The sequence below is a fragment of the Corynebacterium aurimucosum ATCC 700975 genome (genome assembly GCF_000022905.1).
Classification (GTDB): Bacteria; Actinomycetota; Actinomycetes; order Mycobacteriales; family Mycobacteriaceae; genus Corynebacterium; species Corynebacterium aurimucosum_F.
The window spans coordinates 2,066,638-2,124,157 of record NC_012590.1 but is presented as its reverse complement, the minus strand read 5'-3'; the positions used below and the strand labels follow the sequence as shown (position 1 = coordinate 2,124,157).

At 58.9% G+C, this 57,520-nt stretch carries 54 protein-coding genes and 2 tRNA genes (2 of these 56 running past the window's edge); 40 read left to right on the top strand and 16 right to left on the bottom strand.

Annotation, left to right across the window (positions count from 1 at the left end):
- The 18 genes from CAURI_RS10000 to CAURI_RS09910 all read left to right on the top strand — a co-directional run.
- A protein-coding gene (locus tag CAURI_RS10000; RefSeq protein ID WP_010191063.1) for an HK97 gp10 family phage protein crosses the window boundary here: on the top strand, positions 1-101 show its 3' portion. Its footprint begins 232 nt before the window's first position; the window shows 101 of its 333 coding nt (coding positions 233-333); the start codon falls outside the window, past its left edge; the stop codon is at positions 99-101.
- Positions 98-532 carry a minor capsid protein gene (locus CAURI_RS09995; protein ID WP_010191061.1) on the top strand — a complete coding sequence of 145 codons (435 nt, stop codon included), beginning with the start codon at positions 98-100 and terminating at the stop codon, positions 530-532. Before CAURI_RS10000 ends, CAURI_RS09995 begins: the two co-directional genes overlap by 4 nt.
- 9 nt (positions 533-541) lie before the next feature.
- On the top strand, positions 542-1,126 hold the full coding sequence (locus CAURI_RS09990) for a phage tail tube protein (protein ID WP_010191060.1): 585 nt from the start codon (positions 542-544) through the stop codon (positions 1,124-1,126).
- Between the two features lie 72 nt (positions 1,127-1,198).
- Positions 1,199-1,672 carry a DUF7426 family protein gene (locus CAURI_RS09985; RefSeq protein ID WP_010191058.1) on the top strand — a complete coding sequence of 158 codons (474 nt, stop codon included), beginning with the start codon at positions 1,199-1,201 and terminating at the stop codon, positions 1,670-1,672.
- 353 nt (positions 1,673-2,025) lie between these two features.
- A complete protein-coding gene (locus tag CAURI_RS09980; protein WP_010191056.1) occupies positions 2,026-7,131 on the top strand; it encodes a tape measure protein in 5,106 nt (1,701 codons plus the stop codon).
- Between the two features lie 167 nt (positions 7,132-7,298).
- A complete protein-coding gene (locus tag CAURI_RS09975; RefSeq protein ID WP_236660808.1) occupies positions 7,299-8,057 on the top strand; it encodes a hypothetical protein in 759 nt (252 codons plus the stop codon).
- Positions 8,051-9,538 carry a siphovirus ReqiPepy6 Gp37-like family protein gene (locus tag CAURI_RS09970; RefSeq protein ID WP_010191052.1) on the top strand — a complete coding sequence of 496 codons (1,488 nt, stop codon included), beginning with the start codon at positions 8,051-8,053 and terminating at the stop codon, positions 9,536-9,538. The genes CAURI_RS09975 and CAURI_RS09970 overlap by 7 nt, the downstream gene beginning before the upstream one ends.
- 49 nt (positions 9,539-9,587) lie before the next feature.
- A complete protein-coding gene (locus CAURI_RS09965; protein ID WP_010191051.1) occupies positions 9,588-11,048 on the top strand; it encodes a peptidoglycan DD-metalloendopeptidase family protein in 1,461 nt (486 codons plus the stop codon).
- On the top strand, positions 11,049-11,450 hold the full coding sequence (locus tag CAURI_RS09960) for a hypothetical protein (RefSeq protein WP_010191049.1): 402 nt from the start codon (positions 11,049-11,051) through the stop codon (positions 11,448-11,450). It begins immediately after the preceding gene.
- 1 nt (position 11,451) lies between these two features.
- Positions 11,452-12,147, top strand: coding sequence for a hypothetical protein (locus CAURI_RS09955; RefSeq protein WP_012715221.1), 696 nt, complete (start codon positions 11,452-11,454; stop codon positions 12,145-12,147).
- 29 nt (positions 12,148-12,176) lie between these two features.
- Positions 12,177-12,680: a hypothetical protein gene (locus tag CAURI_RS09950; RefSeq protein WP_206740548.1), complete on the top strand. Its 504-nt coding sequence runs from the start codon at positions 12,177-12,179 to the stop codon at positions 12,678-12,680.
- A 66-nt stretch (positions 12,681-12,746) separates the two neighbouring features.
- Positions 12,747-13,823, top strand: a complete 1,077-nt coding sequence (locus tag CAURI_RS09945) for a hypothetical protein (protein WP_010191043.1) — start codon at positions 12,747-12,749, stop codon at positions 13,821-13,823.
- A gap of 12 nt (positions 13,824-13,835) precedes the next feature.
- Positions 13,836-15,416, top strand: coding sequence for a hypothetical protein (locus CAURI_RS09940; protein ID WP_010191042.1), 1,581 nt, complete (start codon positions 13,836-13,838; stop codon positions 15,414-15,416).
- Positions 15,417-15,472: 56 nt separating this feature from the next.
- Positions 15,473-16,699 (top strand): collagen-like triple helix repeat-containing protein, encoded by a 1,227-nt coding sequence (locus tag CAURI_RS09935; protein WP_010191041.1) that lies wholly within the window; start codon positions 15,473-15,475, stop codon positions 16,697-16,699.
- Between the two features lie 733 nt (positions 16,700-17,432).
- The gene (locus CAURI_RS09925; protein ID WP_010191038.1) at positions 17,433-17,789 is read left to right on the top strand and encodes a hypothetical protein; all 357 of its coding nucleotides are present in this window, start codon (positions 17,433-17,435) and stop codon (positions 17,787-17,789) included.
- Between the two features lie 35 nt (positions 17,790-17,824).
- On the top strand, positions 17,825-18,118 hold the full coding sequence (locus CAURI_RS09920; RefSeq protein WP_010191037.1) for a hypothetical protein: 294 nt from the start codon (positions 17,825-17,827) through the stop codon (positions 18,116-18,118).
- Between the two features lie 21 nt (positions 18,119-18,139).
- Entirely contained in the window at positions 18,140-18,418 is a 279-nt protein-coding gene (locus CAURI_RS09915; RefSeq protein WP_012715218.1) for a pyocin knob domain-containing protein, read from the top strand.
- Between the two features lie 73 nt (positions 18,419-18,491).
- Complete coding sequence (locus tag CAURI_RS09910; protein ID WP_010191035.1) at positions 18,492-19,073, top strand: hypothetical protein; 582 nt, start codon at positions 18,492-18,494, stop codon at positions 19,071-19,073.
- 84 nt (positions 19,074-19,157) lie between these two features.
- Here CAURI_RS09910 and CAURI_RS09905 read toward each other — a convergent pair.
- Positions 19,158-19,232 (bottom strand) — tRNA-Gly (locus CAURI_RS09905).
- Between the two features lie 187 nt (positions 19,233-19,419).
- Between CAURI_RS09905 and CAURI_RS09900 the strand changes: the two genes are divergently transcribed.
- The 3 genes from CAURI_RS09900 (at position 19,420) to tig (ending at position 21,878) form a co-directional block, all read left to right on the top strand.
- Positions 19,420-20,238 carry a hypothetical protein gene (locus CAURI_RS09900; protein WP_010190928.1) on the top strand — a complete coding sequence of 273 codons (819 nt, stop codon included), beginning with the start codon at positions 19,420-19,422 and terminating at the stop codon, positions 20,236-20,238.
- Between the two features lie 137 nt (positions 20,239-20,375).
- A tRNA-Pro gene (locus CAURI_RS09895) sits at positions 20,376-20,449 on the top strand.
- A gap of 73 nt (positions 20,450-20,522) precedes the next feature.
- On the top strand, positions 20,523-21,878 hold the full coding sequence (gene tig / locus CAURI_RS09890; RefSeq protein WP_010190926.1) for a trigger factor: 1,356 nt from the start codon (positions 20,523-20,525) through the stop codon (positions 21,876-21,878).
- A gap of 173 nt (positions 21,879-22,051) precedes the next feature.
- Here the strand turns inward: tig and CAURI_RS09885 are convergent, their stop codons facing one another.
- From CAURI_RS09885 to CAURI_RS09865, 6 genes are all read right to left on the bottom strand, one after another.
- The gene (locus CAURI_RS09885; RefSeq protein ID WP_010190925.1) at positions 22,052-22,633 is read right to left on the bottom strand and encodes an NADPH-dependent FMN reductase; all 582 of its coding nucleotides are present in this window, start codon (positions 22,631-22,633) and stop codon (positions 22,052-22,054) included.
- 39 nt (positions 22,634-22,672) lie between these two features.
- Complete coding sequence (locus CAURI_RS13810; RefSeq protein ID WP_070564615.1) at positions 22,673-22,948, bottom strand: hypothetical protein; 276 nt, start codon at positions 22,946-22,948, stop codon at positions 22,673-22,675.
- Positions 22,929-23,954, bottom strand: a complete 1,026-nt coding sequence (gene nrdF, locus CAURI_RS09880) for a class 1b ribonucleoside-diphosphate reductase subunit beta (protein WP_012715216.1) — start codon at positions 23,952-23,954, stop codon at positions 22,929-22,931. Before nrdF ends, CAURI_RS13810 begins: the two co-directional genes overlap by 20 nt.
- Positions 23,955-24,005: 51 nt before the next feature.
- Entirely contained in the window at positions 24,006-26,201 is a 2,196-nt protein-coding gene (gene nrdE / locus CAURI_RS09875; protein ID WP_010190920.1) for a class 1b ribonucleoside-diphosphate reductase subunit alpha, read from the bottom strand.
- Between the two features lie 50 nt (positions 26,202-26,251).
- Entirely contained in the window at positions 26,252-26,719 is a 468-nt protein-coding gene (gene nrdI, locus CAURI_RS09870; protein WP_005324049.1) for a class Ib ribonucleoside-diphosphate reductase assembly flavoprotein NrdI, read from the bottom strand.
- Positions 26,720-26,834: 115 nt separating this feature from the next.
- Positions 26,835-27,515 (bottom strand): metal-dependent transcriptional regulator, encoded by a 681-nt coding sequence (locus CAURI_RS09865; protein WP_010190918.1) that lies wholly within the window; start codon positions 27,513-27,515, stop codon positions 26,835-26,837.
- Positions 27,516-27,653: 138 nt separating this feature from the next.
- Between CAURI_RS09865 and CAURI_RS09860 the strand changes: the two genes are divergently transcribed.
- The gene (locus CAURI_RS09860) at positions 27,654-28,253 is read left to right on the top strand and encodes an ATP-dependent Clp protease proteolytic subunit (protein WP_010190917.1); all 600 of its coding nucleotides are present in this window, start codon (positions 27,654-27,656) and stop codon (positions 28,251-28,253) included.
- A 21-nt stretch (positions 28,254-28,274) separates the two neighbouring features.
- On the top strand, positions 28,275-28,898 hold the full coding sequence (locus CAURI_RS09855; RefSeq protein ID WP_010190916.1) for an ATP-dependent Clp protease proteolytic subunit: 624 nt from the start codon (positions 28,275-28,277) through the stop codon (positions 28,896-28,898).
- Positions 28,899-28,951: 53 nt separating this feature from the next.
- On the opposite strand, the gene fabG is transcribed toward CAURI_RS09855, so the two are convergent.
- Both fabG and CAURI_RS09845 read right to left on the bottom strand, forming a co-directional pair.
- Positions 28,952-29,722: a 3-oxoacyl-ACP reductase FabG gene (gene fabG / locus CAURI_RS09850; protein ID WP_010190915.1), complete on the bottom strand. Its 771-nt coding sequence runs from the start codon at positions 29,720-29,722 to the stop codon at positions 28,952-28,954.
- A gap of 41 nt (positions 29,723-29,763) precedes the next feature.
- Positions 29,764-31,068: an MFS transporter gene (locus CAURI_RS09845; RefSeq protein ID WP_010190913.1), complete on the bottom strand. Its 1,305-nt coding sequence runs from the start codon at positions 31,066-31,068 to the stop codon at positions 29,764-29,766.
- A gap of 199 nt (positions 31,069-31,267) precedes the next feature.
- On the opposite strand from CAURI_RS09845, the gene clpX reads away from it, so the two are divergent.
- Positions 31,268-32,563, top strand: a complete 1,296-nt coding sequence (gene clpX / locus CAURI_RS09840) for an ATP-dependent Clp protease ATP-binding subunit ClpX (RefSeq protein ID WP_010190911.1) — start codon at positions 31,268-31,270, stop codon at positions 32,561-32,563.
- A gap of 90 nt (positions 32,564-32,653) precedes the next feature.
- Positions 32,654-33,589, top strand: coding sequence for a sugar-binding transcriptional regulator (locus CAURI_RS09835; RefSeq protein ID WP_010190910.1), 936 nt, complete (start codon positions 32,654-32,656; stop codon positions 33,587-33,589).
- 51 nt (positions 33,590-33,640) lie between these two features.
- Here the strand turns inward: CAURI_RS09835 and CAURI_RS09830 are convergent, their stop codons facing one another.
- Together CAURI_RS09830 and CAURI_RS09825 are read right to left on the bottom strand one after the other, a co-directional pair.
- On the bottom strand, positions 33,641-34,861 hold the full coding sequence (locus CAURI_RS09830; protein ID WP_010190909.1) for a NupC/NupG family nucleoside CNT transporter: 1,221 nt from the start codon (positions 34,859-34,861) through the stop codon (positions 33,641-33,643).
- Positions 34,862-34,879: 18 nt separating this feature from the next.
- Entirely contained in the window at positions 34,880-35,314 is a 435-nt protein-coding gene (locus CAURI_RS09825; RefSeq protein WP_010190908.1) for a cytidine deaminase, read from the bottom strand.
- Positions 35,315-35,519: 205 nt separating this feature from the next.
- On the opposite strand from CAURI_RS09825, the gene CAURI_RS09820 reads away from it, so the two are divergent.
- Genes CAURI_RS09820 through CAURI_RS09810 form a run of 3 tightly spaced genes read left to right on the top strand, consistent with a single transcriptional unit; the run spans position 35,520 to position 39,123 of the window.
- Entirely contained in the window at positions 35,520-36,806 is a 1,287-nt protein-coding gene (locus tag CAURI_RS09820; RefSeq protein ID WP_010190907.1) for a thymidine phosphorylase, read from the top strand.
- Positions 36,807-36,833: 27 nt separating this feature from the next.
- Positions 36,834-37,490 carry a deoxyribose-phosphate aldolase gene (gene deoC, locus CAURI_RS09815; RefSeq protein ID WP_010190906.1) on the top strand — a complete coding sequence of 219 codons (657 nt, stop codon included), beginning with the start codon at positions 36,834-36,836 and terminating at the stop codon, positions 37,488-37,490.
- A gap of 1 nt (position 37,491) precedes the next feature.
- Positions 37,492-39,123, top strand: coding sequence for a phospho-sugar mutase (locus tag CAURI_RS09810; RefSeq protein ID WP_010190904.1), 1,632 nt, complete (start codon positions 37,492-37,494; stop codon positions 39,121-39,123).
- Positions 39,124-39,458: 335 nt separating this feature from the next.
- Here the strand turns inward: CAURI_RS09810 and CAURI_RS09805 are convergent, their stop codons facing one another.
- Positions 39,459-40,202 (bottom strand): TetR/AcrR family transcriptional regulator, encoded by a 744-nt coding sequence (locus CAURI_RS09805; RefSeq protein ID WP_010190903.1) that lies wholly within the window; start codon positions 40,200-40,202, stop codon positions 39,459-39,461.
- Positions 40,203-40,377: 175 nt separating this feature from the next.
- On the opposite strand from CAURI_RS09805, the gene CAURI_RS09800 reads away from it, so the two are divergent.
- Positions 40,378-41,340, top strand: a complete 963-nt coding sequence (locus tag CAURI_RS09800) for a malate dehydrogenase (RefSeq protein ID WP_010190902.1) — start codon at positions 40,378-40,380, stop codon at positions 41,338-41,340.
- On the opposite strand, the gene panC is transcribed toward CAURI_RS09800, so the two are convergent.
- The gene (gene panC, locus CAURI_RS09795; protein ID WP_010190901.1) at positions 41,337-42,158 is read right to left on the bottom strand and encodes a pantoate--beta-alanine ligase; all 822 of its coding nucleotides are present in this window, start codon (positions 42,156-42,158) and stop codon (positions 41,337-41,339) included. The two genes, CAURI_RS09800 and panC, sit on opposite strands and share 4 nt — an antisense overlap.
- 10 nt (positions 42,159-42,168) lie before the next feature.
- The gene (panB, locus tag CAURI_RS09790) at positions 42,169-42,990 is read right to left on the bottom strand and encodes a 3-methyl-2-oxobutanoate hydroxymethyltransferase (protein ID WP_010190900.1); all 822 of its coding nucleotides are present in this window, start codon (positions 42,988-42,990) and stop codon (positions 42,169-42,171) included.
- Between the two features lie 57 nt (positions 42,991-43,047).
- On the opposite strand from panB, the gene CAURI_RS09785 reads away from it, so the two are divergent.
- The 6 genes from CAURI_RS09785 to ndk are packed head-to-tail and all read left to right on the top strand — an operon-like array spanning position 43,048 to position 49,439.
- Positions 43,048-45,786: a valine--tRNA ligase gene (locus CAURI_RS09785; RefSeq protein ID WP_010190898.1), complete on the top strand. Its 2,739-nt coding sequence runs from the start codon at positions 43,048-43,050 to the stop codon at positions 45,784-45,786.
- Positions 45,786-47,315, top strand: a complete 1,530-nt coding sequence (gene folC, locus CAURI_RS09780; RefSeq protein ID WP_010190896.1) for a bifunctional tetrahydrofolate synthase/dihydrofolate synthase — start codon at positions 45,786-45,788, stop codon at positions 47,313-47,315. Before CAURI_RS09785 ends, folC begins: the two co-directional genes overlap by 1 nt.
- The gene (locus tag CAURI_RS09775; protein ID WP_010190895.1) at positions 47,312-47,758 is read left to right on the top strand and encodes a DUF4233 domain-containing protein; all 447 of its coding nucleotides are present in this window, start codon (positions 47,312-47,314) and stop codon (positions 47,756-47,758) included. The genes folC and CAURI_RS09775 overlap by 4 nt, the downstream gene beginning before the upstream one ends.
- Before the next feature lie 48 nt (positions 47,759-47,806).
- Positions 47,807-48,652, top strand: a complete 846-nt coding sequence (locus tag CAURI_RS09770) for an alpha/beta hydrolase (protein ID WP_012715211.1) — start codon at positions 47,807-47,809, stop codon at positions 48,650-48,652.
- 5 nt (positions 48,653-48,657) lie between these two features.
- Positions 48,658-48,969 (top strand): hypothetical protein, encoded by a 312-nt coding sequence (locus CAURI_RS09765; RefSeq protein ID WP_010190893.1) that lies wholly within the window; start codon positions 48,658-48,660, stop codon positions 48,967-48,969.
- 59 nt (positions 48,970-49,028) lie between these two features.
- Positions 49,029-49,439 (top strand): nucleoside-diphosphate kinase, encoded by a 411-nt coding sequence (ndk, locus tag CAURI_RS09760; protein ID WP_010190892.1) that lies wholly within the window; start codon positions 49,029-49,031, stop codon positions 49,437-49,439.
- A 119-nt stretch (positions 49,440-49,558) separates the two neighbouring features.
- Here the strand turns inward: ndk and CAURI_RS09755 are convergent, their stop codons facing one another.
- Positions 49,559-49,909: an ArsR/SmtB family transcription factor gene (locus CAURI_RS09755; RefSeq protein WP_010190891.1), complete on the bottom strand. Its 351-nt coding sequence runs from the start codon at positions 49,907-49,909 to the stop codon at positions 49,559-49,561.
- A gap of 113 nt (positions 49,910-50,022) precedes the next feature.
- Here CAURI_RS09755 and arsB point away from each other — a divergent pair, with 113 nt between their 5' ends.
- Complete coding sequence (arsB, locus tag CAURI_RS09750) at positions 50,023-51,087, top strand: ACR3 family arsenite efflux transporter (protein ID WP_010190890.1); 1,065 nt, start codon at positions 50,023-50,025, stop codon at positions 51,085-51,087.
- Here arsB and CAURI_RS09745 read toward each other — a convergent pair.
- Positions 51,084-51,887 carry a hypothetical protein gene (locus tag CAURI_RS09745; RefSeq protein ID WP_012715209.1) on the bottom strand — a complete coding sequence of 268 codons (804 nt, stop codon included), beginning with the start codon at positions 51,885-51,887 and terminating at the stop codon, positions 51,084-51,086. The two genes, arsB and CAURI_RS09745, sit on opposite strands and share 4 nt — an antisense overlap.
- A 156-nt stretch (positions 51,888-52,043) precedes the next feature.
- Here CAURI_RS09745 and CAURI_RS09740 point away from each other — a divergent pair, with 156 nt between their 5' ends.
- From CAURI_RS09740 to obgE, 4 genes are all read left to right on the top strand, one after another.
- Complete coding sequence (locus CAURI_RS09740; protein ID WP_010190887.1) at positions 52,044-55,232, top strand: translation initiation factor IF-2 N-terminal domain-containing protein; 3,189 nt, start codon at positions 52,044-52,046, stop codon at positions 55,230-55,232.
- A gap of 200 nt (positions 55,233-55,432) precedes the next feature.
- Complete coding sequence (rplU, locus tag CAURI_RS09735; RefSeq protein WP_010190885.1) at positions 55,433-55,738, top strand: 50S ribosomal protein L21; 306 nt, start codon at positions 55,433-55,435, stop codon at positions 55,736-55,738.
- A 43-nt stretch (positions 55,739-55,781) separates the two neighbouring features.
- A complete protein-coding gene (gene rpmA / locus CAURI_RS09730) occupies positions 55,782-56,060 on the top strand; it encodes a 50S ribosomal protein L27 (protein WP_010190882.1) in 279 nt (92 codons plus the stop codon).
- Positions 56,061-56,220: 160 nt separating this feature from the next.
- On the top strand, positions 56,221-57,520 hold the 5' portion of the coding sequence (obgE, locus tag CAURI_RS09725) for a GTPase ObgE (protein WP_010190880.1). It continues 227 nt past the right edge of the window; only the first 1,300 of its 1,527 coding nucleotides appear in the window; the start codon lies at positions 56,221-56,223; its stop codon lies beyond the right edge, outside the window.

Genomic DNA, 57,520 nt, shown 5'->3' with positions numbered 1-57,520 from the left:
ACAAGGAAGGCCAAGCCAAATACCTAGAGTCCGCGCTTTTGGATAATCAGACACGAATCTCTGAGCTGATAGCCAAAGAGATTGGGAAGGCGATGCGATGACCCCAACCTATGGAACACTGCGTGAGGATTTAGCCCGCCATCTTGCTAGCAATGGGCTAGCCCAGTGGGCACCAACCGGAATCTATAAAAAATTCACCCCACCCGCCGTGTATCTAGGTGTGCTACCGGATGAAGCAGGCCCAAGCATTGGGCTAGCCGTATACCACTTCGGAACAGAAGACACCGTACAGCAGGACACCGGCACACCCCGCATCCGTGTGCAACTCCGAATCAAGGGCACCCGTGACCCGCGCTATGCATCCCGCATTGCGGACGATGTGTACCAGCTACTGCATGAACGGACGAACTACCAGCTGGACAACGGGGTTTCAGTCTTACGCTCTGCGCGAGTCCTCACATACGAGGAACGGGACGAAGCCAGTGTTTACCACCGTGTGGAGTCCTACGAATTCGTAGTCAACCCCAACTAGGAGAGCATAATGGCTGTTGCAAAGGCACCATCTTCCTACGACCTTAATTCCACTCTCGCCCGCGACTGGGCACTACAGGTAAACGTAGGCACCCAAGAGGAACCGAACTGGATTTATGTTCGTGGCCTGTCCCAGTTCGCCCCCCAGTCTTCCCCGACGATGCAGGACGATTCCGATATTGACTCTGAGGGCTACAAGTCCCAGATTGCTACCGCCCTCGAAATGACCTTTAAGGGCGAGGGCAAGCGCAAGGGCAAGAAGACTGAGGGCAAGTTCAAGCAAGACCCGGGCCAGGCCGCTCTGCGCGAGAAGGGCCGCAAGATGGGCCTTGACAACGTGATTCAGGCTCGCTGCTGGCGCACCGACGGTGTGGAAGAGGGATATGATTCCTACTTCTCTGTGAAGTGGGAAGACCAGGCTGGCGGTAACGAAGACCTGGATTCTTTCAACTTTGAGCTGATGTCCCGTGGTAAGCCGGTTGCGATTAAGCCGGTCACCGACGATAAGGGTAAGTCCGTCCCAGTTGAGGGCGAGGGTGACGGCCCGATTATGTCTGGTGGCACCGCCAACGAATCCGGCGCTACCGAGCAGTAGTTGGACAACTAGAGGCCAGGGGCACCCTATGGGTGTTCCTGGTCTTTTGTCTATCTATAGGAGATACCCGCCGTGCGCGACCTGCGTGAATTCCACGACCCGAACCTGTACTTGCCGATTGACGGCACTGTGTACACCGTGAAGTCCCCGAACGCTGAATTGGGGTTGGAGATTCGGCGTTTTACTGCTGACCCTGAATCTGACCCGGCTGAGGAAATCTACTTTGTCGCCAAGCTGCTAGGCGCGGAGTACGACAAGGACACCGACAGTATGAGCGGTGGCCTGTGGGATGAAATGGTAGCCAACGGCGTGCCCTATGAGGAATGCATGCACGTCGGCAACACCGCCATGGCGCACTATGGTGTTTCTCCCGAGTTTGGCGAGATGTGGTGGGAGACCCGCCTGGGAAAAGAGCGACCGATCCAGCCGGAGGACATCGTGGCGTGGGCCAGAAGGGCGTGGGAGAAACCAGTGGAGAAGGAGCCAGTGGAGAAGAAACCGGCAGCGAAGAAGACCACCCGCAGCCGCAAGAAGACTACCTCCTAGACGGCCCCTACGGCCCCTATGACCCTAGGCCTGGAGCCTATGGGGATGATGACCCCGGTGGTGGGCCGTATGACCCGGAAACCGGTTTGCGTGACTGGTACGCCCCAGAGCCGCATGAAGCGCAGAAACCGGTAGGGCAGCAAAAACTCCAGTGGGTAGACGTACTCAACCAGTGGGCGGCGATTGAGTGCGACCTTCACGAAAAATACGCGGTCGATGTGGAATCCGGCGTACTCACGCAGCGCACGTGGCGGTGGCTGGAAACCAGAATCCTTGACCTGATTAACCAGCCTAGCCGTCTAAGGACAGCCCTCAACCTCACATCTGAACAAACCTCACACTAGGAGAACGCTATGGCGCTCGAAGTCGGTACCCTTAACGCCCGAATCCAGATTGATGCCGATGGGGTATCCTCTGCCCTCAGTAACGTCAAGCGTGACCTAGCAGATGTGAAAAAGTCCGCTGACAAGGTTGAAAACCTTGACATCAAGACCAAGGCGGACACCTCAGGTGCAACCAAGGCGAAGCGCGCCACAGACAATCTAGCAAGCTCTGCGGATAAGGCCGCGTCCGCCAGCTCTAAGATTAAGTTCCCTAAGGACTTCACCCCGGATGCGGAGCGGGCTAAAAAGTCGGTTGACCGTGTAGGTGATGGTCTTGCGGGTGCCGCCGCAAAAATCACGAAGTTTACCGCCGCGACCGCTGGCACCGCCGTGGTGGGTGGTGTTGCCGCCAGCCTACATAAGGGCTTCCAGCGCCTGGACTCCATCGACCAGGCCACCGCCAAGCTCGAAGCCCTGGGCAATAGTGGAAATGATGTGCAAAACATCATGGATAACGCGCTGGCCAGTGTGAAGGGAACCAGTTTTGGCTTGGGTGAAGCCGCCACCGTATCCGCCAACATGGTTGCTTCCGGTATCGCGCCGGGCAAGGAACTAGAAACTGTCCTTGGCACAGTGGCTGATACTGCCGCTATTGCTGGCACCTCTATGGAGGATATGGGCCTAATCTTTGGCTCCGTTGCGGCACGTGGCAAGTTGCAGGGCGATGACATGATGCAGATGCTGGGGCGTGGTATCCCAGTGCTGCAAATCGTGGGTGAGCATCTTGGCAAGACTTCTGCTGAGGTGTCTGCCATGGCATCCGATGGTGAGATTGATTTCCAAACCTTTGCGGATGCGATGGAGTCCTATGTGGGCGGCGGCGCGAAACGTATGGGCGATACTGTTTCGGGTGCGTTGAAGAATCTGGGGGCTGCGTTTGGTCGTGTGGGTGCTGAGGCCGCTAAGGGTGCTTTTTCTGAGGCACCGGCGGTTATTAGTGAGCTTACTGAGCAGGTTGATGGGTTGGGTGCTGTGGTTGGCCCTATGGCTGCTGAGTGGTCTGCGCGGTTGACCCCGGCGATTGCGGATGCGGCGACGGCTATCATTCCTCAGGCGACGGCAGCTTTGGGCGTGCTGTCCGACGGTGTTGAGGTGTCTTTGCCGCTTTTGCAGGGGTTGGCTTCTGCTATTACGTCTATCCCTACCCCTGTGCTGGCTGCTGGTCTGCTGACACTGACGGCGCGTAATAAGGGGTGGACTTCTGCGCTGGAAACGTCCACGGGTGCACTGAAAAACTGGGTGGGGTACGCCAAGAGCGCGGACGGCTTCGGCGGGAAGATGGCATCTGCTTTCCGTAACGCTTCCGGCCCAATGATGGTACTGGGCCGTGAGACTCGCATGTCTGCCCGTGAGCTGTCTGGAATGTCTCGTGTGGCTGGTACCGCGATGGGTGGCATGCAGTCTTTCGGCGGAGCGGTTAAGGGTGTGGCTAGTGGTGCCATGTCGGGCTTCAAGTCCGGCGTGAGTGGCATTATCAACATGCTTGGCGGGCCATGGGGTCTAGCCATCATGGGTGCCACCACCGTGCTGGGCATCCTCATTGATAAACACATGGAGGCTAAACAGGCTGAGCAAGAGCATGAGCAAGCACAGCGAGATTTGCGCTCCAGCCTGGATGAGACCACGGGCGCTATCACTGAGCAAACCCAAGAGCTGATTAACAAACGCCTAGAGGAATCCGGTGCTACCGCAGCAGCCCGCGAACTAGGCATGGCGCAGGACACTGTGCGCGACGCGGTAAACGGTAACGCGGATGCTATGCGCGAGGTCAAGGTAGCCACCGAAGGCGCTATCGACGCAGCCCTACAAAGCTCCGACACCTACCAGTCCATGGCAAAGGACATGGAAAAGGCTGGCATCACCGCCGACGATGTACGCGACGCACTGCTGGGCAACCAGGACGCAATGGACAAGATTAACGGCTCGTCTTGGGCTATGTGGCAGGGCAATCAAGGCCTTTGGTCTGCACTGTCTAATGAGATGGAGGATACTACCGGCGCAGCCATCACCCTTGGCAAGGAGGTTGGCAACCTCAATGGTGATTTGGAGTCTGTTAAGGCGGCTGCCCTCCAAGATAAGTTGAATGGCCTTCAAAAACAGGTTGACAAGACAGCCTCTGTGTTCGACAAGCTGGGTGACGATATTGTTGCCGTGCCGGATGAGAAGACAATTCAGGTATCCTCCATGGCCCCGAAGGTTAAGACTGAACTGGAAGAGCTGGGCCTAGAGGTCAAGCGCCTAGATGATGGTTCAGGCCGTGTGAACATCGAGTTCCCAGAGGGGCAATCAATTCTCACTACCCTTGACCAATTGGGGGCTAAGGTCACCGCATTGCCAGACGGGCGCATGGACATTAGCGACAATGCCGATGATGTTAAGCAACGCCTCATTGACCTTGGGCTGGCTGTCAAGGACGAAACTACTGGCCAGGTAACCATCACCGACAACATTAGCGACGTCATCGCCCGCGAAATCGAGATGGGTACTGCGGTCACCACCAACGGTGATAAGACCGGCCACGTCCATATTTTCGACAACATGGCCGACGTGATGGTGGGTCTCGAACAATTAGGCTTTGAGGCATCGAAAGACCGCAACGGCAACGTCATCATCGCTGACAACACCGGCGACACTATGGATCGCCTCAAAGCGATGGGTATTGAAGCGGAAAAGCAGCGCGACGGCAAGGTACGTATCACCGATAATGCGGAAGCTACCCGCCGTCATATTCAAAGCACTCTGTCCCGCGAGCGCACAAACACCGTATCTGAGCACATGATTAGCATTACGCGCCGCATCAAGGACATTTTCGAGCGGGCTAACGGCGGTATTGACAAGCCAGTCGAAACCTACGCTACGGGCGGGCACCGTGATAAGAATGTTGACCGTGCAGTGGCCCGCCGCGCTAACTCGAATCATGAGCCATCCCACCAAGCACAGATTGCCCCGGCAGGCGCATACCGTGTGTGGGCTGAGGCTGAAACCGGTGGTGAGGCTTATATCCCCATGGCCCCGTCTAAGCGTGGGCGTAGTGAGCGCATCCTGAATGAGGTTGCAAGGCAATTCGGATATAACCTAGTCGATGGGGAAACCGGGATGGTGCAAACGTTTGCCGATGGTGCCTTGCTGCCCGCATCTGTGGTGAAGCATCGCCTGTCCTACATGGACGGCACACCATACATCTTTGGCGGGTGGTCACCTGCTGGTGTGGATTGCTCTGGTGGTGTGTCCCTAGGGGTGAATGCCCTAGAGGGGCTGGACGAGTGGACAGAGCGAACTGGAACGGCAAACCAAGCCGCATTCATGCGCAAACGCGGCTGGACACCAGGACGCGGACACAGCGGAGACAACCGCGTCGCGTTCTACAACGGCGGGCCAGGTGGTGGACACACCGCAATGCAATTGGATGACGGAACCTACATCGAATCCGGCGGAAACACCGGCGGCGGCTTCACCATCGGCAAGACCGCAGGCCCCCTAGACGGGCGCGGCTTTACTGACTGGTGGTACAAGCCAGGTGCGGTACGCCTCACCACTGAGGGGTTGGACTCCCTGGACTCCCTCAACGGTGTTGTGGGCGCGCCGGGCTACAGTACCGTGACTGGTGCTATGCGCGGCATGGTGGAATCCACCTATAGCCCCGATGGTGGCGAGGCTGAATCCCGTGAGCTGAATGGCGGCGCGGGTACCCTCGTGAAAGACGGCTCATTCCTCGAATTGATGGCCGCACTGTACTCGAAGCAGACTGGCACCCCCATGGCCGATGATGTGGTTTCTTGGGGCACCGTCGTGGGCCTGTACTCCAAGGAATCCGAGAAGGCCCAGAAGAAGAATGCCAAGGACGCGGAAAAAACCGCTACTAAGCTGGAAAAAATTCAAGACCAGCTTGATAAAGCCAACGAGGATTTGCCGCTTGCTGAGGAAGACCTCCGCATCAAGAAGATGAAGCGCGATGAGGTTTACAACAAGACCAACAAGAAGGGCGAGAAGACCGCCACCGACTCACAAAAGGCGGCTGCTGACCAGTCTGTAGCTAAGGCTGAGAAGAAGGTGGCGGACACTAAGGCGAAGATTGCCAAGCTCGAACAAGAGCAAAAGGAACTCGAAGATGAGATGAAGCGCCTGCAATCCGGTGCAGACGGCCTAGACATTTACGGTGACCTACTGACCACCACGAAGGGCGTGGGTGGTACGTCCGGCAACAAGTATGCGGATGCCATCATCAAGGAAGGCAGGCGCAGGGGCATCACGGATACAGGTATCAAAATTGCTCTGGCGACCGCCATTGTGGAATCCGGCCTGAAGATGTACGCGAACAACGCTGACCCAGAATCGCTGAACTTCCCCTACGATGCGATTGGTAGCGACCATGACAGCGTGGGCTTATTCCAGCAGCGTAACAACGGCGCATGGGGTACAACCGCTGACCGTATGGACCCGGCCAAGTCTGCGGGCATGTTCTATGACCGCCTAGATGACGCTGATTACAACCAGGGCGACCCAGGCGCACACGCGCAGCGCGTGCAAGGCTCCGCATTCCCAGGCCGGTACGCCACCAAGATGAATGAAGCCCAAGGCTACCTGGATAAATACAACTCCACTAAGAACGCCAAGATTACTGCCATGGCAGACGGCGGCATCCTAGGAGGACTACGCCAAGCCCAGATTAATGAGGGTGATTCCGCTGTCCTGTGGGCAGAGGCAGGCCCAGAGGCGTATATCCCTCTGTCGTCTGATAAGCGTGCCCGTAGCCTGGATATTTGGGCTGAGACCGGTAAACGGTTGGGTGTGGATGTCATGAGCATGCTCAACTTCATGGCGTCCGGTTTACCGGGGCTTATGGAGGGGCGTCTCGATTTCTCCACTGGTGAGACAGTAAGCGCTGAGCGTCTTGGTGTGAATATGGATGCGGCTCAGTACCGTACGCGTCGTGGTGCACAGGCCACTACCCAGAATGCGGTGGGCGCGGTGTTCAATGGGCCGGTACAGATTAATGACCCGAAGAAGTATTTGCAGGGGCAGGTGGATAACGCGGGTAAGCAGCTAGGAATGGCGATGAGGAGTGTGCTGCTATGAGCCTGATACTGACTGATACAAGCTGGCAGAGTCGTGACGAATACCAATCTAGCGACCTGCTGCGCTTCTACCTTGTGGGTGCTGACCATCGAACCCGCTGGTGGTTTGGTGGGCCGGGGTCGCCGGTGCGGTTGAATAAGCCGCCGTCGGGGTTGCAGGGTGCTCCGGTGACGCATGATTATCAGACTGTGACTGGTATGGATGGTGCTATCTATAAGGGCACGATTGATGAGCAGGCCACTATCACGTTGCAGGTGTGGGTGAGTGACCCGCGTTCTTCGGCGTGGGCTAGGCGGCAGCATTCCCTATGGCGTGAGTCTTTGGGTCGGGGTAAGGACACTGTGAGGCTGTTTGCTGTGTCTAAGGAATCTGGCTATTGGTGGATTGATGCCCGCGTGGAATCCATCAGTGACGTGAACTATTTTGACCAGCGGCCCGGCTTGGTGGGGGAGATTGGCGAGCTAGTCACGTTGAAGACTGACCGGTCTTTCTGGCAGCGGTTTGAGGAACGCAAACGATTCGACCGCTACACATGCCGCAATGCCCATATGCTTAATCTGGGGGACCAGCCCGCATGGCTCAAGTGGGCTGTCACCGGCGACCATAACGGATGCTATATCGGCGTGGACAGGGAAGAGGTCTACCTCCCAGACCCGCGCACGCTGCGCACCGAAGAAGAACTCTTAGCAGGCATGAACCCCGTACACGGCTACTGGATTGACACGGATGAACTCTGGCCCTCGTTCCTCACCGCATCCGGTGATGACCTACAGCCTGATTTCCCTGACACGTATTGGACTAAGCCACTTCCTCCACGTGGCGTGCACAGGGGTAATACGGTGCCGTTGAACATTAGCCCGATTAATCCGGGTGAGAATTTTAGGGTTGAGGTGTCCTACATTCCGAGGGCGGAGCAAGCATGGTAGCTGACATTAACGAATCCTATAGCGCCAACCCGCTGAATCTTATGGTGCACAATAATGAGTACACGCAGCGGCACCGTATGCCCGGCTACATTGACGTAGAGCTAAACGCGGAGTTTGGGCTGAATGCTGGAACCGGTACTGTCACTATCCCCGCTGACCACAAGCTCGCGGCCCGCATCATGCAATGCGACCATGACGTTGTTCCTGTCACGGCAGAATTCAATGGGTGGCGGTGGACTGGCCGCGTGGAATCTTTCGAGGCCGCTGGCAAACCAGGCCGCGAGACTGTCACCGCCACACTGATTGATGACAAAGTGCAGCTAGGCAGCGTGCTGGCATTTGCTAATACTCGCACAGGGCTTGCATTGCAGGGCAAGCGTGACCACCAGGCAGGCCCACTAGAGTCTGTGGTGTACCACTACCTGAGTGAGAATATTGCCCGCTCTGGTCTACCCGCCTATATCGTCATGCCGCCTAAGCGGGTAGAAGACAAGTCTCCACGTATTGACCTATCGGCACGCATGACCAATCTGGATACTCTACTGCGAGACATTCTCAACCAGTATGACTATGACGTGGAATGCCGCATGTGGTGGCCGGGCCAACCCTTCCCCGATGGCAAGGTAGTTCCGCTGGTTGAGGGGGATAGGCGCGAGCGTCTACATAGGCTCACCCATGCGAACATTGACCAAGTATTTTCCCCCAACGATGACCCGATCCAACTACCCACAAAGCCGGGCCTAATCGTGGCAGTTCGCAAGGTGCGCGAGCGCCCACACGTAAGGTTCAGCACCCGTAATGGTGAAGTGGACTCATTCACCCTGTCCGGTAAAGCCCCCGGCGCTGCCCGCCAGGTGGTGGGTGGTAAGTCGGATGATTGGGTGAATGAGACGATTAACTTAGGTATTGACTTTGCTATTCAGGGCATTCTTACCGCGATTGGTGGAGTAGCCGCTGGCCCGGTTGGTGCTCTGGTGGGTGGTGCTGTGGGTGGCATCATCAAGAATCAGGTGGAGGATACGGTGTTGTCGTTCACGGATAGAACGGATGTTGAGCGGGCGGCACAGATGGGGCCGTTCCATCTACGTGAAGGCTTTACACAGTCCAGCGCGGGCACGTTCACGTTTGATACATCCACGTTGGCTGAGCGCGCCCTACTGGATGCTAAGGGTGGCAAGTCCGTCACTATGACGATGGGGCACAGTATTTCTAAGGTTCTGGGTGATGACCAGCGGCACAGTACCGGAAAGATTCGATACGGATACCGTATTGGTGACCGTGTGACCTTTGAAGAGCACCTATCGGGTGTGGTGGTGTCCGACATTATTACCGGTGTGACCGTGAAGGACAATCACGATGAGCGTATGCGCATCTCACCCCGCATCGGTAAGCGTAAGAACACGTCTAATCCGTTTATTGATTTCACTGACAAAATGAACAAGGTGACAGAGACCGTGCGCGACTTCGGCTTAGCGACCTAGACAACGCGGCGATTAACGCATCCTCATGGGCGAAACGATAGGAGGATGCATGGTCACACACCCCATGAAGCAAGGCACCTACAGGGTGTCCAGCGGCTACGGGTCGCGCTGGGGAACCTTCCACGCTGGCCTAGACTTCGCAGCGCCCATAGGTACCCCGATTTACGCGGCAGCGGATGGTGTAGTAGTCCAAGGCAAAGAGCGCTATAACGTAGCGGGCTTCGGTAGCTGGATTTGGCTGGACTGCCAGCAATCCGTAGGCAAGGACTTCATCTACGGTCACGTGAAGCATGACGGCATCATGGTAAAAGCGGGCGACCGCGTTCATGCAGGCCAACAGATAGGTGTTGTCGGCAACGAAGGTCAGTCTACTGGCCCTCACCTGCACTTTGAAGTGTGGGGGCATCCTGGTCGCCTTGGTGGCGCTCACCAAGACCCCGCGAAGTATTTGCAGGGCGCGGCACAGCCGGGAGGGGTAACCAAACCAGTAGCACGGCCCACCCCGACACCTTCTAACGGCCATATTTTGGGTGTGGACGTGTCTTACTTCCAGAACGGTATGAGTCTGAAGCGCGCCGCCAGTGAGGGGTTGAGCTTCGCTATCATCCGCACCAGTGACGGCACGCACCGTGATTGGGCCTACCAGTCCCACATGCGGGATGCAGAGTCAGCAGGCATGGTCACCGCTGCATACCACTACTGCCGCAACCCGCGTGAAGGAACCAGCATCCAGCAGCAGGTAGCCACCTCCGTCAACGTCATGGGTGACATGAAGCGCCCCATCTGGCTGGATTGTGAAACCCCCGCCGGGCTATCCGCACAACACGTACAGGAATTCAAGACAGAGTTTGAACGCCGGGGCGTGCGCGTCATCGGCATCTACTCCTACATCCCCTGGTGGGAGGGAAAGACCATCGGCGGGGAGCCTGAAACCGCACCATACGGCAAAGTATGGCTCGCACACTACGGCTCCAACCCAGACGGTAGCCCCGCACAGGTCTACGCAGCCCGTGGCGGCAACGATTCCCGCTATTGGAACTACCCGCTGGGCAACCAAAAACCAGTGCTATTCCAATACGGCAGCAAAGCAGAAGTCGCCGGATTCGCAGACGTAGACGTAAACGCATTCCGAGGAACCAAAGACCAGCTCAAAGACCTGTTCTACGGCACTCACACAGCAAAGAAAGAAGATCTAGATTTGTCCGACATTGACAAGAAGCGCATCAAGTACTCCCTAGACCAATTCGTAGGCTACGGCACCAACAAAAACGGCGAGCCTACTTTCAACGGGTGGGATTTTGACCACCTAGTCAAGGTGGCGAATGACAAGCTCGCCAATGGCAAGGGGCTAACCCTAGTGGAGATGGTGGCCCGCACCATGGACAAGCAACATCGCCAAGAAACGGCGATTACGCACCTGTCTGAAAGCTTCGACGAACTCATTAATGCTGTCACCGCCCTTAACGATTCCGTGGCGCAGCTTGCAGGCGCAAACCCGGAGGTAAAGTAAATGAGCAACGTTAATAAGGCTGATTGGCCAATCCGAAAGATTCTGTACATCCTGTTTGGTGCGGCCCTGTTTGTGGCTATCACCGCAGGCTGGGTGACAGATGACCAGATTGAGACCGCCCTGTCTACCACTGAGCGAGTCACCGCCTACCTAGCATCTGCTGGCCTCATCTTCGCAGCCACCAAGACCCACAGGGGCAGTGACGATAAGAGCACTGAGGCGGACGTACTCAACGCCGCCGTCAACGCTTCCAACCAGCCACAGGACACCAACAGCGAAGTGCTACTAGCCCAGCTACAGCGCCAGGTGGCAGACCTCACCCACCTTGTAGAGCACCCCGCACAGGGGCCGGAGGATGAGGTAGACCAAGACGCGCCGGGCATTTACCCCACAGGGGCTTAGCATGCAGTGGCCGAAAAACCGTGACAGCTGGCTAGCCCAACGGCAAGGGGACTGGTCGCCCGGCATGCCGTCCCTCATATTCTTCATCATTTTCGGCCTATTCACAGTCCAAGGCGCTAACCGTGGAGTGGACTACATCACCGGGGATAGGCCGGATGTTACCCAGTCGCTAACGGTGGTGGAAGAGGCGATGCCGCTGCAAGTCTGGGGTGTGCTGTTCCTCATGGCCTCCCTTGTGGTGGCGGTAGGAATGGTGTTCCGCAGGCATAACATCATCATCGCCGGATGCCTGTACTTCGTGGTGCTGTATTCGGGCATCACGTGGGGACTCACGATGAAGATGCTCACGAGGATGACCCCAATGTCTGAATTTTGGGCCGCGCTCACAGACCCCGATATACATGCCCCTACACCGTTCATGTGGGTGGTCATCATCCTCATGTGTGTGGGGTGTGCAGCGCTAACTGTGGTGGTGAAGAAACACCGCTTGCTTGTAGGTGCAGTGTCAGCACTCATTATCCTATTGACCTGCATGTTCGCTACTTACGGGCATCTCGCCACCTTCATCTACCACTCCGCACAAACATTCCCACTCGACGGATGGCGCACCCCCTCATCCTTCGCCCTCACTACAACCATTTGGGCGCTATTCGCCTGGGGTACGAAAGTGATGCAGAAAGCTAGAAGAGGTCAATAAAATTGGTACCACCAGAGTTGCTAGACCGCTTGCCCAATGATGGGGCATGGGGCATTTTCGTGACCGTGGTGCTGGCTATCTGGATTGGTGTCAAGACACTTGCGAAGGCTGATACCGACAAGATGGAGCAGTCCTTCGGCTGGTTTGGGCATAAGGCTTCTCAGGTTGTGCGCTGGTTTCGGGATAAAGAGCGCCGCCAGATTGAGCATGAGCAACGCCTAGAAGACGCAAGGGTGCGCGTCTTCGAGGACAAGATTAAATCCCTAGAGGGGATGATTAAGCGCGACCGCCAATGGTATGAGGAACAACTACACGTTGAACGCGAGCGCAACGAGGCGGAAACACAGCGCCTAGAACAACGCATTGAGGATGTGGTGGAAGAGCGCCGCGTAGTGGAGAAATGGATGGAGTACGCGATGCAGTGGGCTAGTGATGTGTATTCACTGGCGGTGCAGCACTCGTGGAATCCGACGATTACACCACTCATGTCTTTTTCCGTGTGGCGAAAGACGATGCAGAGCGACGTGGATTAGACAACGCGGCGGTGGGGCAACCATGGGGGCAGCTTTAGACGTTTCCCCTGTTAGGAGTCCCCACCCATGGCTGATAGTGTCCCAACTTACCGCGACCTTGAGACGAAGCTTATCCTCAGGTGGATCGATGTGGAGGACATTCTCGCTACTCAGCGAGCTTTGATTGAGGTCACCCCTGAGGCTGCGTTCCTGGAGCTGCCGCGTGGCCGTCGTGGCGAAAAGGGCGAAAAGGGTGACGCGGGTGCACAAATGTGGATTCGTGACCTCATCACGAATCGTAACCAGCTGCCGCAGAATCTGCGCGAGGTAGACCAAGGCGCATGCTACGTGGATACTAATTCCCGCTCTGCGTGGGTGTGGAACGGCAGTGACTACATCGAGATTCCTGAATTTGTGGGTGTGCGTGGCGAGCCGGGCATGACTCCACGTGTGCAGATTGGTTCCGTGCGCCCTGGCGGTGATGCGTCCGTGAGTGTGAATCAGGCCGCGTCTACTGAAGATACTTTCGTGCTGGATTTCGTGCTTCCGCAGGGGCCGGTGGGCCCACCGGGCGAAAAGGGTGATGAGGGTTCGGCGTCGAATGTGTCTAATAGCCCGGATGTGGATGTGACACGCCCCCCGGTTCCTGGTGAAGCCCTCACGTGGAACGGTAGCAAGTGGGCACCGCGTAATGTGCTTGCCCCTATTGGGCCGTGGGTGCTGGGTGAGGGGGATTTTAAGAGCGTGAGCCAGGGCCTTATTGGGTCTGGAAATGTGTCTGAAAAGATGATCGCCTCTTATACGGTGCCTGGTTTGCCTTATGACTGGCATCCTGTGGTGCTGGGTGGGCAGCTGCGTGTGGAAACCCCTATTGGTGTGCAGTATGACGCGGAGGTGCGTGTGGGGAATGCGCAGCGTGGTGACATTATTGGCCGTGGTATTGGTAAGCCTTTCCAGCGGCGTGAGGACCACACACAGATTTATCCGGCCACCGCATCCAGAATGACTCCGGGCAGTGCTGTGGGTGTGGTTAAGGCGAATACCGCCACGACTATCTATGTGGTGTTGAAGAAGACGCGGGGCACTATTGGTGGCTGGGATTTCTGGCGCGAAAATTCGTCTTTGTCGTTCTTGGCTATGCCAGTTAATCAGGCTTACGCCTAAGGGGGATGGCTCATGGCTGAGATGGATCCTGGTAAAGACCCGTGGTTGGAAGATGAGGCGGAGCGCCGCACCCTGGACTATGGCGGCACGCCTCCGAATCCGGAAAACTCGCGTACTCGTGCTGACACGTTTGGTATTCGCCCTGATATTTGGGATTCGCTTAATCAGGCGATTACGAAGAAGGCGACGGTGGATGAGCTTTTGGAGCAGGCGCGCCGCCGCCAGGAGGATGCGCGTAAGTATTTGGCGGATGCTGCGGCTGCACGTGAGCAGGCGGATAAGGCGCTAGCAGAGTCTGATAAGGCTGTGCAGAAGGCGGGGCAGGCTCAGCAGCAGGCTAGGCAGGCTGTGGATGCGTCTAATAGTGCGTTGGGGGATGCTGCGGCGGCGCGTGAGGATGCGCGTAAGTCTCTTCAGGATGCGCAGCAGTCATTGCAGAATTCACAGGATGCTTTGAATGATGCGCAGGATGCTAGGGCGCGTGCTACTACGGCTGTGGCTAATGCGGCTACTGCACGCACGAACGCTGATAAAGCGTTGAATGATTCGGGTAAGGCACTTACTCAGGCGGGGCAGGCTGTGTCTGAGGCGCGTTCTGCTGTGTCCACATCTGGGGATGCTTTGGCTAAGGCTAAGGCTGCTGATTTAACGTCTGAGGAAGGCCGTAAGACTGCGATTGAAGCGCTGACTAAGGCTGTACATGCCACGAATACGGCTGTGTCTGCTAACTCGACGGCGATTGAGGCTAACAGCACGGCTATTGCGTCCACGAATAAGGCTGTGGCTGCGCTTACTCAGGCTTCGGCGGCTAATTCGCGGGCTGTGGATGCTTTGTCACAAGCGTCTGAGGCGAATTCGCGGGCGATTACGGCGACGAATACGGCGGTGGCTGCGAACAGTAAAGCTGTTGAGTCAGCGCTGTTGTCCAGTCAGGCGAATAGTACGGCTATTGCATCCACGAATAAGGCTGTGAGCGCGGCTGTCACCGCATCTGAGGCGAATAGTACGGCGATTACTGCTACTAACCGTGCTGTGGCCGCGTTGCGTGCCGCAAACTCTGCTAACAGCTCCGCAATTAAAGCAGTCACCGATGCTTCTGAGGCGAACACGAAGGCGATTAGCCTACTGCACCTTTTGAACCACGGTACGTGGAACCTATCTAGCACCTACACGATTGGTACGAGTTGGAGGTCATTAGAATTCAACTCGCCTAAGGGCGAATCGTCGGGGTGCTCGATCTTCAAGTTTACCAACTCCGATGGCACTTACATCAACTTTAATGAGGCGGGGCAGTGGGAGGTCAACCTCCGCATCATTATTCCAGCTAAGCCACTCCTCTCCATTGGTGGTAGCTCGTATGTGAGGATTTCTCACATGCGTAAAAGTGAAGTGGTTGATAGTGCGGTCGCTACTGGGTATGACGATGGGTGGCCTTACACGCTCCCGCTCACTGCCATATTCAATGTGCAAGTAGGTGACTACGTATATGTGTCCGCAAAGTCGGACACCACACGTGGTACCTCGCCATTATCCAATGGTAGGCCAGACCATGAGTACACGGAATTGTCCGCACGCCAACTCTCCCGGGCCTAGACAACGCCCCACCCCTCGTACAACTACAGGCAGTCAAATGCTTGTAGGAGACGTGGATGAAATACACCCGTGTACGCCGCGCTGTCAGTGCCGTCGTGATTGACAGTTGGGATGAAGACCGCGACCCAGAACACATTAAGGTCAACGGGCGCGTCACCTTCACCCCACTGTTGAAGGACGGTGATGTGGTGCAGTGGGCTGGACCTAATGGCCCCGAATCCTTGGTGCTTGCCCCCATTGAGTGCCGTATTAGTGACGGTATCATCATGCACCGAGGTGGGGAGGGTGTGTACCTCGCTGCTGGTGGTAAAGGCTGCGAACCATCCCTTATTCAGTGGAAGGCCACATTCAGCAATATGCAGGCGGGTGGCTGGTCTTTCAAGCTGAAGCCAGTCATGTTTGATGCTGTGCCGGATGGGGAAGTAGACCTCACAATGGTCGCCCCCGTAGCTGGCGCATCCGAACCCATTGTGCGTGGCCCCGCTGGTACCGGTATCGACAACATCAAGGTTGATGGGGCGGAACTAGTCATCACCGCACGTTCTGAAGCCGGTGTGTTTGAGATGGCCCGCATCCCGCTAGAAGATGTGGTGAAGGCTGAGGCTGCTGCAGCTGCTAAGAGCGCCACTGACAATGTGCGCACCGAATTCAACGCCTCTGTAACCAACGCCGCCAACAGTGCTAAGTCTGCTGCTGCTAGTGCAAAAACCGCAACCACCAAAGCCAGCGAAGCAACAACCCAAGCAGCCAACGCCGCCAACAGCGCCAGCGCCGCGAAGGACTCTGCTGCCAAAGCCAGCGCCAGCGCCAGTGCTGCTACAGCAAGCGCAAACAATGCGTCTACATCCGAAACCAAAGCAGCAGGAAGCGCCAGCGGCGCGAAAGCATCCGCATCATCCGCAGCGTCTAGCGCCTCCAAAGCCGCAACCTCAGAAACAAACGCGGCAAGCAGTGCCACCAGCGCTAAGCAGGATGCTGACCGTGCCGCAAACATCGCCAACAGCACCAGCTGGAACGGCGACAAACTCACCGTAAACGGCCAAACCAGCCCCTCCCTCACCGGCCCCAAAGGCCCAAGAGGCCCAACCGGAAACGCCGGCCCCAAAGGCGAACCCGGCGAGGTCACAATGGCGGACTTTCGCCCGGTGCGTGATGCGGTGGAGGTGCGCCCGAACGGGTGGATCATCAAGTCCGCATCTGATTTAGCAGCGACGGAGAAGAAAGCCCGACCCGGCGACTTAATCCACGTTGTTGAGACTCGTGAAACATGGGAGGTCTACTAATGGCACTCAGACTGATTAGGCAGGCAAATGAGACGGTGCGGCTGGACGTAACCCAGGGCACTGGTTGGAAACCCGCAGCTCGTGGGAAGTTTGACGCAAGCGTCAACGCTTACCCGGAACTCGCCACCATCCAGGCCACCGGCTGCACCGGGTTACGCGTGTACGACTACGACGCACCCGGCCAGCCCTTTTGGGAGTCCACGACGGGCACGAGCCACACTGTGACGGTGATTAAGACGGTTCGCCGTCTTGTGGTTCGCGCCGAGAATACGACCGATGACACGGAGGTAATTATGCACGTTGTTCCGATCCCCCCCCCCTACTTCGTAAGACTTTTGCGCGCCTGGCGGGGTGCCTGCCATGGCGCTAAAACTGATTGGTGCCTCTGGTGGCGCAGTATGCGCGGGCAACTCCGACAGGTCGGACATGCAGCGCGCCTACATGACGTGGGACACAATGCGGGTTCCCGGAACGTGGAAAAGCGACAAGGTATCGGTGACCCCGCCGCCAGGATGGTACAGGTTCAGACTGTGGGTCAGCGAGAACCTGATTGTCTCACCGAACGGGGTCGGACTGCCCGGCGACGTTTCACTAGCCACTACGGGCATGGCGGCACCGGCTATCGACACGATTTGTCAGGTAGCGGATGTAGTGAACGTGCGCTACAGGGCAGACAGGCCATGCGAGTACCGGATGGAACTCACGCCGATCTAACCACCGTGGAGGTGGCGTGATGGCGTTGCGTCTTATCCGTAAACCCCTCGAAGTGCTCACCGGCACAACCGGCACCGGCACTGGGCTACTCACGGTCACCGGCTCGTGGGGAACCTACTTCACCGCCCCTAACGACGGTGTGGCTCATGTTGCTGTGACGGGTGATGTGGAGCAAATCTGTGTGTGGGTGCGTGACACGGACGGCCTGAACATTCAAACGTTCCGCGCCCGCCGTGGCGCGGAATCTATGGAGCAGTGCTGCCTGAACGTGATGGTCCCGTTGTCTAGGGGGCAGCGGTGGTTTGTACAGGCGGAGGGGCAGAGCAAGACCGTGACGGTCATGCACGACTTCAAACCCGTCCCCCCCCCTGCGTAATTGCAAAGTTCTGGCGCTGGTTGGGGTGGTGCTAAATGGCTTTACGCAAAATAGGCACCAGCCGCGACGTGGCCGCGTACACCCTCACCGGCGATTCCGGTTGGCGCACCCCCACCGGCAAGAATCAAACATGGGTAACAACTGGGGAAACCTCTATAACACTCGAACCGGGCACCTACCTCATCGAGGGGCCGCCAAGTGTCGCCCAGTACAACCGCTCACCGTGGACGAACGAGGGCATCATCACAACACCCGCAGTGGTGGAGTACTCCGAGGACAAACAACTGTACTGCCAGTACAGCGGAGTACTGAAGATCACCAGACTCTAGCACCCTTGGGTGGTGGTCGCCGTGGCGCTTAAGCGCATCAGTCAGCCGCTAACCGAGCTAGGGAGCAGCGAACACCTGGACAACCTCACTACCACCGGCGTGTATCACCAAGCTCTGTCAAGAAACGCAGAGGTAAATAATGGCTACCCGGAGGCACAAGCTGGCCTACTCGAAGTCATCTCCCCGTCAGGCGTACAGATGGTGTACCAGCGCTACACCATCTATAACTCCCGCGGCATGTACTTCCGAGGCTTCTACGGCTCCTCATGGGGGCCGTGGAAGAAAGTCCTAACCGAATAGACAACCAGTTTTCTGTGCGACCCTCTGACCGCCCCACGGTTAGGGGGACGCTCGCATTTTGATGGAGGAAACAATGACACTTGAAGAAATCATCGCCGCTATTAAGCAGCTCGACGACCAGGACTTTAACGCCCTGAGTGATGAGATGTACACCATGCGGGAAGAACGCCGCGCACGCCCCGCTATCGAGCAAGCAAAGCAAGAAGCTGAATCGGAAACGGCAACGAAGATTGCTCAACAGCTGGCAGAAGAGCACCCGGAGATAGTGGAGAAGCCGACCGAAACAGCAGACGGCAGTATCCGCGAGTGGGAGCCGTGGAACCCTCTAAAGCCCTCCACACACTACCGATATGGAGACCTTACCCAGCATGGCGGCAAGGTGTGGCGTGACGTGCTCGACCCCACCGGCGACAAACTTAACGTGTGGGAGCCAGGCGCGCAGGGTATAGATGAGCGCTACTGGATAGAAGAATCGGAGACCTCTGAGACCCCCGCCGAAGGTGACGCTAGGGTAGAGGAATTCGTACAGCCCACATCGGAGAAGCCTTACCAGGTGGGGGACAAGGTGAAGTTTGAGGGTGCGGTGTGGGAGTCCACCATCGCTAACAATGTATGGTCACCATCCGCGTATCCGACGGGGTGGAAGAAGTTGTAACCGTAATCCGCGATAGTGGTTCTACTTCTGGTTCTACTTTCTCCCTGTAGCCAGCTACAATAGTGCATTGTTGCAGTACAACATTGGAGGGAATGACGGGAATCGAACCCGCGTCTTCAGCTTGGAAGGCTGAGGTATTAGCCACTATACGACATTCCCACAACCGGCAATCTTCAACTTTCAAGGCCTTGACTTTGAAAGCCGTTGAATCAGCGTGCCGATTACTTTAGCGCACGTGGTCGCTGAAAGAAAAATGGGAACTAGAACAGGGCCAAGGGCGTTAGTTTGGGTAGGTAGACAATTGCAACAACGCACAATTCGACTCTGAGATGAAAGTGGTGCTTTCGTGAGCTCTTTATTGCTCCTTATCCTTGTCGTCGGTGGCGGCGCATGGTTTCTGTCCTCGCGTAACGGGAAGAAGCAGCAGGAGCTGCGAGAATCCCAACGTTTTGATGACGCGATGGCGGATGCGCGCCGCTGGACTGAGCGTCTCGGCGGTCAGGTGATGAACCTCAGCGGCACGGATACCGCCTCCCAGCAGGCCATGGCGGATGCTTCCGAGCGTTTCACCGCCGCCAATTCGGCAATTTCTCAGGCCACGACAGCGAAGCAGGCGCACCTGGCGCGCGAATCTGCACTGGAGGGGCTCTACTACGTTGCGGCCGCGCGCGAGATTATGGGCATGGATCCGGGCCCGGAGCTGCCACCGCTGGAGGGCCAGCGCCAGGCCGGCAAGGTGACGGAGACCCGTACGGTGGAGGCAAACGGGGAGACGCTGACGGCGTCGCCAAGCGCATCTGCAGAAACCCCCAACTACTACCCGGGCGGTGTTGTGGCAGGACGCCCGGTCCCGGCCGGCTGGTACTCGCGTCCGTGGTGGGCTGATGCATTGACCACCGGTGTGTGGATGGTGGGCTACTCCATGATGTTCAACGCGATGTTCGCGGGCATGTCCGGCGTTGGTTACTCCGCCGCAGCCGCCGAAAGCGGCGACTGGGGCGGGGACATGGGCGGTGCCGACGGCATGGACGGCGGTGCCATGGACGGAGCCGGAGACGTGGGTGCCGGTGACGCCGGGGGAGGCGAGGAAGGCGGTTTCTTCGACGGCCTCTTTGGTGGCGACGGGGGCGATGGCGGAATGTTTGATTTCGACTTCGACTTCTAAAGCGAAAGTTGCCTCTGACGTGGGGAAACAAAGTTTAATTGGGGCCGGTGTTGGGATAGTCAAGCGGCTATCGGTACACTAGCCCCAGTATGAAGCGCAGCTGCGCGCGGGACTTCCGGGCGCAGAGGCTTTCCATACGGGGCGTGGCGCAGCTTGGTAGCGCACCTGCTTTGGGAGCAGGGGGTCGCAGGTTCAAATCCTGTCGCCCCGACGTATGGGGGCCTGGACACTCATCCAGGCCCCCTAATTTCATCTTTGAACGATCACAATCAGGAGAGTTTCTCGTGAAGACCACCGTAGACAAGCTGAGCGATACCCGCGTCAAGCTCACCGTCAACGTTCCGTTTGCTGAGCTGGACAAGGAAATCGATCAGGCCTACGCGGCGATCGCGCAGCAGGTTTCCATCCCGGGCTTCCGTAAGGGCAAGGCTCCGCGCCAGCTTATCGACGCCCGCTTTGGTCGTGGCCCCATCCTCGAGCAGGTAGTCAACGACATGCTGCCGTCCCGCTACGAGCAGGCCGTTACCGAAAACGATCTCAAGGTTATTGGTCAGCCGGAGATTGACATTGCCAAGCTGGAGGACAACGACTTTGTCGAGTTCACCGCTGAGGTAGATATCCGCCCAGAGTTCGAGGTACCGGACTTCTCTAAGATCTCCGTTAAGGTGCCGGCACTGGAGACCTCCGAGGAGGACGTCGACAAGGCGCTCGAGGACCTGGCTTCCCGCTTCGGTGAGCTCAAGGACACCAAGCGCAAGATGAAGACCGGTGACTACGCCATCATCGACATCACCACCGAGGTGGACGGCACCAAGCTGGATGAGGCTTCCCACGAGGGAATGACTTACCGCATTGGTGACGACAACCTGATCAAGGGCCTCGACACCGCTCTGCGCGGCATGAAGACCGACGAGGACAACGAGTTCACCACCACCATCCAGTCCGGTGAGCACGAGGGCGACGAGGCCACCGTGAAGGTTCACGTCCAGCAGTCCAAGGAGCGCAAGCTGCCGGATCTCGATGACGAGTTCGCACAGATGGCTTCCGAGTTCGACACCATTGACGAGCTGCGCGAGGACACCAAGACCCGCGTCGAGGAGTCCAAGAAGTCCGAGCAGGCTGCCGCCATCCGCGATGAGGTCCTGAAGGCCGCTTTGGAGGAGGTTTCCTTCGAGCTTCCGTCCTCCATCGTCGATGAGCAGGTTCACGCTCAGCTGCACCAGGTCATGGGCCAGCTGGCTCACGACGAGAAGGCTCTGGCCCAGCTGCTTGAGGCACAGGGCACGACCCGCGAGGAGTTCGACGCTGATGCTCGCAAGTCCGCTGAGGAATCCGTCCGCACCCAGCTCTTCCTCGACGCCTTGGCTGAGATCGAGGAGCCGGAGGTGTCCCAGCAGGAGCTGACCGACCACATCCTGTTCACCGCCCAGTCCTACGGCATGGACCCGAACCAGTTCATCCAGCAGCTGCAGTCCAGCAACCAGCTGGGTAACCTGTTCTCCGATGTTCGCCGCGGCAAGGCCCTGGCAACGGCTATCTGCCGCGCCGAGGTCACCGACGAGGCTGGCAACAAGGTTGACGTTGACCAGTACTTCGGTGAGATCGACGAGGACGAGGCTGAGGCTTCCGAGGAGAAGTAATCTCCCGCTTGTAATGTGCCGCTGCCACATGTGTGGTGGCGAGCGCGCGTGAAACCCCGGATTCAGGTAACTTAAGGATGAGCCTGAATCCGGGGTTTGTGTCATTGTGAACGCCCTCTAGGAGTCTTTGAGTACTTCGTAGAGGGCGTGATGGGTGTTGGCTGGGGATACCGCTAGCCGTTCGTGGCTCTAAAGGCCTTGTCGGTTAGCTGCAGGAATCGCATAACGTAATCCTTGACAAAGTCTGCGGTGCGTTCATTGAGATGTCCGGACTCTTCGAAAAGGGTGGGGGATTGACCCAGAAATACTTCGGGCTGACCAGGAAGCGGCATATCGAAGTAGGACAGGGCGAGGCGAAGGTTCTTCTGTGAACTGTAGCCGCCCATGCGGCCTACAGAGTGGCTAATGATACCTGCGGGAAGGTTCTTCCACGCCACATCTGAGTTGGGTTTAGAGCCGATGTCCACTGCGTTTTTGAGGCAGGCGGGGATAGTGCGGTTGTTCTCTGGCGTAATGAAGAGGATCCCGCTCGAGTTCTTGATGGACTCGCGAAAGGTGGTGTACTCAGCCGGAGTGGGCTTGTCCGTGACGGCGGGGTCATCGTAGTCGAAGTCATAGAGCGGCAAGTCACGGATTTCCACGATGCTTGCCTCGTAGTTTTCAGGGATCATCGTGAGCACCTCGTGTGCAATCTTGCGTGTAAATGACCCTCGTCGCAGGCTGCCGACGATAACGCTGATACGTGGGGTGGCCATGGTAAACCTTCTTTCTTAGTTGGGTGTAGGGAGTCGTGGTCAAGGGAGAAAAGGCTTGCAGCCAAAGGCCGGTGGTGGGCCGGCGGCGTGGGCGGCAGTGAGGAAGCCATCTACTTTGTCTCCTTCTTCATGGCGGAAGTACAGCTCGATGAGCCCTAGAAGCCCCCCGAGGACGGCCTCTCGTGCGGCGGATGTATTCAAAAGCCGCATGGCTGCGGGTTGGTTTCCTTCGCGGATGGCTTCAAACAGCGCGATGGTCTCAAGCCAGCTTCCTTGGTCCGGTCGCGGAAAAGGTTTAGAAATCCCAGTCATCATCACTCGTTTCTTCAGCAGTACCAATGACATAGGAGGAACCAGATCCAGAGAAGAAGTCATGGTTCTCATCTGCTCCGGGGGCTAGGGCGGCGAGGATTTCTGGGTTCACTTCCGTTTCTTCGGGCGGGAAATAATCCGGGTAGCCCAAATTCATGAGTGCCTTATTGGCGTTATAGCGAACGAACACGGCTACATCATCCATGAGTCCCAAAGGCTCATATAGCTCGCCGGAATAGTCCAGCTCTAGTGCATAAAGTTCTTCGAGCAAAGAAATGGTGAAATCATGCATTTCCTTCTGCCGTAGCGGGGTCGTGGATTCCAGACCGCGCTGATACTTGTAACCCGAGTAGTAGCCGTGCACTGCCTTGTCACGCAGAATGAGGCGAATCATGTCTGCCGTATTTGTCAGGGTGGCGTGGACAGAAAAGTGCAAGGGAAGATAGAAACCCGCGTAGAGAAGCAGCGAGGAAAGCAGCGTCGATGACACCTTGCGTTTCAGTGGATCCGGCCCAAAATAGTGCGCGAGCACTTTCTTGGCGCGTGCCTGGAGAAGGTCATTATTCACCGCCCAGCGGTATGCTTCATCAATTTCCTTTGTACTGCTCAGGGTAGAAAACACTGAAGAGTAAGAACGGGCATGGACTGACTGCATGAAGGCGATGTTGGTATACACGGCCTCCTCGTGTTCGGTGCGGGCATCTTGAATCTGACAGATTTCACCCACGGTGGCCTGGACAGTATCCAGGGTGGTGAGTCCCGTGAACACCCGCATGGTGAGGTTGCGTTCCTCGGGTGTCATCCTCTGCCATGCCGGGAGATCATTAGAAAGCGGGACCTTCTCTGGCAACCAAAAGTTAGCGGTGAGACGGTTCCACACTTCAAGATCCTTGTCATCGCTCACCCGGTTCCAATTGATGGCGCGGATGCGGGCTGAAGGATCATGCCGGTAGCTCGGCGGTGTAACTGAAATGCTGGTTAGTTCAGCACTGTTCGATGTTGAAGACATAGCTTCTTTCTTTCTGAGTGGATGGTTGTGGACAAGGGGAGGACCGTGCTTCTACAAAGCACAGGAGACGCAGCCTTCGACCTCGGTTCCTTGGAGCGCGGATTGGCGTAAACGGATGTAGTAGAGGGTCTTGATTCCGGCTTTCCAGGCATAGATCTGTGCCTTGTTGATGTCCCGCGTGGTGGTATCAGCGGTGAAGAACAAGGTCAGGGAAAGCCCTTGGTCCACGTGTTGGGTGGCCATGGCGTAGGTGTCGATGATTTTTTCGTATCCCACGGCGTAGGAGTCATCGAAATACTCCAGGTTGTCGTTGGTCATTTCCGGTGCGGGGTAGTACACGCGCCCCAAGCGGCCTTCCTTGCGTATTTCAATCTTGGAGGCAATCGGGTGGATGGACGCGGTGGAGTCATTGATGTAGGAAATTGATCCAGTGGGTGGAACTGCCTGCAAGTAGGCGTTGTAGATGCCGTCTTGCATCACTTGATTCTTGAGCCGTAGCCAATCCTCGCGTTGGGGGATCTGTACGCCTGCTTCGTGGAAGAGCTGTTTTACGTGTTCAGTGGCTGGCGCCCAGTCTTGGTCGATGTATTTGTCAAAGTAGGCGCCAGTGGCATAGGTGGATTCTTCGAAGCCTGTGAATCGTTGACCTTTTTCAACCGCGAGTGCATGGGATGCGCGGAGCGCATGGTAGGTTACCGTGAGGAAATAAATATTTGTAAAGTCCAGTGCCTCGGCGCAGCCATAAGGAATACGCTGTGAAGCAAGGAAGCCGTGGAGATTCATTTGGCCCAGACCAATGGCATGCATGGAAGCATTTCCGTGAGCGATGGAAGGAACAGCTTCGATGTTCGTCAGGTCTGAAACCTTCGTGAGGGCACGAACTGCGGTTTCGACGGTCTCCCCAAAGTCCGGTGATTCAAAAGCCTTCGCAATGTTGAGCGAACCTAGATTGCAGGAAATATCCTGGCCAACGGTGGTGTAGTCACCCGAAGCTCCGTAGGTCGATGGCGTGTTGACCTGGAGGATTTCACTACACAGGTTGGACATATTGATATGTCCTTTGAGGGGATTAGCGCGGTTGACCGTATCCTCAAAGAGGATGTAGGGGTATCCGGATTCAAACTGAAGCTCAGCCAGGGTGGTGAAAAACTCGCGGGCCTTAATGGTCGTGTGAGAAATTCGCGGATTGGCAACCAACTCGTCGTAGTACTCGGTGATGGACATGTCAGACATGGCTACGCCGTACTCGCGAGTGATGTCATACGGGCTAAAAAGATGCATATCTTTGTTCTCCTTGGCCAGACGGAAGGTTATATCTGGAATAACAACCCCCAGCGAAAGAGTCTTGATGCGGACTTTCTCATCGGCATTTTCCCGCTTGGTATCCAGGAAGCGAAGAATATCTGGATGGTGCGCATGCAGGTAGACGGCTCCAGCGCCCTGCCGGGCGCCCAATTGGTTGGCATAGCTGAAGCTATCTTCGAGAATCTTCATGACTGGGACTACGCCGGAAGCCTGGTTCTCTATCTTTTTGATCGGGGCTCCGGATTCGCGCAGATTGCTCAGCAACAAGGCCACTCCACCACCGCGCTTTGATAGTTGCAGTGCAGAGTTCACGCTGCGGCCAATGCTCTCCAAATTGTCTTCGATTCGCAGGAGGAAGCAGGAGACCATTTCGCCGCGTTGGGCTTTGCCTGCGTTGAGAAAAGTAGGGGTGGCGGGCTGGAATCGTCCGGTCATGATGTCATCCACCAGCTTTTCTGCGAGCTCTTCGTCGCCCTGTGCAAGGTATAAAGCTGTGGTGGCGACGCGTTCTTCGTAGCCTTCTAGGAATCGGGAGCCATCAAAGGTTTTCAGTGCATATGAAGTAAAGAACTTAAATGCGCCGAGGAAGGTGCGGAATTGGTGCTTAGCTCGATGAGCTCTGTCATACATGGCGCACAGAAAGGCGTCATCATAAAGCTCAAGGAAATCCCGCTCGTAGTACTCGTTATCAACCAACCATTCCAAGCGTTGCTTGGTGGAATCGAACTGATGCATGCGGGGAGCGACATGGTGCGTGACATAGTCTTGTGCTGCCTGAATGTCCTTGTCAAACTGGATTTTTCCAGAAGCGTCGAACAAGTTCAGCTGCGCGTTGAGTGCGTGGTAGCTCTTGCGCTTGCCGACACCGCCGGCATTGTCTGCTGAAGCGGTGCGGAGCGTAGTGCCATGAGGTTGTGTGGGGGTGGCATCGAGAGGCCACATTGTGTCTTCCAATCTGTGTGATGCGGATGGGTTCTTCATCTTGCGGGGGATTAATGGGGTGTCATCGTTAGCTGCTTTTGCTGCTCCCAAAACTTCTGAAGGCCCTGCTTTACGGCGGCGATGTCCTTCTGTGTGCCGAGAAGCTCGAAGTGATACAGCTCCGGTACGTGGCACTTGGCGGAAATGATGCGTCCGGCGACGCAGTAAGCACTTCCGAAGTTGGTATTCCCTGAGGTAATAACGCCCCGGATAAAGGAGCGGTTGATTGGGTCATTGAGGAAGTCGATGACCTGTTTGGGGACTGCGCGTTTGAGCGAGCCTCCGCCGTAGGTGGGAACGATGAGTACGTACGGGTGTGAAACCTGGATCATCCCGGTTTTCTTGGGGCGCAGTGGAATGCGCACCGCGGGTCTATCTAAGCGTTCGACGAATCTTTTTGTATTTTCTGAAACGCTAGAAAAATACACCAAATCTGGTGAGTCTGACATAGCAATCCTGCTCATCCTGGCCTTAGCCATAAGTGGGATAGGTGATATTCGAAAAGACTAACTACGCAATGGCGTAGTTGCAACTACGGCCCAACGTAGTTTTGAAAAGGGCAGGTGAGAGTAGGATTAATGCAAAGGGGAAGGTCTAACGGCTGTGGTGTGCTACAAACACTGCGTCGGTAGCTGGGCGTCCAAGCACTACCCACTGAGTGCTGCCGGCCACCTGTATTTCGAGAGAATCTGAAAAGGGCGCTCCCTCGCGCGTGCTAAGAACAGCCCCTGTGACAATGCCGCGCTCTTCAAGGAACTTCAGCAGTTGTGGGTCGGAATCAGAAATGCGTTCCACGGTCACTTGCGGTTGCGCACCGCTGTCGGTGAGACGGTGCGCACTGGGGATTGTGATCTGTCCATCAACCGTAGGGATAGGATCGCCGTGCGGATCCCTAGTGGGGTAATTAAGGAACTTATCTACACGTTCTATGAGCATGTCGGACACCGCGTGTTCGAGATTTTCGGCTTCATTATGGACTTCGTCCCACGTGTAGTCCAATGCTTGAACCAAAAAAGACTCAAGCAATCGGTGGCGGCGCACCATGACCAATGCGTACTGCCTGCCAAGTTCGGTTAACTCCACAGAGCCATAGGGCGTGTGTGACACGAGCCCTTGCTTCGACATTTTGCGCACTGCATCGGAAACCGAGGAGAGCTTGAGTCCCAACTGTTTCGCTATAAGTGTGGCGGTAACGGGCTCGGACGACCATTCCTTTAGCCCCCAGATTGCTTTCAAATAGTTCTGGGTACTGGTGGATAGCTCGGAAACAGACATGAGCAAATGTTAACCCAGCTTCCGTATGCGCCTTTGGTGCTGCGCCCCAACGCTCATAGCGAACAGAGGCCAAGTTTGAGAGGAATGCCGGTAAGGTGGGGCCAGTTAAAGCATTCTTCACTTGAAGGAGAACCATTAATGTCTGAGAAGATTTCAATGAACTCGTCGTCTACGGGTATGAATCTGAGCGATAGCGTGTATGAGCGCCTGCTGCGCGAGCGCATTATCTTCCTGGGAACCCAGGTGGATGATGAGATTGCCAACAAACTGTGCGCCCAGATCCTCCTGCTGTCCGCAGAGGACCCCACGCGCGATATTTCGCTTTATATCAATTCGCCGGGTGGCTCGGTCACCGCGGGCATGGCCATCTACGACACGATGAAGTACTCGCCGTGCGACGTGGCTACGTATGGCATGGGCCTGGCCGCTTCGATGGGCCAGTTCCTGCTCTCCGGCGGCACCAAGGGCAAGCGCTACGCCCTGCCGCACGCACGCATCATGATGCACCAGCCTTCCGCTGGTGTGGGTGGTACCGCCGCAGATATCGCCATCCAGGCCGAGCAGTTCGCGCAGACCAAGCGCGAGATGGCTGAGCTCATCGCTGAGCACACCGGCCAGACCTTCGAGCAAATCACCAAGGATTCGGACCGCGACCGCTGGTTCACCGCCCAGCAGGCCAAGGAATACGGCATCGTCGACCACGTCATCGAGTCCGTCAACGGTCCTATCACCAACTAGGGAACAAGGAGCTTTATCACTATGTCTAACCTTCAGATGCCTTCTTCCCGCTACGTTCTGCCGGAGTTCATTGAGCAGAACGCACAGGGATCGAAGACCACCAACCCGTATTCCAAGCTCTTTGAAGAGCGCATCATCTTCCTGGGCACCCAGGTCGATGACACCTCCGCCAACGACATCATGGCGCAGCTGCTGGTCTTGGAGTCCCAGGACCCGGACCGCGACATCACGATGTACATCAACTCCCCGGGTGGCTCCTTCACCGCGTTGATGGCCATCTACGACACCATGCGCTACGTTCGCCCCGACGTGCAGACCGTGTGCCTGGGCCAGGCGGCATCCGCAGCGGCCGTTCTGCTGGCGGCCGGTGCTCCGGGCAAACGCGCTGCGCTGCCGAACTCTCGCGTGCTGATTCACCAGCCGCGTACGCAGGGCACGCAAGGCCAGGTGTCGGACCTTGAGATCGAGGCCAACGAGATCGAGCGCATGCGCCGCCTCATGGAGGAGACCCTGGCTGAGCACACCGGCCGCACTGCGGAGCAGGTGCGCATCGATACTGACCGCGACAAGATTCTTACCGCGCAGGAAGCCGTTGACTACGGTCTCATCGATACCGTCTTTGATTACCGCAAGCTCAACGCCTAAGTAATCAAGCTTAAAGCCCCGCTGTCTAGTAGATAGCGGGGCTTCGGCCATGCTTAGGCTTCGTAGGGCGGCAGGATGGCCTCGGGGGACTCGGGGAGGATCTGGCCGCCGTCAATGATGATGGTCTGTCCCGTGATGTAGCCTGCCTCGCGGGAGGCGAGGAAGGCCGCGGCGTTGCCGATATCGCGCGGGGAACCTAAGCGGTGCATGGGGACGGAGCGTGCCATTTGGTCGAGGTACTCCTGGCCTTGGCCCTCCAAACCCTCGGTGAGGATGTTGCCTGGCAGAACACCATTGATGGTGATGCCATCACGGGCAACTTCCAGTGCCGCGGAGCGCATGAAGCCTTGTTGTGCGGCCTTCGAAGCGCCGTAGTGCGCCCAGCCTGGGTAACCGGTGTGCGAGCCGGTGATAGACGTCGTGATGACGATGCGCCCGTAGCCCGCTTTCTTCATGTAGGGCAGTGCTTCCTGCACCACGGTGAACGTGCCGTGCGTATTGATGGCGAACATGGCGTCCCATTGCTCGTCGGTCATGTCCTCGAGCGGGCAGTTGGGGAAGACACCGGCGTTGGAACAGACGATGTCGATGCGGCCATAGCGCTTGACGACGTCCCGGTACAGGGTGCGGACGGAGTCGCGCGAGGTGACGTCGACAAGCAGGGCGTCCGCCCCGAGTTCTTCGGCGGTCTTCTGCGCGGCCTCGAGGTTGAGGTCAGCGATGACGACGGTCGCGCCGGCTTCGCGTAGAGCGCTGACGATGCCGCGGCCGATTCCGGCGGCGCCGCCGGTGACGATGGCAACGTGGTCCTGAAGATTAAACATGTGCTGCTCCTAAGCGGTTGGGGCTGTGTGCCCCCTCCAGCCTAGGCCGCCACGGTCTGGGGTGCTGTCTGCTTGGTGGCTGCCGTGTAGGCGCGCACACCGATGAGGGAGACTCCGGCCAACACAGCGGTAGCGCCGGCGAGGGTGTAGAGCCCCGTTGGGGTCCAGCCGCTTTCGAGCAGATAGCCCGCCAGGATGGGAGCGAGGGTAGCGCCCACGCGAGCGATGCCGATGGCAGCGCCCGTACCCGTGGTGCGCAGCGCCGAAGGGTAAGCCTCCGGGGTGACGGTGTAAAGGCCGGAGATGCAGGCGTTGAGGGTAAGGCCTACGCCGACTCCGAGGGCAAACATGAGGGAAGGCACGGCGGTGGAGTTAATGAAGCCGACGAGGACGACGGAGGAGATAAGACAGAAGACGATGAGCAGGGGGCGGGCGTCGATGCGCGTGGTGAACAGGCCGAAGAGGATGGCGCCGATAGCACCGCCGAAGGAAAGCATGATGCCGCCGATGATGCCCTGCTGGGCGGTAAGGCCCTCGGCGGTAAGAAGCTTCGGGGTCCACTGCGAGGTGAAGTTGTAGGCAAACATGATGAAGCTGAAGGCCAGCCAGAGCTTGATGGAGGTGCGCAGGAACTGCGGCGAGACGAGGTCCTTGTAGGAGGCCTTGTGGCTGGTGCGCGGGCGGACGCTGACGTCTCCCGTGAGGCCGAGTTTGGCGGTGATGGTGCGCACCGTGTCCATGCGGCCACGGGCGGCGAGGAAGTCTGCGGACTCGGGGACGAAAGCAACCGTGAGGATAAGGGCGACAACTGTGAGTGCTGCGCCAACCCAGAATATGGGCTGCCAGGTATCGAAGGAGGAGGCGACAACGCCGCAGAAGGAGGCACCGAGGCCATAGCCGGAGGCGTAGATGGCGACGGCCAGGCCGCGGAAGCGCAGGTTGGAGTACTCGCTGACGAGCACGGTGACACAGACAAGGACGCCGCCGACGCCAATGCCGGTGATGAGGCGGCACAGCAACAGCAGGCTAAATGTAGGCGCGAGGGCGGTGAGCACGAGGCCGACGAGGTCAATGACGAGCGAGACCGTGATGAGGGTGGTACGTCCAAGGCGGTCAGCCAACGGGGCGAGGAAGAGCGAGCCAAGGCCGATGCCGATGAGGGCGGAGGACAGGAGCCAGCCAAGGGAAGAATCGGACAGCGCGAACTCTTCGCTGACGGTGCCGGCGCCGAAGGCCATGGCCACCATGTCATAGCCGTCGAGTGCATTGAGGAAGAGGGCAATGGCGATGATGAGCCATTGGCGTGCGCCCATGGGGGAGCGGTCGATGAGTTCGCGGATGTCCATGAAAATCTTTCTGCTGATAGAGCGGTTTCGATGTAAGTTAGTGAACCGCTCTGTCTATGTCCACTAACTGCCGTTTTAAATTCAAGGGCGCGCCGCTGAGTGAGGAATAGCGCTCGAGTCTGAGTGGTTTACTAGAGTGGAACAAACTGCGGTAAAATCGCCCCACCATAACCCCAGAGAAAAGAGTTGAAAGGCCTTCATGGCACGTATGCAAGAAAGCGCTGACCTGCTCAAGTGTTCCTTCTGTGGAAAGAGTCAGAAGCAGGTGAAGAAGCTTATCGCCGGCGGCGGCGTCTACATCTGTGACGAGTGCATCGAGCTCTGCAACGAAATCATCGAGGAGGAGCTCGGCGCGGCTCAGGCCGAGGCGGACGAAGAGAAGGAGATGCGCCTTCCGCGTCCTTCGGAGATTTCGGCTTTTCTGGATAAGTACGTCATTGGCCAGGACCAGGCCAAGCGCGTGTTGTCGGTGGCTGTGTACAACCACTACAAGCGCATCAAGGCTGAGGAGGCCGCGGGCCTGGAGGGCCGCCGGAAGAAGGCGCAGGATGAAGAAGTTGAGATTTCTAAGTCCAACATCCTGATGCTGGGCCCGACGGGATCCGGTAAAACCTACTTGGCGCAGACCTTGGCGCGTTTGTTGGACGTCCCCTTCGCCATCGCGGATGCCACGAGCCTGACCGAGGCTGGCTACGTGGGCGAGGACGTCGAGAACATCCTGCTCAAGCTGCTGCAGGCAGCGGACTTTGATGTGGAGCGCGCGCAGCACGGCATCATTTACGTCGATGAGGTGGACAAGATCTCCCGCAAGTCGGAGAATCCATCGATTACCCGCGATGTGTCCGGTGAAGGCGTCCAGCAGGCGCTGCTGAAGATCCTTGAAGGAACCGTGGCGGCGATCCCGCCGCAGGGTGGGCGCAAGCACCCGAATCAGGAATTCATCCAGCTGGATACGACGAACATCCTTTTCATCGTGGCCGGTGCTTTTGCGGGCTTGGACAAGGTGATTTCGGAGCGCGTGGGCAAGAAGGGCGTGGGCTTTGGCGCCAAGCTGGAGACCAAAGATGAGAAGGAATCAGTCGACTTCTTCTCCCAGGTGCGTCCGGAGGACCTGGTGAAGTTCGGCCTCATCCCCGAGTTCATCGGCCGCCTGCCGGTGGTTGCCACGGTGGATAACCTGGACCGCGAATCGCTAGTTAAGGTGCTCGTGGAGCCGAAGAACTCGCTGGTCAAGCAATACCAGCGCCTGTTCAGCATGGATGGTGCGGAGCTGCACTTCGAGGATGAGGCGCTGGAAGCGATCGCTGAGCTCGCGCTCGAGCGCAAGACCGGTGCCCGCGGCCTGCGCGCCATCATGGAGGAGCTGCTCGTGCCCATCATGTATGACCTGCCGGACCGCGAGGACATTGCCAGCGTCCACATCACGCAGGACTGCGTGACCGACGGCGGCGAGCCGGAATTCGTGTATTCGGACGAAGCGAAGGAATCCGCTTAAACCTGATGTAGATTCATGGCCGGGTGGTGCTGGAAAGCGTCGCTCGGCCATTTTTGCGGTCCAAACCAGAGTGGATGAGAGGAATCGATCATGGAGCTACGTGACGAACAATCACTGCAGGTGGCCAAGCTTTACTATCGCGGAGGGCTGAGCCAAAGCGAGGTGGCTGCTGAGATGGGGCTGTCCCGGCCAACCGTTGCCAAGCTCTTGCAACATGCCAAAACCCGCGGATACGTCACGGTGGAAATCCATGATCCCCGTGAGGACGGCGACGAGCTAGGCCAACGACTAATGGAGCGTTATGGGCTTGAGGATGTTCGTCTCGTCTTTAGCCCACGTGGTGATGAAGACACACTTACAGAGGGCTTGGGGCGCGTCGGGGCCAAGATGCTCCATGAACTTGTCCATGACGGTATGAGTGTGGGGATTTCCTGGGGGAATACCATGCACTCAGTGGCGCGGCATATGCAGCCTAAAAGCGTGGCTGGAGTCGAGATTGTACAGCTCAAAGGTGGACATTCGCACTCTATCCGCGTGACAAATGACATGGACACGCTCAAGCGCATTAGTGCGGCGTTTGGAGCCGAGACTCTGAGCCTGCCTCTGCCAGTCATTTTCGACTCTGCGGAAGCAAAAGAAATCGTCGAAAAAGATAGACACATTTCTTCCATTTTGAATGCAGGGCGCCACGCTGATCTTGCGGTCTTCACTGTGGGAGCTGTCTCACGCGATAGCCTGTTGATGAACCTTGGATACCTCAGTGAAGAGGAGATCCATGTGCTTGAACGTCAGGCCGTTGGTGATGCATGCTCGCGTTTTTACACGGCCGATGGGGAGGTGGCCTCGCCAGCTATAGATGCGCGCACTATCGGCATTTCACTCTCAGAACTAAAGGCGATTCCGCAACGCTTTATGGTGGCCGGTGGGCTTCAAAAGATGGCAGCCATCGATACCGCGCTGCGCATGAAGCTGGCGACGCATGTCGTCATCGACAAAGAAACAGCGAACCGATTGCTTCAGCTTTAGGAGAAACAAACAAAAGAGCCCCTCGTGCTGAGAGGCTCTCCTTGGTGCGGGTTAAAGAACCATGGGGGCGACGATGACGCCCACAATGGCGGCGTTGAGCATATTGGTTAAGAAACCACCGAACAGGGCTTTAGGCCCGAGCTTCGCAATCTCGCCGCGGCGCTCCGGTACGAGGCCGCCGATCGCTCCAATTTGAATACCGATGGAGGAGATGTTGGCAAAGCCGGCCAGAGCAAAGGAAGAGAGCATGATGGCTTTGTCGCTGAGCTGGTCGATGCTTTCACCAAAGGCGGTGTAGCCAACGAACTCATTGAGGATTGTCTTTTGGCCAATGAAGTTGCCAACCTGCATAACGTCGTCCCACGGAACACCGATGAGCCATGCCACCGGAGCGAAGAGGAGACCAAAGAGGCCCTCAAGAGACCAGTTGTCTTGGCCGAAGATAGAGCCTACACCGCCGAGGATGGCGGAGAGCATCGCGATCATAGCGATAAAGGCAATGAGGAGGCAGGCCACTGAAATAGCGATCTTGCCGCCGGCCATGGCGCCGTTACTGATGGCATCGATGATGTTCTTGGAATCATTGTCGCGCACGTCCTTGACTGTGGCATCCAAGCTAGATTCCTCGGTCTCTGGCATAAGGCCCTTGGCGATCAGAAGCGAACCTGGGGCGTTCATCAAAGACGCGGCTAGCAGATACTCCAACGGTGCGCCCAATAGGGAATACCCAATGAGCGTGGAGCCAGCGACCGAGGCGAAGCCGCCGACCATGCAGGTATAAAGCTCCGAGCGAGTGAGCTTGGGTAGGTAGGGCTTGATGACGAGTGGGGCCTCAGATTGGCCGAGAAAAATAACTGTCGTGGCCCATACAGATTCCACCTTGGATGTGCCCATAAGCCATTTAATGCCCGAACCGACGTACTCGACAAAGTACTGGATGACTCGAAGATAGTAGAGCGCAGCAATAATTGCGCCCAAAAAGATGACCACCGGAAGAACATTGAGGGCGAAAATGAAGTTTTCCCCGAGTAAGCCACCGAATACGAAGGACGTGCCTTCGTTCGTGAAATCAGTGAGCTTGGTTAGGCCGTGGGAGACTGCTGCGAGAGCTTTGAACCCGGGCTCCCACGCCAGCACTAGGTAGCAGAAGACAATCTGAAGGGCGAGGCCCACACCGATTGTGCGCCACTTAATGTTTTTGCGCGAACTTGAAAGAACATAAATGACCGCGAGGATCGCGAGGATTCCTAAAAGACCTTGTAGGCGTTCCATGTTTATCAGACCATTCTCCTAAAGGGCCTCGGGGCCAAAGGAATAGGGGAGGATTTCGCTGAAGTCGAAGCTGCGGGGTGCACCGTCGACGGACACAATGACTCGTTCGCAGTTGAACTCGCGCAGTACCTGGCGGCAGGCGCCACACGGATAGCACGGTTCAGCCTTGAGGCCAACGATGGCAACAGCGCGAATTACGGGCAGATTGGGCAAGTGGCCGTCATCAGCGGTGGCCTCACCCGACGTGATCATGTGAGCAGCGGCGTTGCGCTCGGCGCAGATGCCCAAGGGACTGGATGCATTTTCGACGTTGGAGCCGGTGATGACCCGGCCATCGTCGAGAAGTATGGCGGCACCGACCGGGAACGAGGAGTACGGCGCCCATGCATGATGTGCGGCTTCCCTCGCCTTCTCCAAAAGCTCAACATCCGTTGGAATTGTTGTCGCATTCATAGCGATGGGGTCCTTTCTTGCGGTGCGGGAGGAGGTGTGTCCCAGCACTATGGGAACAAATAGAAAACTCCTCATTGACATCTGTTCTACTAGCGATAATAATGGGCTATGTTGCGATGCACAAGCCCGAATTTTAAGTGAGGTAAAGCACAGCGGGCTGCATTCCGTATCCCGTAATAGGCAGGCCAAGAGTGAAGGAGTTGTCATGGCCGAGAAATTTGATGCAGTTGACGTTATCCGTACTAAGCGTGACAAGGGGGTGCTGAGCCCCGATGAGATTGATTGGGTAATCGATGCTTACACGCGTGGAGTGGTGGGCGATGAGCAGATGGCCGCACTTAATATGGCCATTTTCCTCAATGGCATGAACCGTGGGGAGATTTCGCGCTGGACCCAGGCCATGATTGCCTCCGGTGAGACAATGAGCTTCGATTCCTTGTCGAAGAAGACCGCCGATAAACACTCCACCGGTGGTGTCGGCGACAAGATCACCTTGCCGCTCGCGCCGCTTGTTGCAGCTTTCGGCGTTGCCGTACCGCAGCTGTCCGGTCGCGGCCTTGGGCACACGGGCGGAACGCTGGATAAGCTCGAAGCTATTCCAGGGTGGCAAGCTGATGTCAGTAATGAACGCATGATGGAAATCCTGGAGGATCCAGGCTGCATCATTTGTGCTGCCGGTGCTGGCCTGGCTCCTGCGGACAAAAAGATTTACGCGCTGCGTGACATCACCTCCACTGTGGAGGCCATCCCGCTGATTGCTTCCTCTATCATGTCTAAGAAAATCGCGGAAGGTACGTCTTCCTTGGTTCTCGACGTTAAGGTCGGCTCCGGTGCATTCATGAAGAACCAAGAGCAGGCTCGCGAGTTGGCGCAAACCATGGTTGATTTGGGCAAGGATGCTGGCACGAAGACGACTGCTTTGTTGACTGATATGTCGACCCCTCTGGGGCGCAAGGTAGGCAATGCCCTTGAGGTTGAGGAATCTGTAGAGGTGCTCGCCGGTGGCGGTCCGGCGGACGTCGTCGAACTCACTGTTGCTCTGGCTCGCGAGATGCTCGAGGCGGCCGGCGTTCACGACGCCGACATTGAGGCAGCCCTCAAGGACGGCCGTGCTATGGACAAGTGGAAGCAAATGATTAAGGCGCAGGGCGGCGACCCAGATGCCGCTCTGCCGGTGGCGAGCCACACCCACGATGTCATCGCGGACTCCGATGGCTACCTGACCGAACTTGATGCTCTCGCTGTCGGCGTGAGCTCGTGGCGCTTGGGTGCCGGTCGTGCTCGAAAGGAAGATCCGGTACAGGCCACCGCTGGTATTGAACTGCATGCCACGAAGGGCGAGAAAGTGACCAAGGGACAGAAACTGTTTACTCTCCACACGGAAACCCCAGACCGCTTCGAGCGCTCCTTGGAGGTTCTCAACAGCGGTTTCCAAATTACCGATGAGCCGCTATCTGAAGAGCGCAAGATCATTCTCGACCGAATCAGCTAACACACCTACTTTTCTTTAGGAGGCACTATGACTTCCCGTACTGACGTTGCTCAGATGATTGATCACACCCTGCTCAAACCGGAAGCTACTCCGGACCAAGTGGCTGCTCTGGCCAAGGAGGCAGGAGAACTGGGCACTTATTCCATTTGTGTATCGCCTAACCAATTGCCTGTCGATGTCCCCTCCGGTGTGCACGTTGCTACCGTTGTGGGTTTTCCTTCCGGAGCTGTGAAAACCGAGGTCAAAGCAGCTGAGACTGGGCGGGCTGTGAAGGACGGGGCCGAGGAGATTGACATGGTGGTAAATCTTTCCCAGGTCAAATCCCATGACTACGCTGCGGTGGAGGCTGACATTAAAGCCGTGCGCGATGCGGCACCGGCTCCCGTCATCGTGAAAGTCATCATTGAATCTGCTGCGCTTGATGATGAAGAAATCGTCGCCACATGCCAAGCCGCCGAGCGTGCAGGTGCCGATTTTGTTAAGACCTCGACTGGGTTCCACCCCGCCGGTGGCGCTTCGGTCCATGCCGTGAAACTCATGGCAGAAACTGTCGAAGGCCGCCTTGGGGTAAAAGCCTCAGGGGGAATTCGCGATGCTGAAGCCGCGCAGGCGATGATTGATGCTGGCGCAACGCGCTTGGGTCTGTCATCCTCTGCGGCCGTGCTCGAAGGGTTCGAGGCTTAAAATGACATCTTTGCTGGAGACCGCCCGGTGGTGGGCTGAGCACGACCCAGATCCGGCAACGCGGGCAGAGATACAGTCCCTCATCGATGCGCGCGATGAGCAAACGCTACGCCCGTTGTTTGCAGGCCCGCTGTCTTTTGGGACTGCTGGCCTGCGCGGCACGATCGGTCCGGGTGAGTCGCAGATGAACCGCGCTGTCGTTATCCGAACGACAGCGGGGTTGATGGACGTGCTGAAGAAGCACGTGGACGTGCCGAAAGTTGTCGTCGGATGCGACGCTCGTCATGGTTCCGCAGCTTTTCATCGCGATGTTGCTGATGTGGTGGCCGCCGCGGGTGGACATGCATTAGTTCTCCCGCCACAGAATCCCACTCCGCTTACCGCGTTTACGGTTCGGCAACTAGGTGCTGATGCAGGAGTTATGGTTACGGCTTCGCACAATCCGCCCCAAGATAATGGTTACAAGGTGTACTTGGGTGGCCGCGTAGTCGAAGGTGATGGCCAAGGTGTGCAGATCGTGCCGCCGTTTGATTCTGCGATTGCTGCTGCGATTGCTGCCGCTCCTCCTGCTGATCAGGTGGCCCGTGATGCGGCCAACGGCCCTGGAAAGGTAGAAGAGGTTGATACCCGCGAAAGCTACCTAACGCGCATTAAAGAACGTGCGGGGGAGGGACCGCGAGATCTTCGCATCGCTCTCACACCGATGCACGGTGTGGGAGGTGAATTAGCGCTCAAGGCCCTGGAAGCAGTGGGGTTCACTGAAGTTGAACTGGTGGCAGAGCAAGCCCAGCCAGATCCAGATTTCCCCACCGTTACCTTTCCTAACCCCGAGGAGCCGGGTGCGCTCGACTGTGCCTTTGCAGCCGCTCAGGAAACACGAAGCGACATTATTGTGGCGTTGGATCCTGATGCAGATCGTTGTGCCGTTGCCATTCCTACCGACAACGGGTGGCGTCAGCTCACCGGTGATGAAACCGGTGCTCTGTTGGGTAATTACTTGGCTCGCGACGGCGGTGTGTTGGCCAACTCAGTGGTGTCGAGTCGCTTCCTCGGGCGCATTGCACAGGCACGCGGCGCCCAGTGGCGCACGACGCTCACTGGGTTTAAATGGATTGCGCGCACACCTAACCTGACCTTTGGCTACGAGGAAGCAATCGGGTACTGCTGCGACCCCGAAACCGTGGCGGACAAGGACGGTATTTCGGCAGCAGTGACCGTCGCGTGCTTGGCAGCCGAATTGAAGTCTGCAGGCAAGAACCTGCAAGATAGACTCGACGAGCTCGCCGCTGAATTAGGCACGTACAAGACGAAGCCATTGACCTTCCGCTTCGACGACATCACGCAGATTGCTCCCACCCTGGAGCAGATCTTGCAATCCCCGCCGGAATCGCTGGCCGGTTCGCCCGTCCTGCGCGCGAGCGATATGTCGAAGGGCTACCAAGGCTTGGACCCGACCCCCGGATTGGTCCTGGAAACCGAGGCCAACGACCGCGTCATTATCCGCCCCTCGGGTACGGAGCCGAAGCTCAAGTGCTACCTCGAAGTGGTGCGGGAAGGCGATGTCGATTGGGTAGGCGCTGAAGAGCGATTGGACCGCATCGCTGCGGAACTTAAACAGGAGTTAAACTTGTAACTAGCTCTCTGGCCCGCACGTCCTGCTAAAAATGTGGCATCTTTCACAAGGCATCTTCTTCCTGAAGATGCCTTTTGTGCTGTCTACATGGCGTTTTCAGGTTTAAAAACGCCTTCTGTCAGATGCCATCTGCTCGTTGGGGCAAAGGAACCAGATGAATGGGACCATTTAGCTGTGGAGTGAGATTGTGACCTGGGCTTGTGCTCAGGCCGGCGCGCAGATGGTTTCTTTACTTTGGTTCCTTTGCTCGCGCGCCGTTGAGGAATGGGCTTTGCGTGAATGCTGAGTGGGTAGGACGAGGAACTAGTGGCTGCTGGCGCCATATGAGGGAGAAGCTACTGGTAGAGGCTCGCTGACGCGTCGCCCTCGTCCTCGGTGGAGTAGACATCCAAGGGCGCGGACTCAGCATCGAGCTCGGTTTCGTTCTGGGTGAGGTAGGACTCGAAGCCGATGTCCGGGATGTTCGCTGTAAGGAAAGCCAGCACAGCATCGACCGCCATGCGGTGCAACCCCTCAGTGTTGTTGTGGGTGTACATGTTGATGTCGAGCAGGTTGCTCATCATCGCGTGGTTCGTCACCCGGTACATCGTGAGCGCAGAAATCAGCGTGAAAATATCGTTGGCGGAAATTCCCGGGCGGAACGCGCCGGAATCCTGGCCCAGCATGAGTAGCCGGTCTAGGTGGAGGGAGATCTCGGAAACGTCGACAAGCGCCTGCGAGGTCTCGAGCACACTGTGGGAGGATTCCATCGTCAGCATCCGGATGGCTTCGGGGTTGTTCACATGCTGGCGGAACAGCCAATCCACCATGGTGCGCACGCCCTCTACCGGGACAGCAGAATTGATCTTGAGGCTGCCCTCCGGCGGGTTGAGGCGCCGCGCCGCCGCTGCTAACGCTTGCTGGTAGAGCCCCTTTTTATCCCCGAAGTAGTAGTGGATCATGCGTTTGGACATCCCAGACAGCTTCGATACGTTCTCGAGCTTGGTTTCGGCATAACCATGCTCAGAAAACTCCGATATCGCAACATCGATCACGTGCTCAACAGAGCCGGAGTCGACCGATGAAGTCTCAGCGCTCATGGAAAGTCCCGTCTAGTCGATGGAAATGCGTACAGTTGTCCACTATGCCGAAAAAAGACGGCCATGGAGCTCAAGTACAAAGAACTCGCATCTTTCGGGGGTAAAATCACACCCCATGGGGGCGGAAAACGGGACTAGGGTGGGAAGGTGAATACCCAGCCGAAAGGACTCGCACATGACTGCATCGAAACCCGTCAAGATCACCGTGACCGGCGCCGCCGGCAACATCGCCTACTCCCTGCTGTGGCGCATCGCTGCGGGCGATGTCTATGGCAAAGACACTCCGGTGGAACTCGCATTGCTGGAAATCCCAGACGCCGTGGGAGCCGCTGAAGGCGTGGCCATGGAGCTTAATGACTCCGCGTTCCCCCTCCTACGTGGCATTACCGTTACCGATGATCCGCAGGTGGCCTTCAAGGACACCAAGGCTGCTTTCCTCGTCGGCTCGCGACCGCGCAGCAAAGGCATGGAGCGCGCAGACCTGCTGGAGGCCAACGGCGCCATTTTCACGGTCCAGGGCAAGGCACTGAACGACGTCGCTGCGCGCGATGTCCGCGTCCTGGTCGTGGGCAACCCGGCCAACACCAATGCTTATATTGCGGCGAACAGCGCACCGGACCTGGACCCCAGCCAGTTCACCGCCCTCATGCGCCTGGACCATAACCGCACCTTGAGCCAAGTTTCCCTCAAGACGGGCGTGCCTACCGCTGAGCTGAACAAGGTCGCCGTATGGGGCAACCACTCCGCCTCCCAGTTCCCGGACCTGACTTTCTCCAACGCTGAGGTAGATGAGGACTGGTACAAGGAGGAGATGATCCCGAAGGTGGCCAAGCGCGGTGCCGAGATTATCGCCGTGCGCGGTAAGTCTTCAGCTGCCTCCGCAGCCTCTGCCGCGGTGGATCACATGCACGATTGGATCCATGGCACCGAGGACTGGCGTACCGCAGCCGTCGTCTCCGATGGCTCCTATGGCGTGGACGAGGGCCTCGTCGCAGGTTTCCCCACCGTCGCCCGCGACGGCAAGTGGGAAATCGTGCAAGGCCTCGAGCTCAACGATTTCCAGAAGGAGCGCATCGAGGCCTCGGTTCAAGAGCTGCGTGAGGAGCGCGAGGCCGTAGCCCACCTGCTCAAGGACTAAGACTCAAGCACTAAGTTATCGATGAGCCGCACCGGCCCCACCTGCGCCGCAACCAGCGCCAGGGCGGGCCGGTGTTGTGCATCAACGGGCTCGAGCGTGGCTGGATCCACCACGGTGAGGTAGTCCACCGTCACGCCGGGGGAGGAGGCGAGCTGCGCGCTCGCCTCGTCGAGGGATGCACCGTCCCGCAGCGCAAAGAGCGCCTGGGACAGCGCCACGGCTTGCTCTCGCTCGACAGGGCTCAGGCGAGAGTTGCGGCTGGACTCGGCCACGCCGTCCGCCGCGCGGACGATGGGCGCGCTGATGATGTCGAGTGGCAGGTCGAGGTCCGCCACTAAGCGCCGAATAATGGCCACCTGCTGGGCATCCTTCTGCCCGAAGTAGGCGCGGTCGGGGCGCACGAGAGTGAATAGCTTGCTCACCACAGTGGCCACGCCGTCGAAGTGGCCGGGGCGCGAAGCGCCTTCCAAGACCGAGCCCATCTCACCCGTGCGCACCCACACCCGCGGGGTGCCACCCGGGTACATCTCCTCCACGCTGGGGGCGAAGACCGCATCGACGCCTAGTGATTCTAAGAGTGCGGCATCTGCATCCAGATCGCGCGGGTAGGCGCGGTAGTCCTCGCAATCGCCGAGGTCGGTGAACTGCAGGGGGTTGACAAAGACCGAGCACACCACGGTGTCGTTCTCTTCGCGGGCGCGGCGAACGAGGGAAGCGTGGCCGTCGTGAAGCGCGCCCATCGTGGGAACCAATCCCACGGATCCGGATGCCGCTGCGTGGAAGGCACGGAGTTCAGATTTAGTTGTGAGGATCTGCATGGCCAAAACCTTAGTCCTCGAAGGACTCCTCGGCGTTGGGGAAGGCGCGTTCGTTCACATCGGACACGTACTCCTTCGCGCCCTCCAGCAGCGCGCCGCGTAGATCTGCGTAGCGGCGCACGAAGCGCGGCGCCTTGGGCCCGCCTAGGCCGAAGGCATCGGTCCACACCAGAATCTGCCCATCGGTCTGCGCACCCGCGCCAATACCAATGGTGGGGATGGGCAGCTCCTTGGTCACCTGTTCAGCAAGGGCCGCGGGGACCATCTCCAGCACCACGGCGAAGGCGCCGGCCGCGGCGAGGGCGCGGGCGTCGTCGTGAAGCTTCTCCGCGCCGGCACCGCGGCCCTGGACCACGAAGCCGCCCAAGGCGTGGACCTGCTGGGGCGTGAAGCCGATGTGGGCGCAGACAGGGATGCCGGCGGCGACAAGCGCGGCAACAATCGGTGCGCGCTCCGCACCGCCCTCCAGCTTCACGGCCTGCGCACCGGTTTCCTTCATGACGCGCACCGCGGTTTCGAGCGCCTGGGAGGGGCCGTCCTCATAGGAGCCAAATGGTAAGTCCACCACCACGAAGGCACGGGAGGTGGATGAGACCACCGCGCGGGCAAGGGGGATCATCTCATCGAGGGTGAGGGAGAGTGTGGTTTCCCGGCCCAGGACCACATTGGCCAGGGAATCGCCGACGAGCAGGAGATCGACCCCGGCTTCATCGAAGATTCCGGCGGTCATGCAGTCATAGCTCGTCAGGCACGCGAAGGCCTGAGAGTTTTCTTTGGCGCGGGCGAAATGGCGGGTGCGGAGACGGGCGCGGTGGCCAGGGTTGTGAGACATGCCCTTACTCTAGCCAGGGGTCAGGTGCCAGTTGACGCACAGGGTAGAGTTGGCCAGGTGACTGATCAGAATAAAGAGCAACTCGTTGGCACCAACCGCGCGGACCAGCTTCCCAAGTCCTGGGAGCCGCAGGCAGTAGAGAAAGACCTCTACGAAGGCTGGGTGAACGCCGGTTACTTCACCCCGGATGCTTCCTCGGAGGCGGAGCCCTACTCCATCGTGCTGCCGCCGCCGAACGTCACCGGCCAGCTGCACATGGGCCACGCCCTGGACCACACTCTGATCGACTCCATCATTCGCCGCAAGCGCATGCAGGGTTATGCCACCCTGTGGCTGCCGGGCGCTGACCACGCCGGTATCGCTACCCAGACCAAGGTGGAGGCCCGCCTGCGCGAGCAAGAAGGTAAGAAGCGCTGGGACTATGAGCGCGAGGAATTCATCAACAAGGTCTGGGAGTGGAAGGAAGAGTTCGGCGGCACCATCCAGAACCAGATGCGCGCCATCGGTGACTCGGTGGATTGGTCCCGCGAGCGCTTCACCCTGGATGATGGCCTCTCTCGCGCCGTGCAGACTATCTTCAAGACCCTCTACGACGAGGGCATGATCTACCAGGCCAATCGACTGGTCAACTGGTCCCCGGTGCTGGAGACCGCCGTTTCCGACATCGAGGTCGTCTACAAGGACGTCGAGGGCGAGCTCGTGTCCATCCGCTATGGCTCGCTGAACGACGATGAACCGCACCTCATCGTGGCCACCACCCGTGTGGAGACGATGCTGGGCGACGTCGCCATTGCCGTCCACCCCGACGACGAGCGCTACGCCCACCTGGTGGGCCAGGAGCTACCGCACCCCTTCCGCGATGATTTGAGCCTGAAGATCATCGCCGACGATTACGTGGACATGGAATTCGGCACCGGTGCAGTGAAGATCACCCCGGCGCATGATCCGAATGACTACGCCATGGGCCTGCGCCACGACCTGGACATGCCCACCATCATGGACACCACCGGACACATCGCGAACACCGGCACGAAGTTCGACGGCCTGACCCGCGAGGAAGCCCGCGTGGAAATCCGTGAGGCGCTGCGCGAGCAGGGCCGCATCGTCAAGGAGATCCGCCCCTACGTCCACTCCGTGGGCCACTCGGAGCGCTCCGGCGAGCCCATCGAGCCGCGCCTGAGCCTGCAGTGGTTCGTGGCCGTGGAGAAGATGGCGAAGATGTCTGGCGACGCCGTCCGCGAGGGCGATACCACCATCCACCCGAAGTCCCTGGAGCCGCGCTACTTCGAGTGGGTTGATGACATGCACGATTGGTGCATCTCCCGCCAGCTGTGGTGGGGCCACCGCATTCCAATCTGGTACGGCCCGGAGGGCGAGGACGGCCAGCGAGATATTGTCTGCCTCGGCCCCGACGAGGAAGCACCGGAAGGCTACGTCCAGGACCCGGACGTTCTGGACACCTGGTTCTCCTCCGCGCTGTGGCCTTTCTCCACGATGGGCTGGCCGGAAAAGACCGCCGATCTGGAGAAGTTCTTCCCCACGAACGTGCTGGTCACCGCCTATGACATCCTCTTCTTCTGGGTCGCCCGCATGATGATGTTCGGAACCTTCGCCGGCGCCCACACCCCGGAGCTGCTCGGTGAGGGCAAGAACGGCCGCCCGCAGGTTCCGTTCACGGATATCTACCTCCACGGCCTGGTGCGCGATGAGCAGGGCCGCAAGATGTCGAAGTCCCTGGGCAACGGCATTGACCCGATGGATTGGGTCCGCGACTATGGCGCGGATGCGCTGCGCTTCACCCTGGCTCGCGGTGCGAACCCGGGCGTGGACCTGCCGCTGGCTGTCGACGCCGCTGCTGCCGGCCGCAACTTTGCCACCAAGCTCTTCAACGCCACCAAGTTCGCGCTCATGAACGGCGCGGGTGTGGCTAAGCTGCCGGCACGCGACGCGCTGACCGACGCCGACCGCTGGATCCTCGACCGCTCCGAAGAGGTCCGCGCCAAGGTGGATGTCTACCTGGATGACTACCAGTTTGCTAAGGCCAATGAGCTGCTCTACCACTTCGTATGGGATGAGCTGTGTGACTGGTACCTGGAGATTGCCAAGACCCAGATCCCGCGTGACTTCGATGGGGCGAGCGCCGAGGAGCAGGCCACCGGACGCACGACCCAGATCGTTCTGGGCCGGGTTCTTGACCTGGTTCTGCGCCTGCTGCACCCGACCATGCCGTTTGTCACCGAGGTCCTGTGGAAGGCCCTGACCGGCGGGGAGACCATTGTCACCGCCCCGTGGCCGACGCAGGACGATACCAACGGTGGCGCCGAGAAGGACGAGGTGGCCGCCCGCCGCATTCAGGACGCCGACAAGCTCATCACCGAGCTGCGCCGCTTCCGCTCCGACCAGGGTGTCAAGCCTTCCCAGAAGGTCCCGGGCCGCCTCGACTTCGCCGCGGCCGACCTGCAGGAGCAGGAGGGGCTCATCCGCAACCTGGCCAACACCACCGAGCCGGGTGAGGACTTCACCGCGTCTGCCTCCATCGAGGTACGCCTGTCCCAGGCCACCGTCGAGGTCACCCTGGATACCTCCGGCGCCGTCGACGTCGAAGCCGAGCGCAAGCGCCTGGAGAAGGATCTGGCCAAGGCCCAGAAGGAGCTGGACCAGACCGGCAAGAAGCTGGGCAACGAGGCGTTCCTGTCCAAGGCGCCGGAGGCCGTCGTGGAGAAGATCCGCGTTCGCCAGCAGGTGGCTCAGGAAGAAGCCGAGCGCATCACCGCACGTCTGGAGGGGCTCAAGTAGTGGCGGAGGAGAAAGGCCGCGAGGAGTTTGAGGTCGTCGATGCCCTCGCGGAGGGCACCGATGGCGGGCCGGTCGAAATCACCGACTCCGGCCTGACCCTCAACCTCGGCGGCGAGGAAGACTACGAGGAGGCAGCGCCCGAGCAGGCCACACCAGAGGAGCTCGCGGAGCTGGCTCAAGTTACCGCTGAACTCAACGCCCGCGCCCCGGAGACCATCATTGAGCCCAGCCTCGAGCGCATCGAGATGCTCATGGATCTCTTGGGCAACCCGGAGCGTTCCTTCCACGTCATCCAGGTCGCGGGCACTAACGGCAAGTCCTCGACCGCTCGCATGATCGATTCGCTGCTGCGTTCCTTCCACCGCCGCGTAGGCCTAGTCACCAGCCCCCACCTACAGCTGGTGACCGAGCGCATCGGCATCGACGGCCACCCCATCCACCCGCGCGACTTCGTGCGCATCTGGCGCGAAATCAAGCCTTATGTGGAGATGGTGGATTCCCGCTCCGACATTCCCATGTCCACCTTCGAGGTGCTCGTTGGTATTTCTTATGCGGCCTTCGCCGATGCGCCCATCGACGTCGCCGTGGTCGAGGTCGGTCTCGGCGGTACGTGGGATGCCACGAATGTGGTCAACGCAGAGGTAGCCGTGGTCATGCCGGTGGGCCTCGACCACACGGATTACCTCGGTGACACCATCACGGAGATTGCCGGTGAAAAGGCCGGCATCATCAAGGCCCGTGAGCACGATTCCGAGGACGTGCTCACGCCGGGGGAGAACATCGCCATCTTGGCGGAGCAAGACCCGGAAGCCATGCGCGTGCTGCTGCAGCGCACCGTCGACGTCGGTGCCGGCGTGGCCCGCGCGGGCTCCGAGTTCGCCGCGCTCGAATCCCGCATCGCAGTGGGCGGCCAGCAGCTGAGCATCCAGGGCCTGGGCGGGATGTACGAAGACATCTTCCTGCCACTGCACGGCGAGCACCAAGCCAAGAACGCGGCCGTGGCTTTGGCTGCGGTAGAGGCCTTCTTCGGGGCGTCGGCAGGCCACCCACTCGACATTGCCTCGGTGCGAACCGGCTTTGCCAAGGCCATTTCGCCCGGCCGTTTGGAGCGCGTGCGCACTAGTCCCACGACTTTCCTTGACGCTTGCCACAATCCGCACGGCGCCAAGGCCTTGGCCGCAGCCCTCGACCGTGATTTCGATTTCGCGCGACTCATCGGCGTGGTCTCCATCTTCACGGACAAGGATGCCGCCGGCATCCTCACTGCCCTCGAGTCGGTCCTCACGGAAGTCGTGATCACGCAGAACACCTCCCCGCGCGCCCGCGATGCCTATGAGCTGGCGGAGCTGGCCCGCGATATCTTCGGCGAAGAGCGCGTGTACGTCGAGCCCGACCTCCCCAGTGCCTATACTCAGGCCGTTGAATTGGCGGAGGATGCCGACGTGCAGTCCGGTTCCGGCATCGTGATTACTGGCTCGGTAGTCACCGCCGGTGACGCCCGCGCACTCTTTGGAAAGGAACCCGCATGAGCCCCCGCAAACCTGTCCCTGAGGAAGAGATCGGCCCGCTTGGCTTGGGTGAGGCACCGGCCAAGGATCCCCTTAAGCAATTCGGCGGCATGGTGGTGGCCAGCTCCCTCACGCTGGAACTCATTACCTTTGTCCTAGCGCTGCCTATGCTGTACAAGCTTTATGACGGCACCCTGTGGACCCCGTTCAACTATGGCGTGGTGATCGGTTTTATGGTGCTGCTCCTGGCGTCTTTCCCCTTCATGAATAAGCCGTGGATCGTCGGGGTGCAGATAGTCCTCCACGTCATCGGTATCGTGCTCGGCTTTATGGTCCACTGGTCCGTGGCGACTATCTTCATCATCTTCGCCCTGCTCTGGGCGCTCGCGGCCTATATGCGTTCGGTGATTGTCGCCCGCATGGAGCGCGGCTACCTCACCACGCAGCACCTGACTGAGAAGTAGGCCGCCGCGGTGTATATCCGGCCGGAGCTGCGCGCGGGAGCGGCGTTCATGTCGCTATTCGATCCGACTAATCCGCTCATCCGCCGCGCCGGGCGCATCATGCCAGCGCTCTGGCCCGCGCCCTTAATCCAGGGCGTGCGCACGCAGCAGGTGGAGAACACCGAAATCCACGCCACCATCTATAGCCCGGAGAACCCGCGCGGTGCTGTGCTGTGGATCCACGGTGGTGGTCTGCTCATGGGGCATCCGCGCCAAGACGTCAAGCACCTCAAGGAGACCGCTGCGGAAGTAGGCGTTAGCATCATCGCGCCGCGCTACCGCTTCGCCCCGGAGAACCCTTATCCGGCCGCGCTTGACGACGTCCACTCGGCCTACCACTGGCTCCTCACGCATGCGGAAGAGCTGGGAATCAGACCGGATCGGATTGTTATCGGCGGGCAGAGCGCCGGGGGAGGGCTCGCCGCGGCACTGTGCCAGCGCCTCCACGATGAAGGCGGGCTTCAACCAGCCGGGCAGTGGTTGTTCTGCCCGATGCTCGATGACCGCGCAGCCTCCACCGACCGCAACCCCATCTGGGACGCGGATTCCAACGCGCAGGCTTGGCGCTTCTACGTCAATGGCAACCCCGATGCACCCTATGCCGTTCCCGGTCGCCGCGCGGATTTGTCTGGCCTACCACCGGCGTGGCTATATGCGGGCAGCAGCGAGCTTTTCTACGGCGAGATTGTGGATTACGCCGAGCGCCTGAGAACTGCTGGCGTTCCTACACAGTGCGAGGTCGTCGACGGTGGCGTGCATGCCTTCGAGCTGTGGGCTCCCCATACTGCGGCGGCAAAGCGCCTGCTCATGAGCTCGCGCGTCTGGCTGCAGTCGACGTTCAACACGCTAGACTAACGGGCATGCTCTTTCTGCTCTACGGTCTTTCCGCACTGCTGTGCATCGCCGCACTCGTGGCCAAACTGTATTTTGGTGGCTTCGCGCTTCCTCTCGCATTGCTGATCCCGGCCTTCGTCTTCCTCGTCGTCGGCATGCTCAAGCAGCAGCGCGACGAGCGCCCGGTGGAGTTTGCGGATTTGGAAGAATGGCACCGCGAGGAGCTGAAAAGCCTGCTGGAGAGCGGCCAATACGGCACGGCCGTGCGCCAAGTACAGATGTGGTTTCGTGGCACGAGCCATGAGCGCGCGGAAGAAATCGTGCAACACCTCACGTAGCGCTTAAAATTAGCCCCACTGTCAGGACGCGGGAGCACCTGTTCTGTACTATGTGCCCTATGACTGAACGTACACTCATTCTCATCAAGCCGGACGGCGTGAAGAACGGCCACGTGGGCGAGATCATCTCCCGCATCGAGCGCAAGGGCCTGAAGCTCGTCGCCATGGATCTGCGCGTCGCCGACGAAGAGACCGCAAAGAAGCACTACGCCGAGCACGAGGACAAGCCTTTCTTCGGCGAGCTCGTTGACTTCATCACCTCCGCACCGCTGGTTGCTGGCATCATCGAGGGCGAGTCCGCTATTGCCGCATGGCGTCAGCTGGCCGGTGGCACCCACCCAGTAGAGAAGGCCACCCCGGGCACCATCCGCGGTGACTTCGCCCTGACCGTTGGCGAGAACGTTGTTCATGGTTCCGACTCCCCGGAGTCCGCAGAGCGCGAGATCTCCATCTGGTTCCCGAACCTTTAAAGAAGTTCACCGCGCCTAGCGCGCAATAAGGCCCGAGCATAGCGCTCGGGCTTTTGTCGTTTCTGACCCTTAACCCGAACCCGTCCTGTGTGCTCGAGCGCAGGTAGCCCGGGCGCGGCTTAGTCGAACGAGAGCAATGTGCGCAATGCCATAAAGGCGTCTTTGTGCACCTGATGGGTGACGGTTCGGCCGCGTTGCTGTCTGGATAGCAAGCCGGCCTCCCGCAGGCGCGCTAGGTGGTGGGAGACCGTGGGCTGACTCAGCGCAGTGAGCTCGGTGAGTTCCGTGACGCTCATGGGCCCACAGCCTTCATCGCACAGGATGGACAAAAGACGCAGGCGGGCTGGGTCTGCCAGCACTTTGAATTGCTGCGAAAAATGCGTCGCCTCGGCGTCGCTGAGCGGCCCCGTGCTTAAGGAGCAACACTCAGTGCCGGGCGCGCTGGTCTCGGGCGTGGAAGAGGAAGCCATGCGATCAGTATAGGGGTTATCCTTGCGTCTTACTTTATATTGACGCGCATCAATACGTGCTGTACATTGCATGTTCGTATCGTGCTCTATTCAACGTTAAAGGAGGGAGAGACATGGCCGTGCCGCAGCGCCCGACGTTGTCTTTTCTTGACCGATTTTTACCCGTGTGGATCATTCTGGCGATGGCTGCCGGACTGCTCATTGGCCACTTCATTCCCGGGATTGGCCAAGCCTTGGGCACCGTTGAAGTGGGCGGGATTTCCATCCCGATCGCCATTGGTCTCCTCGTCATGATGTACCCACCCTTGGCCAAGGTTCGCTACGAGAAGACCAAGGAAATTGCCACGGATGGCCGCCTCATGGCGGTATCGCTCGTCCTCAACTGGCTGGTGGGGCCGGCGTTTATGTTTACCCTGGCGTGGCTGTTCTTGGCGGACCAGCCGGAGCTGCGCACCGGCCTCATCATTGTGGGACTCGCGCGCTGTATTGCCATGGTGCTTGAGTGGTCGGACCTCTCGTGCGCTGACCGCGAGGCAACGGCTGTGCTTGTCGCCCTGAACTCCATCTTCCAGGTCGCTATGTTTGGTGTTCTGGGCTGGTTCTACCTTCGCGTCCTCCCCGGATGGCTGGGCCTGGACACGACGAGCGCTGACTTTTCCTTCTGGGCCATTGTTAAGTCCGTACTTGTCTTCTTGGGCATACCGTTCCTGTTGGGTGCGCTGTCTCGCGTGTGGGGCGAAAAGGCAAAAGGACGGGAATGGTTTGAGAACCGCTTCCTCCCAGCCGTATCGCCCCTGGCCATGATTGGTCTGCTGTACACAATTGTGTTGCTCTTTTCCCTGCAGGGCGAGCACATTGTGGAGCAGCCCGCAACGGTAGTGCGCGTGGCCGTGCCGTTGGTTATCTACTTCGTGGCCATGTTTGTGCTGTCGCTGGGGGTGGCAAAGGCCGTTGGCATGAATTACGCGCAGTCTGCCAGTGTGGCGTTTACTGCAGCAGGAAATAACTTTGAGCTTGCTATTGCAGTATCTATCGGCACCTTCGGAGCGATGTCTGCTCAAGCCCTTGCCGGAACGATTGGTCCCCTTGTTGAGATTCCAGTCCTCGTTGGTCTGGTCTATTTCATGCTGTGGATTGGCCCGAAACTCTTCCCAGGAGATGACATTCTTCCGCACTAGCGCGTGCGTGCAGCGTCCATGCTGCGCACGCCGGATTCGGTCAGAGTGATGTTAAAGGTCCGCTCACCACTCCACTTGATGAAACCAGGCAGCTTCACCACGCCGGCCGCTTCGAGTTCACGGAGTTCTTCTTCGAGCCCCTCCTCGTAGCCGAGCAGCTGCCCCAGTGCAGGGATGGTGGTGGTATTGCCAGTGACTGCACCGGCGGCGACCAGCCCGCTGAGGACTTCCGGGTGAGCTTCTACCGCGGTGATGCTCTCTTGAGTGACGCCTTCGAGGCTTCCTTGTTCGGTGATGGCCTTGATGCGTCGCTTGCCCACTCGGTAGGAGGTGGTACCGAAAGCGCGGCCGCCGAAGATGAACGCGGGGATGGAGAAGGCAGTAAGTCCAGCGGCGATAAGGATGGGGTTGGGTGAGATATCGCCGAGAATCCCGGTGGACTTAATTCCCTCAGTGATGAGAGGGGAGAAGATAGCAAGCACCGGTAGAAAGTAGGCGAGAAGAGGGTAATCGCCCGCCCGGTACTCTTCTTGAGCAGCTTGGACGAACTTTGGCTTGCTGCGAATGATGCGGATGGCGCCGTAGGCCATGGCGATCCAAAGCACCGCATAGACCGGGACCGCGTAGGGGTCGGGAAGGTCAACTGCGCGAAGGCCGGAGGCGATGCCCGCCGGTACAGCAACTGTGATGATATCCCGCAGCGCAATCTCGTTGCGGGCGCGCGCTTGGGCCACGGTACGTGGCGCCTGTTTAGGTAATTTCCGTTCTGCCGGTGTGTTCGTGGGCGCGCTGTCGGACATAGCGGCGATACTAACATGTGAGCCTCGATTGGGCTCTGTGCCAGAATGGAAGGCGCTGACAATTTAATAAAGACGAAGAGAATTTTTCAAAGACTCACTACCGTGTGGCGGCAACCTGCGCCCGGGGTGAGCACAACCTCAGGAGATTAGCCACTGATGGCATCCAAGAAGAAAACAGAAGAAGCACGTAGTGAATCGACGTTGGCCGCAGCTGTAGCGGGGATTGACCGCGAGGCGCTCGCCCCCAAAACCCGCCTCTATGCCCTGGCTAAACAGGTGGGCGTGGCCTCCAAGGAACTGGTGGCTCAGTTCGCACAGATGGGAATTAAGAAGTCTGCGCAGTCCTCGCTGACCCCGGAAGAGGTGGGCCAGCTTATCGACGCCCTCGTACCCGCCACCGAAACCCCCGAGCCGGCCGCAGCCGAGGGCAACCAGGTCGTGGCCGAGGACGCCGACCAGCCGGAGGGTTCGGCAGAGGACAAGCCCACGAAGACCGTCAAGAAGAAGCGCGCGAAGCGCGCGGTCAAACGCGTGAGCAAGGCAGGCAAGAAGGCTGAGTCGAAGGAGCAGACAGAGGAACCCACACCGGAAGAGTCTGCTGCGCAACCGGACGGCGCGGGGGAGTTCCAGGAAGCCGCGCCGGCACAGGATGCTGAGCAGGCCGCGCAACCGGAGCAGCTGAGCGAGGAGGAAGAGAAGCTGCGCGAGCGCGTGCGTAAGAACGTTGATAACGAGATTTCGCAGATCGTCGACAAAGTCGATGCCGAAATGCTGCACGAGGCGCTCGCCGAGGCCGGTGATAGCGACGAGGAGGACGACGACCTTACCCCGCTGATCACCCCGATGGCGGAGGAAGACCCAGACGTGTACGACTTTGCGCCAGTCTTCATGGCGCCGAAGATCACGCCGCTGTCCAAGCGTCAGAAGCCAGAAGAGCGCGAGGAGGAATCCGAGGAGGATACAGCGCCGGTAAGCCAGCCGTGCGGTCGTCGGCGCGGCAGCCGCGGCACCTCCCGTGGCCGCGGAGCAGAAGGCCGTGGGTCCGCCCGTGAGGAAGTCGAGCACATCGAAGAACCGAAGGCGATTAAGGGCTCGACCCGCATCGAGGCACAGCGCCGTCGCCGCGCGGAGCTGCGGGAGAAAGGCCGGGAGCGCCAGCACATTGTCTCCCAAGCGGAGTTCCTGGCTCGCCGCGAATCCGTCGAGCGCACCATGGTGGTGCGCGATAAACAACGCACCGACGGCGCGGGCATCATCACGCAGGTCGGCGTGTTGGAGGATGACCTTTTGGTCGAACACTTCGTCACGACCGAAACGCACCCGTCCCAGATAGGCAATATCTACTTGGGCCGTGTGCAGAATGTCTTGCCTTCGATGGAGGCGGCCTTCGTGGATATCGGACAGGGCCGAAACGGTGTGTTGTACGCGGGCGACATCGACTGGCGGGCCTTGGGGATTGGTGGGCGCAGCCGCAAGGTAGAAAACGCCTTGAAGTCTGGTGATCAGGTTCTCGTCCAGGTGGCCAAGGACCCCATCGGTCATAAGGGCGCACGTTTGACCACCCAGATCTCCCTGGCCGGTCGCTTCCTGGTGTACGTTCCCGGCGGGCGCAGCGCGGGAATCTCCCGCAAGCTGCCGGCACCGGAGCGCAAGCGCCTCAAGGGCATTCTGGAGCGCGTCATCCCAGGGGATGGCGGCGCCATCATCCGCACGGCCGCGGAAAACGTGTCGGAGGAGGACATTGCCTCCGACGTCAACCGCCTGCACTCCCTGTGGGAGGACATCAGCGCCCGCGCCGCGCATGAAAAGGCAACGAAGGGTGCCAAGCCGGTTACCCTATATGAAGAGCCGGATCTGCTCATCAAAGTGGTGCGCGACCTCTTTAATGAGGACTTCAGCACCTTGGTGGTGGATGGTAAGCGTTCCTACAACACGGTCAGCGCCTACGTGGATTCCATGGCGCATGACTTGGCCGACCGCGTGGTGCGCTATGACGCGCGCGAGCACGATGGTGAGGATGCCTTTAGCGCCTACCGCATCGATGAGCAGCTGCAGAAGGCTCTCGGCCGCAAGGTCTGGCTGCCGTCGGGGGGAACGCTCGTTATTGACCGGACGGAGGCCATGACGGTCATTGACGTCAACACGGGCAAGTTCACCGGCTCCGGCGGCAACCTCGAGGAGACGGTGACCCGCAATAACCTCGAAGCAGCCGAGGAGATCGTGCGCCAGATGCGCCTGCGCGATATCGGCGGCATGATCGTCGTGGACTTCATCGACATGGTGCTGCCGGAAAACCAGGACCTTGTGCTGCGCCGCCTCAAGGAAGCGCTGGGACGCGACCGGACTCGTCACCAGGTTTCTGAGGTCACCTCACTGGGCTTGGTGCAGATGACGCGCAAGCGCGTGGGCACCGGCCTCATCGAGACTTTCTCCACCGAGTGCGAGGCCTGCCATGGCCGGGGCATCATCATTCACGAGTACCCGGTTGATGAGGACCCCGAGGAGGAGAACTCGAAGCCGCAGCGCCGCGGCCGTAAGGAACGCCGTGCACCGCAGCGCGATCCGAAGAAGCACCCGGCCGCCGTCCGTATGCACCGCGACGATGAGGACGCCGCCGCCGAGCACGAAACTGCCACAGAAAAGGAAACTTCGCGCGACGACGACTCCTCCTTGGAGGAGCTCGTGGCCAACGTGGTCGTCGTCGACGAGGACGAGCCGGAGACCCCGGATAGCGCTTCCATTGGCTATGCCGTAGCGGAAAGCCTGGACGCGAAACGCTCGAAGCCGAAGCCGAAGTCGAAGGCGAAGCGCTCGCGCAAGCCGCGCCGGGCAACGCGTACCTTCCGGGAGCCACAGCGCGAAGAGACGAGTGAGGGCTCGCGCGCGAAGCACGGCAAGCGCGATGAGCACGCCGATGCGGAAAAGGCATCCCCGCAGCGCTCGGAGCAGACCTATGAAGAGGCCGTCGAGGCTTTTGAGAAGTCACCGCGCCGCAAGCGCCGCACGCGCGGAAACTCCCGTTCGGATATTCGCCCGAAGCGTGAAGACTTCGCGCAGGACGAGACCTCAGCAAAGGACGCTCAACTAGCCACCTCTAAGAAGGAGGCCAAGGCTGAGCGCAAGGGTGCGGAGCCGGGCGAGAACACGAGCGTGCGCGCGACCCGCAGCCGCGGCCGCCGCCGAGTGGTGCGCAAGATGGCACAGAGCCAGTCCACCCCGGCGTCGAATGATCGCGAACAGGGGAGCGAGGCGCAGCGGCGAGAGTCTTCCGCACAGACCACAGCGTCGAAGGCACGAAAGGGCGGGCGCGGGAGGCGTCGTGTAACACGGCGCAGGTCGCGCTAGAAAAGGCGTTTTGCCTTTTCGCCCCCTCACGGGGTAGTCTTTGACAGTCGCTGTTTAGACCATGAATGCGCTGGATGGGACGAACGCGGTTTTCGCGCGTCTCTCGCGGCTTATGATCTGAACGCAATTGTCCAATGTCCATTCGTTAGCGGCACCACCCAGCTGCTAGCGAGCCGAGTTTAGATAAGGGGTAGCCCTCTATGTACGCGATCGTCAAGACCGGCGGAAAGCAGTACAAGGTTGCTGAAGGTGACCTCGTCAAGGTCGAGAAGATCGAGGGTGAGCCGGGTTCCTCCGTTGCTCTCACCCCGGTTCTGCTCGTCGATGGCGCAACCGTCAAGTCGAAGGCCGCAGACCTGGAGAAGGTCTCCGTCTCCGCTGAAATTGTCGAGCAGGGCAAGGGCCCGAAGATCGACATCCTCAAGTACAAGAACAAGACTGGTTACAAGCGTCGCCTCGGTCACCGTCAGCCGGTGACCACGCTGAAGATTACCGGTATCAAGTAAGCCTTAACCGGCACTAATTCATCCCTGAAGGAGGGGAAACCACATGGCACACAAGAAGGGTGCTTCCAGCTCCAGCAACGGTCGCGATTCCGAGTCCAAGCGTCTCGGCGTCAAGCGCTTCGGTGGTCAGCAGGTTAAGGCCGGCGAGATCATCGTGCGTCAGCGCGGCACCAAGTTCCACCCGGGTGAGAACGTTGGTCGCGGCGGCGACGATACCCTGTTCGCTCTCGCTGCAGGCTCTGTTGAGTTCGGCGTCAAGCGTGGCCGTCGTCTGGTCAACATCGTTCCGGCTGAAGAGGCTGCTGCAGAAGCTACTGCCTAAGAGCTTCATGGCTTAATCCCGAGCTTTTTGCTCGGGATTTTGTCGTTTTCACGCGGTCGGCTTGGCGGGAGAGCGTGGAGAAAACTAAAGGGGCGTTGGCTTCAGATCCCCGGCAGCGCTCAACTAGGACGGTATGCCAGGAACCGTTAGACTAGCGGGCATGGCACGATTCATTGACCGAGTGGTTTTGCACCTGCAGGCAGGCGACGGCGGACACGGCTGCGCCTCCGTTCACCGCGAAAAGTTCAAACCGCTCGGCGGGCCCGATGGCGGCAACGGCGGCCACGGCGGAGACATCCTGCTGGAGGTCTCAACCCAAATCCATACACTGATGGACTTCCACTACCGCCCGCACATCAAGTCCGAGCGCGGCGGCAACGGTGCTGGCGACTGGCGCAACGGTGCGCGCGGTAAGGACCTCATCCTGGAGGTACCGGCAGGCACCGTGGTCTACACCGAGGATGGGGAGATGCTCGCGGACCTCACGGTCCCGGGAACCCGCTTCGTGGCCGCGGAGGGTGGATTCGGCGGACTTGGCAACGCAGCACTGGCCTCCGCAGCCCGCAAGGCCCCGGGCTTTGCGCTGCAGGGAGAACCGGGTGAGGCGCGCGATCTCATCTTGGAGCTGAAGTCTATGGCGGACGTCGGCCTCGTCGGATTCCCCTCTGCGGGTAAGTCCTCGCTCATTTCGGTGCTCTCGGCGGCCAAGCCGAAGATCGGTGATTATCCTTTCACCACCCTCCAGCCCAACCTGGGCGTGGTGGACATGGGCCATGAGTCTTTCACCATGGCGGATGTTCCGGGCCTGATCCCAGGGGCCGCCGAGGGCAAGGGCTTGGGTCTCGACTTCTTGCGTCACATCGAGCGCACCGCGGTGCTCGCTCACGTGGTGGACACCGCCTCCATTGAGCCGGGCCGCGATCCGCTTTCCGATATCGAGGCGCTGGAGACCGAGCTGGCCAAGTACCAAGAGCTGCTGGAGCAGGACACCGGACTGGGTGATCTACGAGAGCGCCCGCGCGTCATCATTCTCAACAAGGCAGACGTTCCTGAGGCCGAAGAGTTGGCGGAGTTCGTCAAGGGTGACCTCGAGGAGAAGTATGGCTGGCCGGTCTTCACCATTTCCGCCGTCGCGCGCAAGGGCCTTGACCCACTCAAATACAAGCTCATGGAGATGGTCAACGAGCACCGCAAGGCCCAGCCTAAGGTCGCCGCGGACAAGAACCACACCATCATTCAGCCCAAGTCCGTGGGCAAGAAGAAGGGCAGGTTCGCCGACTTCACCGTCACCCCAGACCCCGAGGTGGAAGGCGGCTTCATTGTCGAGGGCGACAAGATCGACCGCTGGATCCGCCAGACCGACTTCGAAAACGACGAGGCCGTGGGCTACCTCGCGGACCGTTTGGCCAAGGCCGGCGTCGAAGAGGAACTGCACCGCCAAGGCGCGCAGGAAGGCTGCC

Bases quoted from the DNA above. Each gene is read 5' to 3' on its own strand.
- CAURI_RS09995 (WP_010191061.1), top strand. From the start codon at position 98: ATGACCCCAACCTATGGAACACTGCGTGAGGATTTAGCCCGCCATCTT.
- CAURI_RS09990 (WP_010191060.1), top strand. From the start codon at position 542: ATGGCTGTTGCAAAGGCACCATCTTCCTACGACCTTAATTCCACTCTC.
- CAURI_RS09980 (WP_010191056.1), top strand. From the start codon at position 2,026: ATGGCGCTCGAAGTCGGTACCCTTAACGCCCGAATCCAGATTGATGCC.
- CAURI_RS09970 (WP_010191052.1), top strand. From the start codon at position 8,051: ATGGTAGCTGACATTAACGAATCCTATAGCGCCAACCCGCTGAATCTT.
- CAURI_RS09965 (WP_010191051.1), top strand. From the start codon at position 9,588: ATGGTCACACACCCCATGAAGCAAGGCACCTACAGGGTGTCCAGCGGC.
- CAURI_RS09960 (WP_010191049.1), top strand. From the start codon at position 11,049: ATGAGCAACGTTAATAAGGCTGATTGGCCAATCCGAAAGATTCTGTAC.
- CAURI_RS09955 (WP_012715221.1), top strand. From the start codon at position 11,452: ATGCAGTGGCCGAAAAACCGTGACAGCTGGCTAGCCCAACGGCAAGGG.
- CAURI_RS09945 (WP_010191043.1), top strand. From the start codon at position 12,747: ATGGCTGATAGTGTCCCAACTTACCGCGACCTTGAGACGAAGCTTATC.
- CAURI_RS09940 (WP_010191042.1), top strand. From the start codon at position 13,836: ATGGCTGAGATGGATCCTGGTAAAGACCCGTGGTTGGAAGATGAGGCG.
- CAURI_RS09935 (WP_010191041.1), top strand. From the start codon at position 15,473: ATGAAATACACCCGTGTACGCCGCGCTGTCAGTGCCGTCGTGATTGAC.
- CAURI_RS09925 (WP_010191038.1), top strand. From the start codon at position 17,433: ATGGCGTTGCGTCTTATCCGTAAACCCCTCGAAGTGCTCACCGGCACA.
- CAURI_RS09920 (WP_010191037.1), top strand. From the start codon at position 17,825: ATGGCTTTACGCAAAATAGGCACCAGCCGCGACGTGGCCGCGTACACC.
- CAURI_RS09910 (WP_010191035.1), top strand. From the start codon at position 18,492: ATGACACTTGAAGAAATCATCGCCGCTATTAAGCAGCTCGACGACCAG.
- CAURI_RS09885 (WP_010190925.1), bottom strand. From the start codon at position 22,633: ATGGCCACCCCACGTATCAGCGTTATCGTCGGCAGCCTGCGACGAGGG.
- CAURI_RS13810 (WP_070564615.1), bottom strand. From the start codon at position 22,948: ATGATGACTGGGATTTCTAAACCTTTTCCGCGACCGGACCAAGGAAGC.
- nrdF (WP_012715216.1), bottom strand. From the start codon at position 23,954: ATGTCTTCAACATCGAACAGTGCTGAACTAACCAGCATTTCAGTTACA.
- nrdE (WP_010190920.1), bottom strand. From the start codon at position 26,201: ATGTGGCCTCTCGATGCCACCCCCACACAACCTCATGGCACTACGCTC.
- nrdI (WP_005324049.1), bottom strand. From the start codon at position 26,719: ATGGCTAAGGCCAGGATGAGCAGGATTGCTATGTCAGACTCACCAGAT.
- CAURI_RS09865 (WP_010190918.1), bottom strand. From the start codon at position 27,515: ATGTCTGTTTCCGAGCTATCCACCAGTACCCAGAACTATTTGAAAGCA.
- CAURI_RS09860 (WP_010190917.1), top strand. From the start codon at position 27,654: ATGTCTGAGAAGATTTCAATGAACTCGTCGTCTACGGGTATGAATCTG.
- CAURI_RS09855 (WP_010190916.1), top strand. From the start codon at position 28,275: ATGTCTAACCTTCAGATGCCTTCTTCCCGCTACGTTCTGCCGGAGTTC.
- fabG (WP_010190915.1), bottom strand. From the start codon at position 29,722: ATGTTTAATCTTCAGGACCACGTTGCCATCGTCACCGGCGGCGCCGCC.
- CAURI_RS09845 (WP_010190913.1), bottom strand. From the start codon at position 31,068: ATGGACATCCGCGAACTCATCGACCGCTCCCCCATGGGCGCACGCCAA.
- clpX (WP_010190911.1), top strand. From the start codon at position 31,268: ATGGCACGTATGCAAGAAAGCGCTGACCTGCTCAAGTGTTCCTTCTGT.
- CAURI_RS09835 (WP_010190910.1), top strand. From the start codon at position 32,654: ATGGAGCTACGTGACGAACAATCACTGCAGGTGGCCAAGCTTTACTAT.
- CAURI_RS09830 (WP_010190909.1), bottom strand. From the start codon at position 34,861: ATGGAACGCCTACAAGGTCTTTTAGGAATCCTCGCGATCCTCGCGGTC.
- CAURI_RS09825 (WP_010190908.1), bottom strand. From the start codon at position 35,314: ATGAATGCGACAACAATTCCAACGGATGTTGAGCTTTTGGAGAAGGCG.
- CAURI_RS09820 (WP_010190907.1), top strand. From the start codon at position 35,520: ATGGCCGAGAAATTTGATGCAGTTGACGTTATCCGTACTAAGCGTGAC.
- deoC (WP_010190906.1), top strand. From the start codon at position 36,834: ATGACTTCCCGTACTGACGTTGCTCAGATGATTGATCACACCCTGCTC.
- CAURI_RS09810 (WP_010190904.1), top strand. From the start codon at position 37,492: ATGACATCTTTGCTGGAGACCGCCCGGTGGTGGGCTGAGCACGACCCA.
- CAURI_RS09805 (WP_010190903.1), bottom strand. From the start codon at position 40,202: ATGAGCGCTGAGACTTCATCGGTCGACTCCGGCTCTGTTGAGCACGTG.
- CAURI_RS09800 (WP_010190902.1), top strand. From the start codon at position 40,378: ATGACTGCATCGAAACCCGTCAAGATCACCGTGACCGGCGCCGCCGGC.
- panC (WP_010190901.1), bottom strand. From the start codon at position 42,158: ATGCAGATCCTCACAACTAAATCTGAACTCCGTGCCTTCCACGCAGCG.
- panB (WP_010190900.1), bottom strand. From the start codon at position 42,990: ATGTCTCACAACCCTGGCCACCGCGCCCGTCTCCGCACCCGCCATTTC.
- CAURI_RS09775 (WP_010190895.1), top strand. From the start codon at position 47,312: ATGAGCCCCCGCAAACCTGTCCCTGAGGAAGAGATCGGCCCGCTTGGC.
- CAURI_RS09770 (WP_012715211.1), top strand. From the start codon at position 47,807: ATGTCGCTATTCGATCCGACTAATCCGCTCATCCGCCGCGCCGGGCGC.
- CAURI_RS09765 (WP_010190893.1), top strand. From the start codon at position 48,658: ATGCTCTTTCTGCTCTACGGTCTTTCCGCACTGCTGTGCATCGCCGCA.
- ndk (WP_010190892.1), top strand. From the start codon at position 49,029: ATGACTGAACGTACACTCATTCTCATCAAGCCGGACGGCGTGAAGAAC.
- CAURI_RS09755 (WP_010190891.1), bottom strand. From the start codon at position 49,909: ATGGCTTCCTCTTCCACGCCCGAGACCAGCGCGCCCGGCACTGAGTGT.
- arsB (WP_010190890.1), top strand. From the start codon at position 50,023: ATGGCCGTGCCGCAGCGCCCGACGTTGTCTTTTCTTGACCGATTTTTA.
- CAURI_RS09745 (WP_012715209.1), bottom strand. From the start codon at position 51,887: ATGTCCGACAGCGCGCCCACGAACACACCGGCAGAACGGAAATTACCT.
- CAURI_RS09740 (WP_010190887.1), top strand. From the start codon at position 52,044: ATGGCATCCAAGAAGAAAACAGAAGAAGCACGTAGTGAATCGACGTTG.
- rplU (WP_010190885.1), top strand. From the start codon at position 55,433: ATGTACGCGATCGTCAAGACCGGCGGAAAGCAGTACAAGGTTGCTGAA.
- rpmA (WP_010190882.1), top strand. From the start codon at position 55,782: ATGGCACACAAGAAGGGTGCTTCCAGCTCCAGCAACGGTCGCGATTCC.